The sequence below is a fragment of the Microbacterium sp. ARD31 genome (assembly GCF_031844425.1).
In genome coordinates, this window is the sequence record NZ_JAUZVE010000008.1 from 56,088 (window position 1) to 111,902 (window position 55,815).

A 55,815-nucleotide genomic window follows, 5' to 3' on the forward strand; every position below is an offset into this window, starting at 1 on the left:
CGCGACCGCGGGCGTGCCGGGCGATCCAGAAGCTGACCTCGCGGTCGTCGTCGACGGTGAAGGCGGCGGCGGTGCCGGCGAAGCCGCCGTCCTCGGTCACCACCCAGGACTGCACGCCCGGCGACTCCAGCTGGCGGCGGATCCATGCGTCGAACGCCCCGCGGTCATCGGGGTCCTCGGCGGTGAAGGCGGCCTGGGCGATCGCGTCGGGGTCGCGCATCATCTCGAAGATCGCATCCAGATCGTCTTCGTCCACAGCGCGCAGTTCGATGTGTCCCACGCGACTCACCCTCTCACGCCGGTGTGACGATGTGGTTGATCTCGAGCAGCAGCGCCTCGGCCCGCCGGCCGTCCCGGTCTGCGACCGCCTGCCGCAGGGCCCGGTAGCGCTCGGTGCGGGTGTCGGCGTCTTCGACCGGCGGGGTCCACGCCTGCAGATTGCGCTGGAGTGCCAGGCCCGCCTCGCGCATGATCGTCACGAAGACGTGGTTGCCGGTGGCGCGGATGGTGAGCTGATACAGACCGACGGTCGCGCCGAGGATGGCGAGGTGATCGTCGCGCGACGAGGCCTCGACGAGGGCGTCCACCGAGCCGACCAGATCGACCAGCTGCTCATCGGTGCAGCGCGCGAGGCCGAGGATCATCGCGTCGCCCGCGACGTACGTCATGAACTCGATGGTGTCGGCGTTGGCACGGGGGTGCAGCTCGCTCACCCGGGTGTAGCGGTTGGCGGCGACTTCGACGAGGCCCAGGCGCTCCAGACGCTGCAGCGCCTCGCGGACGGGCGTGCGCGACACCCCGAGGCGGCTGGCGAGCTCGACGTCGCGGAGTCGGTCGCCGGGCCGCAACGTGCCGCGGATGATCGCCTCTCCGAGGACGGCGTAGACGTCGTCGCCGAGTGCCGTGCCCTCGCGGGGCGTGAGTGGCGTGAAGCCTTCCGTGTCGATCATGGCGCCCTAAGTGTACGGAACCGTCATCGATCTCGCCCCACCACCGGTATATCGGTACAGTGTGAGTGGTCACGCTCAGCGTGGCTGATCCGGGGGGATCCGTCGACGTCCGGGCTTCGAGCACCGCTCAGCCCGGGCGATCGATGGTGCCCGGCGGGTGTGCAACATTTTCGTCACATCGCCGAAGAGCCTCGATTTCGCCCGACCGCCTTCGTTAGCGTGGAAGGCGATCCAGCGCCGTCGGCGCCGGGCAGCGCGAAAGAACGGCGATTGATGAGTACGCAGGGCACGGTCAAGTGGTTCAACTCGGAGAAGGGCTTCGGCTTCATCGCACCCGATGAAGGCGGCGCGGACGTCTTCGCCCACTACACCGCCATCCAGGCGGGCGGCTACCGCTCGCTCGAAGAGAACCAGCGCGTGGAGTTCGAGATCGCGCAGGGCCCGAAGGGCCTCCAGGCGGAGAACATCCGCCCGATCTGACCATCGGTCGCGCGCGCTGATCGCGATCGCGGTCAGCGCGCGAGTCTGCTGTAGTCGGCGAGGGCCTTCGCGTCCTCGGCCTCGCGCATGGCGCGGCGGGCGGCGTCGAGAGCGTCGACCGGGTCCTGCGCCTGACGCGCGGCCGCCAGCTCGCGCTGCGCGGACAGCAGTCTGGCGCGGGCATCCGCGCCACCGCCGGAGTGGGCGATGGCGCCTTCGGCCTGGGCGACGGCCGCGCGCGCAGCCGCGAGCGTTCCCGGGAGCGCCGTGCGGGCACCGCGCAGACGCTGCTGAGCGGTGTGCGCGTCGCCGAGGGCCATGTCCAGCCGATCGCGCACCCGGGCGATCTCGTCGATCGTCTTCGTCGGCCGACGCGCGGCGCGAGGCTCGAGACCGTCAAGGTCCGCCGACAGCGCGCGCAGCTCGCCGCCGAGCCGCTCGGCGGCGGCCGGGGGCAGATGCGACCGGACGGTCTGCGCGTGGCGGAGGGCCGACCTCGCCGCATCGAATTCGCCCGGCAGTGCCTGAGCCGCCTGGGTGACGAGGCGGTGCGTCTCTTCGAGGATCCGTGCGTCGGCCTCGGCGCGACGCAGCGCCCGCTCGGCCTCCGCCAGTTCGGTCAGCACCGACCGTGTGGGGTCGCCGGCATGCGCGGCCGCCTGGGACAGGATGTCCTCCGCGGATGCCGCGGCGTCCCGTGCGCCGCGGGCCGCCCGCGCGGCATCCGCCCATTCCGCCTCGTCGAAGCGCGCCGACAGATCCGCGATCAGAGCGGCCGGGTCGCCCATCTCGGCGCGGAGGCGTTCCAGGTGCCCTCTCGCGGCGGCGACCTGATCCACCGCCGAGATGTTGGCCGCGACCCACGCCGCGTGCTCCTCGCGGGCCGCGGCGATCCGCCCGAGCGCCTCGTCGGTGCGCCGCTCGATGCGCACCGCCCCGCGCCGCAGCTCGGCGGGGTGCAGGCCCGGCCGGCTCAGCCCGCGGAACTCGTCGAAGGACTCGTCGCGCACGTGCTGCGCGGTCATGCGCGCGCGGCGCAGGGACGCCGGCGCGGTGCCGCCGTACAGGGCGCCCGACAGCGCCACCTCGAGGTCCAGTTCGTCGACGGCGTCGTCCAGGCGGACCAGCTGCACCCCCGCTCGAGCGCGCACCTGCTCTGCCGCCGCGCGGGCCCTCGGCGACCGACGCGCGCGCTTGACCGCCCACACCGCCACGAGCACCAGGAGCGCGGCGGAGCCGAAGACGACGGCCGCGGGGATCAGCCAGTCGAGGATCCCCCCGTCCGTGTCAGTCACCGGCATCCTCGAACATCAGCAGCGCGCGCAGCTGGTCGACGTCGTCGACGGCGGCCTGGGCGCCGGCGGACTCGTGCGGCCAGCTGAAGCCCCACCGCACGAAGATCACCGGCACGCCGTGCTCGGCGCCGCCCTCGACGTCGTGGTGGCGGTCGCCGACGAGCACCGGCCGGGACGTGTCGACGCCTGCCGCGGCGAGGCGGCGCAGTGCTTCGGCGACGATGTCGGCTTTGGCGCTGAGGGTGCGCTCGTCGCTGGTCGCACCCACCGTGGCGGTGAGCGCGGACGAAAGATCGAAATGGTCCATGAGGGCGACCACCTGGACCTCGGGCTTCGAACTCGCGGTGGCCTGGGGGATGCCGGCTGCGGCGAGGTCGCCGATGAGCTCGGCGACGCCGTCGAACAGGCGGGCGTCCTTGGTGTAGCCGTCGGCCTTTCCGAGCGTGCGGTAAAAGCGCACGGCCTCAGCGGACTCATCGGGGGTCATGCCGACGTTGACCTGGAAGGAGTCGTACATCGGCGGACCGATCCAGTGCACGAGCTCGGCGCGGGTCGGCGCGCGCTTGCCGAAGTGCTCGAGGGTGATCGTGAGTCGGCGGAGGATCCCGACCGAGGCATCGACGAGGGTGCCGTCGACATCCCACAGGATGCAGGTCCAGGGTGAGCGCATCGGCATGACCCTTACGCTACCGGGGGTCAGAACAGGCGCGGAGCGCCGGATTCGATGCCCTTCATGCCTTCGTAGTCGAGCGTCACGCAGCGGATGCCCCGATCGGCCGCCAGCACCTTGGCCTGCGGCTTGATCTCCTGCGCGGCGAACACCCCGGTCACCGGGGCGAGGTGCGGATCGCGGCCGAGCAGCTCCAAGTAGCGGGTCAGCTGCTCGACGCCGTCGATGTCGCCGCGTCTCTTGACCTCGACGGCGATCGTGCCGCCTCCGGCCTCGTCGCGCAGCAGCAGATCGACGGGGCCGATCGCGGTGGGGAACTCCCGGCGCACCAGCGTGAGGCCCTGGCCGATCACGTCGACCTGCTCGGCCAGGAGGCGCTGCAGGTCGGCTTCGACGCCGTCCTTCTGCAGTCCCGGATCGATGCCGAGCTCGTGAGACGAGTCGTGCAGCACCTCATAGATGCGCACGAGCAGCGCGTCGCCGGACTTGGCGTGTGTGACCCGCCAGTGCTCGAGCACACCCGCGTCGGCGGAGGCGGCATCCGGAGCCTCGACGTCGAGCCGGCAGGGCGGGCTCATCCAGTTGAGCGGCTTGTACGAGCCGCCGTCGGAGTGCACGAGAAGGCTGCCGTCGCCCTTGTGGACGAGCAGCCTGGTTGCGAGGGGGAGGTGCGCGGTGAGACGGCCGGTGTAGTCGACCGAGCAGCGGGCGATGACAAGACGCACCCGAAGAGCCTAGCCGTGCGGCGTCGGGGTGGATGCCGGGGTCAGCGCTCGGCGCCGGCACCGACCTTCGACCCGGCCAGCGGACGAGCGGCACCCGAGGCGAGGCCGGACGCGATGGCGAGCACCACCAGGATGTACAGCGTGTTGAGCAGGCCGATGTTCTCGCTGATGAAGCCGAGGATCGGCGGGCCGCACAGGAACGAGATGTACCCGATCGTGGCCGCCGCGCTGACTCGGGCCGCCGCCTTGGCCGGATCGTCGGCCGCGGCGGACATGCCCAGCGGAAACCCGAGCGATGTGCCCGCGCCCCACAGGGCCGCACCCACGAACACCAGCGGGAGATTGGGCGCGAGGATGAACAGCAGCAGGCCCCCGGCGGAGGCCGCCGACAGCACGCGCAGGGTCGCGACCCGGCCGAAGCGGTCGACGAGCGGGCCGCCGAAGACCCGCACCACGGTCATGCTGACCGAGAACACCGTGAGTCCGAGCGCTCCGAGCGCCTGGTCGGCGCCGTGGCCCTCGACCATGCCGAGCGCGAGCCAGTCGTTCGCGCCGCCCTCGGCGAACGCCATGCCGAGCATGATGACACCGAGCGCGTACGTGCGCGGCTCGCGCCAGGCCGACAGGGCCGTGTGGAGGCGCTCGCGCCAGTGCGGCGGGTCGGCGGCGGCGGCGGTGTCGCCGGTGAACTCCCGCGGGGGCACGTTCGCGTGCGCGGCGAAGGCGATCCCCGCGATGACGACCATCATGACGACGGTGTGGATCAGGACGTTGATCCCCCACCCGGCCGCCGCAGCGCCGACACCGGCGCCGATCACCGTGCCGAAGCTGAAGAACGCGTGGAACAGCGGCAGGATCGTCTTGCCCGTCTGCTTCTCGATGGCCGCGCCCTCGACGTTCATCATCACGTCGACCGCGCCGTTGCCGAGCCCGAAGAGCACCAGGCCCGCCACCACGACGAGGTAGTTCTGCAGGACGTCGGTGCCGACCCCGATGATGCCGACGCCGGCCGCGAAGACGAGCATCGCCACCAGCATCCCGGAGCGGGCGCCGAAGCGGGCCAGCACCACGTTGGCGAGCGACAGGCCGACGATCGAGGCGATGCCGGCGCCGAGCAGCATGAGCCCGATCTGGATGTTGTCGACATCGAGGGCGATCTTGATCGCCGGCACCCGCGACGCCCACGTCGCGATGCTCAGACCGCTCGCGAGGAAGATCGCGAAGACGGCGGTGCGCCAGCGTACGAGCTGCGGACGCGTCAGTTCCCGTTCCATGGCGAACAGCGTACATCGAATCGTTTCGATCCTCCGAATCGATTCGATCCTGCCGCGCGACCCGGCTACCATCGCCGACATGGGTACCCGACGCGCCACCATCTCCGACGTCGCGCGCCTCGCGGGCGTCTCGCCCTCGACCGCGTCGGTGGTGTTCAGCGGCAAGACGCCCGTCTCCGACGCGACGCGGGAGCGGGTCCGGGCGGCCGCGGACGAACTCGGCTACACGGGACCAGACCCGCGCGCCGCCTCGCTGCGCACCGGCCGATCGGGGATCGTCGGCGTCGTGTTCGAGGAACACCTGGGATCCGCCTTCCTCGACCCGGTGAAGACCCTGATGATGGACGGCCTCGCCGATGCCGTCTCACCCGTCGGCGCCGGGCTGCTGCTGCTGCGCGACCACGATCCGGTGGGCACCGGGCCGACCCTCACCACCGCGCCGATCGATGCGGCCGTGCTCGTGGGCTGCAGCGGCCTGCTGCGCGAGTCCCTCGACGCCGTTCGCGCTCGAGGGATCCCGGTCGTCGTCATCGAGGGGGATGCCGGCGACGACGTTCCGCGCATCGTGCTCGACAACCGGGAAGCCCAGCGCCAGGCGGCCAGCCACCTGCGCTCACTCGGACACACCGACGTCGCGATCGTGGCCCTGCCCGCCCACGCCGGGTGGCAGCCGGGCTGGATCGCCGACGACACCCCGCTCACCGTCGACGTCACGCGCGAGCGGCTGCGCGGCGGGCGCGACGTGTTCCCGGATGCCGCGGTCTACGGTGCCGGCGGCAGCTTCATCGACGAGGGGCTGGCGGCCGGACGCGTCGTCCTCGCCGATCCGGCCCGCCGGCCGACCGCCGTCCTCGCCCAGAGCGACCTGCTGGCGGCCGGAGTCATCCGCGCGGCCGAGGAACTCGGGCTCCGGGTGCCCGAGGACGTCAGCGTCACCGGGTTCGACGGGATCGTCGTGGACGGCCTGGCCCCGTACGACCTCACGACACTGGTGCAGCCGGCCACCGAGAAGGGGCGTGCGGCCGGCCGCGTGGTCGCCGCCATGCTCGACGGCGGGGAACCGGCATCCATCTCGTTCACCTGCATGTTCCACGAGGGCAATACGACCGCTCCCGCGGTCCGGTGAGCGGACGCGCCCGGGTAGACTGGTGCGAAACGACCTGATCGCCTGAGCGCGCCCGCACGCGCCGACGACTCCGAGGAGGCCGCATGCTCCTCGTCCTCGGTGTGTTCGCACTCGCCCCGCTCATCCTGCCGTGGCTGATCGGTCGCCTGGGCTCTCGTGCTTTCGCGCTCGCCGCACTTCTTCCGGCCGCGGCGTTCGTCCACACCGCGTGGCAGGCTCCCGCCGTGCTCGACGGCCGCATTCCATTCGAGGCATTCGACTGGATCCCGCCGCTCGGCATCGAGCTGTCGATGCGCATGGACGTGCTGGGCTGGGTCATGGCGCTCATCGTCACAGGCGTCGGAGCGCTCGTGCTGCTCTATTGCCGCTCGTACTTCGCCGACGGCGAGACGGGCCTCGGCCAGTTCGCCGCCGTCCTCCTCGGCTTCGCCGGAGCCATGTACGGCCTCGTGCTGACCGACGACCTCGTCGTGCTGGTGATGTTCTGGGAGATCACCAGCGTCCTGTCGTATCTGCTCATCGGCTACTACAACCGCCGCGCCGCCAGCCGCCGCGCGGCACTGCAGGCGCTCCTGGTCACCACCCTCGGCGGACTGGTGATGCTGATCGGCGTGGTGCTGCTCGTGGTGGATGCCGGCACGTCGAGCCTCTCGACGATCCTGGCCGACGCCCCGACCGGCCCGGTCGTGGACGCGGCGCTCGTGCTGCTGCTGGTGGGCGCGCTCAGCAAGTCCGCGATCTTCCCGTTCCACTTCTGGCTGCCGGGCGCCATGACGGCGCCGACTCCGGTCAGTGCCTATCTGCACGCCGCCGCCATGGTGAAGGCGGGCGTCTACCTCATCGCACGGCTCGCGCCCGTCTTCGCCCTCGCTCCGGCCTGGCGGCCGATCGTCATATCGCTGGGCGTGTTCACGATGCTGCTCGGCGGGTTCCAGGCGCTCCGCGAGACCGACCTCAAACGTCTGCTGGCGTTCGGCACGGTGAGTCAGCTGGGTTTCCTCGCCGTCGTGCTCGGCTACGGCACCCGCGACGTCGCCCTCGCCGGCCTCGCGCTCCTGCTCGGCCACGCGCTGTTCAAATCCGCGCTCTTCCTCATCGTCGGCGTCATCGACCACCAGCTGTCGACCCGTGACCTGCGAGAGCTCAGCGGCGTCGGTCGTCAAGCGCCCCTGCTGGCCACGGCAGCGATCGTCTCCATCGCCTCGATGGCGGGCATCCTGCCGACCCTGGGCTTCGTCGCCAAGGAGGGGGCGCTGGCGGGCCTCATCGACGAGGCCTTGGCCGGTTCGGCATGGGGCTGGATCGCCCTCGTCGGCGTGACCGTGGGCTCCGCGCTCACCGTGGCGTACGGCATCCGCTTCGTGTGGGGTGCGTTCTGGACCAAGAAGGACGCAGCGGGCGCGGCGCGACCGGTGACGGAGTGGCCGCGGCCGCGTCTCGGGTTCCTGTCGGTCCCCGCGATCCTCGCCGCACTCACCCTCGCCGGAGGCTTCGCCGCCCCGCTCCTCGACACGGCGTTGGCGCCCTACGCCGATCTGGCTCCGGCGTCGAGCCCCGGCATCCCCGCCCCCGATCACCCCGGCTACCTCGCCCTGTGGCACGGGTTGGAGCCCGCCCTCTTCCTCTCGCTCGGGACCCTCGTCATCGGGGCGGGCCTGTTCGCCCTCACCGCCCGCGTCGACCTCAGCCGTCGCGTGCTGCCGTTCGCGGCGCCCGACGTCTACAATCTGGCGCTGCGAACGGTGGCGAGGCTCTCGGTGGCCACCACGACGTTCACCCAGCGGGGCTCGCTGCCGGTCTACGTCGGCACGATCTTCGTGGTGCTGGTGGCCGCCGAGGGCACCGCCCTGGTGATGGGCGGCCAGCTCACGTCGGCGATCGCGACCTACTGGTCGCCCATGCAGCTCATCGCCGCGCCCATCATGATCGCCGCCGGCATCATCGCCGTCCGGGCGCGCAAGCGCTACACGGGGGTCGTCCTGGTCTCGGTGACGGGCCTCGGAATGGTCGTCCTCTTCGCCACGAGCGGCGCGCCCGACCTCGCCCTCACCCAGATCCTCGTCGAGACGGTGACGCTCGTCGCCTTCGCGCTCGTGCTCCGGCGCATCCCCTCGCGTCTCGGCGAGCACAACGCCTCCGTGTGGCCGATCGGCCGCGCGCTGCTGGGCATCGCGGTCGGGGTCACGATGGCGGGGGTCGCGCTGGTGGCGACGTCGGCGCGGGTCCACGCCCCGGTCTCGACCGACTTCCCCGACCTCGCGTACGAGCTCGGCCACGGCAAGAACGTCGTGAACGTCGCGCTCGTCGACATCCGCGGCTGGGACACCATGGGCGAGCTCTCGGTGCTCGTCCTCGCCGCCACCGGGGTCGCCTCGCTGGTCTTCGTCACCCACCGCGCCGACACCCTCTCGAGCCTCACGACCCCGGTCGAGCTCGCCGACCGCCGCGACCGCCGACCGCTGGTCGAGACCGCCGGCGGGGTGAAGCCCCGGGGCGAGGGGAGCGGCAACACACGTACCGCATGGCTGCTCGGCGGGCAGCGCGTGGGTGAGGAGAACCGGTCGATCCTCCTCGAGGTGATCGTGCGGATCCTCTTCCACATGATCATCATCGTCTCGCTGTACCTGCTGTTCGCGGGTCACAATCTGCCCGGTGGCGGCTTCGCCGGCGGCCTCGTCGCCGGCATGGCGCTGGTCATGCGCTACGTCGCGGGCGGTCGCTACGAGCTCGGGGTGGCTGCGCCGACGGATGCCGGACGGCTGCTCGGCGTCGGCATGACGATCGCCGTCGGATGCGCCGTCGTGCCGTTGGTGTTCGGCGTGGCACCGCTGACGAGCTGGTTCGTCGAGGCCGAGGTGCCGGTCCTCGGCCACATCGAGTTCGTCACCTCCACGCTGTTCGACATCGGGGTGTACCTCGTCGTCATCGGGCTGGTGCTCGACGTCCTGCGGAGCCTGGGCGCCGAAGTCGATCGGCAGACGGCCGAGAACCGGATGCGGGGGGTGAGCGCCTGATGGACGTCTCGCTCGTGCTGATCGTCATCATGGCGGTGCTCTTCGCGTGCGGTGTGTACGCGATGCTCGAACGCAGCCTGACGCGGGTGCTCATCGGCTTCCTGCTGCTGGGCAACGCCGCGAATCTGCTGCTGCTCATCGCGATGGGGCGCCCCGGCATCGCCCCGTTCCACGGAGCGGGGGAGTCCGACGAGATGTCGGACGCGCTGCCGCAGGCCCTGACCCTCACCGCGATCGTCATCACCTTCGCCGTGTCTGCCTTCCTGCTGGCGCTCATCTACCGGTCGTGGCAGCTCGGACAGGCCGACACAGTCAGCGACGACGAGGCCGACATCGCCGTGCGTGAGCGCGGCGCGCAGGTCGAGGACTCCATCGTCGACATCATCTCGGACGAGGACGACGACGCCACCTCCGACTTCGTCGACGTCTCGACCGCACCCATCACGATGCTCGGCAGCCGCGACGTCGCCGGGCTGCGCGACGACGCGCCCACCGATCGACGCGACGCGAAGCGCCGCGAAGACGCCCGGACGGAGGACAGCGATGACTGAGATCGCCCCCGCCCTCGTGCCGCTGCTGGTGACGCTGCCGCTGCTCGGCGCCGCCATCGCGCTGATCGCCGGCCGCCACCGCCGCGCGCAGGTCACGGTCTCCGTGGTGACGCTCACCCTCGTCTGCATCATCGCCACCGTGCTGCTGGTGGTCGTCGACATCGGCGACCAGGCCATCGCCGTGTCGGTGGGCGGCTGGCCCATTCCGACCGGGATCATCCTGTACGTCGACCGCCTGGCGGCGCTGCTGGTGATGGTCTCGAGCGTCGTGCTCCTGGCGGTCCTCCTCTTCTCGGTCGGCCAGGGTGCCGCCGACAACGACGACGACACCCCGGTGTCGATCTTCCACCCCTCGTATCTGATCCTCGCCGCCGGCATCTTCAACGCCTTCATCGCCGGCGACCTGTTCAACCTCTACGTCGGGTTCGAGATCCTGCTGGTGGCCTCGTACGTGCTCATCACCCTCGGGTCGACGGAGTCCCGCATCCGCACCGGTGTCGTCTACGTCGTGGTCTCGCTGGTGTCGTCGATCCTGTTCCTCGCCGCGATCGCGATGATCTACAGCGCGCTCGGCACCGTGAACATCGTGCAGATCTCCCAGCGGATGGGAGACCTGCCGCAGGAGACGCAGCTCGTGCTGCACCTCATGCTGCTGCTGGCGTTCGCGATCAAGGCCGCCATCTTCCCGCTGTCGTTCTGGCTCCCCGACTCCTACCCGACCGCGCCGGCGCCGGTCACGGCGGTGTTCGCGGGCCTGCTGACCAAGGTGGGCGTCTACGCGATCATCCGCACCGAGACCGAGCTCTTCCTCTACAACGACGTCAACGTCGTGCTGATGATCGCCGCGCTCGCGACGATGATCGTCGGCGTCCTGGGCGCCCTCGCCCAGGCGGAGCTCAAGCGCATCCTGTCGTTCACCCTGGTGAGCCACATCGGCTACATGATCTTCGGGCTGGCGATCGCGACCCCGGCGGCGATCGGGGCGACGATCTACTACATGGTCCACCACATCGTGGTGCAGACCACTCTGTTCCTCGCGGTCGGTCTCGTGGAGCGGCGAGCCGGGTCCACGTCGATCCTGCGCGTGAAGGGGCTCATGCGCGCCGCGCCGGTCATCGCCGTGCTCTACTTCATCCCGGCGGTGAACCTCGGCGGCCTGCCGCCGTTCTCGGGCTTCATCGGCAAGTTCGCCCTCTTCGACGCCGCGGCCGAGGTCGGCACGCCGCTCATGATCGTGCTGATCGTCGCGGGCATCCTCACCAGCCTCCTCACCCTGTACGCGCTCATGCGCGCGTGGAACCTCTCGTTCTGGCGCGAAGAGGATGACTCGGCCGAGACCGAGGCGCGCATCTCGTACCTGGGCGCCTCGCCGGCCGCAGCGGTCGAGACCGAGCAACGCGTGATCCCCAAGGTGATGACGGCGGCCACCGTCGGCATGGTGGGCTTCACCGTTGCGCTGACCATCTTCGCCGGACCCCTGTACGACATCTGCACCCGCATCGGCGACGCGCTGCTCCAGCCGGTGACCCTCGAACAGCTCGAGCAGGAGCACCAGCAGAGCACGGGCGGCGATGAGAAGCGCGAGGAGGTGACGCCGTGACCGCAACCGATGGCACCACCGCCCGTGGCGGCATCCGAGCGGGCCTTCGTCACGTCTGGCGGCAGCTGCCCTTCTTCGTGTGGCTCATCCTGCTGTGGATGCTGCTGTGGGGACAGCTGACCTGGCTCGCCCTCCTCACCGGCATCGCGGCGGCCGTCATCGTCACCCGCGTGTTCCGGCTGCCCCCCGTCGAGCTGTCCGGCCGGCTCAACCTCTGGTACGGCCTCGTCTTCGTCGTGACGTTCGTCGGGGCGCTCGTGCGCGGATCGCTGATCGTGGCCTGGCAGGTGATCGATCCGCGCCGCTACCCCGGTACCGCGATCGTCGCGATTCCGCTCCGCGTCGACGACGACCTCATCATGACCCACACCGCCATCACCGCCTCGCTGATCCCGGGCTCCTTCGTCGTCGAGACCGACCGCGACCGGCGCATCGTCTACCTGCACGTGCTGGGTGTCGACCGCCGCGAGGATGCCGAGCTGCACCGCCGCTCGGTCCTCGGCTGGGAGGCCCGCATCGTCCGGGCCGTGGGGTCGCCCGAGCAGCTCGAGATCATCCGCCGCGCGACGATCGAGACGCCGCGGCAGGGGAAGGAGGCCCGATGAGCCCGCTCCTGGTGGTGATCTACGTCGTCTTCGCCGTCGCCGCGCTGATCACGCTGTGGCGCGTCGTAATGGGACCGTCGATCCTCGACCGCGCGGTGGCCAGCGACGTGCTGCTGACCGAGATCATGTGCGTCCTCGGCGCCGATATGGCCATCAACCAGCACACCCGATCGCTGCCGGCCATGCTCATCATCGCCGCCGTCGGCGTGTTCGGCTCGATCGCGATCGCGCGCTTCGTGGCCAGAAGGGACCGGGCCGACGGATGACCGACCCCATCGACATCATCGCCCTCCTGCTGATCCTGATCGGCGCACTGCTGTGCCTCACCGCCGCCATCGGCCTGCTGCGGTTCCGCGATGTGCCGACGCGCCTTCACGCGGCCACCAAGCCGCAGGTGCTCGGCATGATGCTCATCTGCGTCGCCGTGGCGCTGTCGCTGCGGTCGTGGCCGGTGGCCGCCTTCCTGCTGCCGGTGATCCTCATCCAGCTGGCGACGGCGCCGCTGTCAGCTCACATGATCGGCCGTCAGGCATACCGCAACGGCACGATCGACGAGGCCGACCTCGTGGTCGACGAGCTCCGCCTGTCGAAAGAGACACCGCCCGCCGCGGGCGGCTGAACCGCCGGAGCCGGGCGTCAGTCGGTGCCGCTGTCGAATGCGGCGGCTTCGCTCACGGCATCCGTCGCCTCGGCGAGGTGCTCGCGCTCTGCCGAATAGCCCGCGGCGTGCTCGGTGATCTCCTCCGCGCCACCCCGCTCGAGCGATCCGACCAGCTCGGCCGTCGCTCCGCCGATGATGCCCGCCGCGGCGTAGTGCTCGAGGCGCGAGCGCGAGTCCGCGATGTCGAGGTTGCGCATCGTGAGCTGCCCGATGCGGTCGATCGGGCCGAAGGCGGCGTCGCCGACGCGCTCCATCGAGAGCTTCTCGGCCGCGTACGACAGGCCGGGACCGGTGGTGTCGAGGATCGTGTAGTCCTCTCCGCGCCGCAGGCGCAGCGTGACCGAGCCGGTGATGGTCGAGCCCACCCACTTCTGGATCGACTCGCGCAGCATGAGCGACTGCGGCTCGAGCCAGCGGCCCTCGTACATGAGGCGCCCGAGCCGACGACCCTGCTCGTGGTAGGTCGCCAGGGTGTCCTCGTTGAGGATGCCGTTGACCAGACGCTCGTACGCGATGAACAGCAGCGCCATCCCGGGAGCCTCGTAGATGCCGCGCGACTTCGCCTCGATGATGCGGTTCTCTATCTGGTCGCTCATCCCGAGCCCGTGACGGCCGCCGATGCGGTTGGCCTCGAAGACCAGCTCGACGGGGTCCGAGTACTCGACGCCGTTGAGGGCGACCGGGCGGCCCGCGTCGAACGTGATCGTGACGTCCTCGGGGGCGATCTCGACGGCCGGATCCCAGAAGCGCACGCCCATGATGGGCTCCACCGTCTCGAGCGAGACGTCCAGGTGCTCCAGGGTCTTGGCCTCGTGGGTGGCACCCCAGATGTTCGCGTCGGTGGAGTACGCCTTCTCGGCCGAGTCGCGGTACGGGAAGCCGTGGGCCACGAGCCATTCACTCATCTCCTGGCGACCGCCGAGCTCCGAGACGAAGTCGGCGTCCAGCCACGGCTTGTAGATGCGCAGCGACGGGTTGGCGAGCAGTCCGTAGCGGTAGAACCGCTCGATGTCGTTGCCCTTGTAGGTGGACCCGTCGCCCCAGATGTCGACGCCGTCCTCCTTCATCGCGCGCACCAGCAGGGTGCCGGTCACCGCGCGTCCGATCGGAGTGGTGTTGAAGTACGTGCGACCGCCGGAGCGGATGTGGAACGCGCCGCAGGCGAGGGCGCCGAAGCCCTCTTCGACCAGCGCGGTCTTGCAGTCGATGAGGCGCGAGACCTCGGCGCCGTACTCGAGCGCGCGACCCGGGATCGCGGCGATATCGTCCTCGTCGGGCTGACCGAGGTCACCGGTGTAGGTGCAGGGGACGGCGCCCTTGTCGCGCATCCAGGCCACGGCGACGGAGGTGTCAAGGCCTCCCGAGAAGGCGATGCCGACGCGCTCGCCGACGGGCAGGGACTGGAGGACCTTCGACATGGCCTCCAGCCTACCGATCCGGATGCCGCGCCACGGCGTCGATGACGCCTGACGGTCCACGGGCCCGCGCGCGGGCTTGGCGGGAACCGGGTCCATGAGCGAGAGTGTGACGATGGCACGCCACGTCAATGTGGACAACTTCGTCCGCGCCGAGACCGACCGCATGTTCGCCGACATCCAGCGGGACGCCGGCGGCGTGAACGTCTTCCGTCACAATCGCGAGCCCGCGGCGATCGACGAGCAGACCGTCATCCGGCTCAATCGCGACACCCTCTACAGCTTCGCGATCGTCGACCTCGCCGACGGTGCGAGCATCGAGATCCCCGAGCACGGCGATCGGTACGTGTCGGTGATGGTGGTCGACAACGACCACTACGTCCGCGCGGTGCTGCACGATCCCGGACACCACGACCTCGCCGCGGTCGCACCCGGCACGCGCTACGCGCTGGTGGCGGTGCGCACCCTCGTCGATCCGAGCGATGCGGCGGACATCGCCGCGGTGGCTTCGCTGCAGGACGAGTTCCGCCTCGAGGTTGGCTCGGGCGAGCCGTTCGAGAGCCCCGAGTACGACGCCGAATCGCTCGAAGAGACGCGCAACGGCCTGCTCCGGCTGGCTCGCGGCCTGCGCGCCTTCGACCGCACCTTCGGCGGGCCCGATGAGGTCGACCCCGTCCGCCACCTGATCGGGACGGCCGCGGGCTGGGGCGGTCTGCCGCTCAGCGAAGCCTCATACCTGGGGGTCTCGCCCGGTGTGGGCGTGGGTCACTACGAGCTGACGATGCACGACGTGCCCGTCGATGCGTTCTGGTCCGTCTCGGTCTACAACGCGCAGGGCTACTTCGAGCCGAACGACGACGGACGCTACACCGTGAACAGCGTCACCGGCGTCCCCGACGAGGACGGCGCCATCACCGTCCGCTTCACGCCTCCTGGCGAGGCCACGGGTCCGAACGACATCCCCGTGCCCGAAGGGTGGAACTACCTGGTGCGGCTCTACCGGCCGCGCCCGGAGTTCTTCGAGGGCGGATGGGAGGTCCCGGACCTCGTGCGACTGGAGAGCCCGGCATCCTCGGGGCCGGCCCAGGGGGATGCGGCCCGCGACGATGCGTCCCACGAGGATGGCGTCGCGGAGGACGCGGCCGCCGAGGACGCGACCACCGAGGAGAGCGTCGAGAACTCGGGAGCCGAGGACGGGTCCTCCGCCGACGGAGCACGCGAAGACGAGCACGCCGGGGACGCTGGTGCCGGCGAGACGCCTGGTGACGGCGAGGCCCGCGGCGACGCGCGGACCGCCTCCGACGACTGACGCCGAAGCCCGGGTCGATAGGATGGGGTGTAACCGTCCGATAACGGGGGAGTAGCCCATGCCAGGCATCGTGATCGTCGGAGTCCAGTGGGGAGACGAGGGCAAGGGCAAGGCCACCGACCTTCTCGGTGACCGCACCGACTGGGTCGTCAAGTTCAACGGCGGCAACAACGCCGGTCACACGGTCGTGATCGGCGACGAGAAGTACGCGCTTCACCTGCTGCCTTCCGGCATCCTCTCGCCCGGGGTGAACGCCGTGATCGGCAACGGCGTCGTGATCGATCTCGAGGTGCTCTTCAACGAGCTGAAGGCGCTGACAGCCCGGGGCGTCGACACCTCGAGGCTGCGGGTGAGCGCCAGCGCCCACATCATCACGCAGTACCACCGCACCCTCGACAAGGTCACCGAGCGCTTCCTCGGCAAGCGTCAGATCGGCACCACCGGGCGCGGGATCGGCCCGGCGTACGCCGACAAGATCAACCGCGTCGGCATCCGCGTCCAGGACCTCTTCGACGAGAACATCCTGCGCCAGAAGGTCGAGGGCGCACTCGAGCAGAAGAACCACCTGCTGGTCAAGGTCTTCAACCGCCGGTCGATCACGTGCGACGAGATCGTCGAAGATCTGCTGTCGTACGCCGAGCGCCTCCGCCCGATGGTGGCCGACACCGGCCTGCTGCTCAACGACGCGCTCGACCGCGGCGACGTCGTGGTCTTCGAGGGCGGGCAGGCGACCATGCTCGACGTCGATCACGGCACCTACCCGTTCGTGACGTCCTCGTCGGCGACCGCCGGCGGCGCCTCGACCGGATCCGGCGTCGGCCCGAACCGACTCGACCGCATCGTCGGAATCGTGAAGGCGTACACCACGCGGGTCGGGTCGGGCCCGTTCCCGACCGAGCTGTTCGACGAGCAGGGCGACTGGCTCCGCTCGCGCGGTTTCGAGTTCGGCACCACCACCGGGCGGCCCCGCCGCGTCGGCTGGTACGACGCGCCGATCACCCGCTACGCGACGCGCATCAACGGCATCACCGACCTCGTGCTCACCAAGCTGGATATCCTCACCGGTCTCGAGCAGATCCCGGTGTGCGTCGCCTACGACGTGGACGGTCGGCGCTTCGACGAGGTGCCGGTCAACCAGACCGACTTCCACCACGCCACCCCGGTGCTCGAGTACTTCCCGGGCTGGAGCGAAGACATCTCGGGTGCGCGCCGCTTCGAAGACCTCCCGGCGGCCGCGCAGGACTACGTCCTGGCGCTCGAGAAGCTCAGCGGCACGCACATCTCGGTGATCGGCGTGGGCGCCTCGCGCGACGCCGTCATCGTGCGCCGCGACCTCGTCGACTGACATGCGCCTGCTCGCAGGCGGGTACACGGCCGACATGGACGGGCGCGCCGAGGGCTTCGGGATGCTGCTGGCCGGCGCCCCGGACGAGCCTTCAGCCGGTGGGTCGCTGGCCTTCGCGGGGGTCCGGGCGGTCGTCGACTCCCCGTCGTGGCTGACCCGGCATCCCTCGCTCGACGTCGTCTACGCGGCGCTGGAGGCGAACGGGACCGTGCAGGCGTATCGCCGCACCGGCGAGGACGCGTACGCCCCGCTCGGAGCACCGGTCCCGGCGGGCGAGTCCGTCTGCCATCTCGCCGTCGCGCCCGACGGGGGCTCGCTCGTGGCATCGTGCTGGAGCGACGGGCGAGTCGTGCGGATGACGTTGGATGCCGACGGTCGGCCCTCCCGCCCGGTCATCGCCGCCGGGGCGGAGGACCCCTACGGCATCGGCGACCTCGCCGAGCCGCGCCCGTCTCGTGCGCACCAGGCGCGGTTCCTGGACGCCGGTCTGATCGCCACGACCGACATGGGACTCGATCTCGTTCGGTTCTGGCGCATTGCGGCTGGAGGACTTCGTGAGGAGCAGCAGGTCGTGCTCCCGCAGGGGAGCGGTCCCCGCCACACCGTCATGCACCCCGGCGGTCACCTGTACGTCGTGACCGAGCTGTCCGGCGAGGTGTTCGCGCTGGCGCCGGACCGCACGGGCAGATGGCGGATCGTCGCGGGGGCGATGCTCGGGGCGCTTCCCGGCGACACGGCGGCCGAGCTCGCGGTCTCGCGTGATGGCGAGACGCTGTACGCCGGTCTTCGCGGCAGCAACACCCTGGCTGTGCTGCGCGTGCACGGCGATGGATCCGATCTGCGGCCGACGGCCCTCCTCGAGGCGGGCGTCGACTGGCCGCGGCACCACCTCGTGGTGCGAGACACGCTGCTGGTCGCCGGTCAGCGCTCAGATGACGTGGTGTCGATGACGCTCGACCCGAGGACGGGTGTCCCGGGGCGGGTGCGCTCACGCGCGACGGTGCCGACGCCGACCTGCCTCGTCGCCCTGGCCTGACCGCCGCGGGTCAGACCTTGGCGTCCTGACGGGGGATGACGACCTGCTTGATGATGAGCAGGATCGAGGCGGTGACGGGGATGGCGATGAGCGCGCCGAGCAGGCCGAGCAGGGTGCCGCCTACGAGCGCGCCGATGACGACGAGCGAGCCGGGCACCGATACCGTGCGGTTCATCACGCGGGGCGTCACCACGTATGCCTCGATCTGCATGTAAACGAGGTAGGCCGCGGCGAAGATCAGTGCGGACAGGGGACTGTCGAACAGCGCCACGAAGGTGCCGATGATCCAGAAGAGCACCGGACCCACCAGCGGGATGATCGTGATGCAGAAGGCCACGACCGCCATGAGGGCCGGGAAGGGCAGCCCGATCAGCAGGTGCAGCAACAGAGTGAACATCGCGTTGAAGAACGCGAGCACGACCATGCCCATCAGGTAGCCGCCGACCGAGTCGGTGATCTGCTCCGTGAGCTCGGCCAGCTTCGCGCGATTGCGCGCCGGCGACAGGCGGTAGAGCGACTGCTTCATCGACGGCAGCGTCGCGATGAAGTAAAGGGTCAGCACGATCACGATGATGACGCCTGAGATCCCCGTCGCGATGCCGACCCCCACCTGCAGCACGCCGCCGCCGATCGCGGCGATGTTGGACGGGTTGAGCAGGAAGTTCTGGACCTCGTCGAGGATTGTGCCGACACTGTCGCCGAAGGTGCTCTCGAGCCAGATGAAGAAGTCGGTGCGCATGAAGTTGGCGATCGACTGCGGCAGGTCGGTGATGAAGCTCGCGACCTGACGCACCAGCGTCGGGATGACCAGCAGCAGCACGCCGACGAGCACCAGTGCGAAGGCGGTGAAGACGATCACGATCGACCACGTGCGAGAGACGTTGCGGCTCTGCAGCCAGCGGACCGCGGGGTCGAGGCCGAGCGCGGCGAAGAGCGCGAACAGGATGTAGATCAGAACGGTCGAGAGGCTGCCGAGTGCAAGACCCAGCAGCAGGGCGACCAGCGCGCCCAGGGTCACCGTGAAGCCCACGGCGAACGGCTGGGAGAGCCCCGCCCACACGAAGCGGTGGGAGTCCGCGCGATCTCTGGGTGACGGTGCGGAAGGAACGGGCGAGGACGATCCGTCGGTCATGTGCTCACTCTAGGGCGGGCGGCACCGGCTGGCGGAGGATCCGGCGGTATCGTCGTCGACGAGGAGGACGCCATGACAGACATCGGATCCGAGAGCTCCGCGCCCGCCCCCGCCGAGGAGGACGCCGGCGAGACCCTCGCGACGCTGCGGCGTCTGCGCAGCAGCATCGACAACGTCGACGCGGCCCTGATGTATCTGCTCGCCGAGCGCTTCAAGTGCACCAAGCAGGTCGGCGAGCTCAAGGCCGAGCACGGTCTCGCGCCCTCGGATCCCGCACGTGAGGAGCAGCAGATCGCGCGACTGCGTCAGCTCGCCGAGGACGCCGACCTCGACCCGGCGTTCGCCGAGAAGTGGTTCAACTTCGTCGTCGCAGAAGTCATCCGTCACCACACCGCAGCAGCCGACGGGCGCTGATCCGCGGTTGTCGAGCGGGGCTCGGTTTTGCCCTCACCGTCGATCCTCGATACGGTCGATCGAGGGCGATAGCGCCCGAACGACCAGTCCGCGGTTGCGACGAGGTGCGTGATCCTGGGGATCCCGCGTCGCGAGCGTATGGTCGGTGGTCTTGACGGTTCGCCCGATGCGGACCGTCGGCTGTGCCGCTGCGTCGCCCGGTTCGACGCGGGTCCGGCGCCGATGACCGCCACCCGGGCGTAACCGATGCTGAGCGCGCCCCCGCGCGCCGCCGAGGTGAGCACATGACCGTCGTCCCTGCGCTGGAAGCGCGAAATCTGTACAAGGTCTTCGGCCGGAATCCGAAGGACGCCGTCCGCAGACTCGAAGCCGGTCACTCCCGCGACGAGATCGCCGACACCGGGACGGCGGCCGTCATCGACGCGAGCTTCACCGTCGAGCGGGGCGAGATCTTCGTCATCATGGGCCTGTCGGGATCCGGCAAGTCGACGATCATCCGGATGCTGAACGGTCTTCACGACGCCACCGCCGGCGAGGTGGTCATCCACGGCGAGCCGATCACGGGCGTTCCCGGGTCGTCCTTGCGTGCCACGCGCCGCGACCGCGTCTCGATGGTGTTCCAGCACTTCGCGCTCCTGCCGCACCGCACGGTCGCCGAGAACGTCGCCTATCCGCTGGAGCTGCGAGGTGTCGGCCGTGCCGAGCGTCGCGCCAAGGCGGACGAGATCCTGGCGCTGGTGGGCCTTGACGGATGGGGCGACAAGCTTCCCGCCGCCCTCTCGGGCGGCATGAAGCAGCGCGTCGGCATCGCACGCGCGCTCGCCGCCGACACCGACATCCTCCTCATGGACGAGGCGTTCAGCGCGCTCGATCCGCTCATCCGCCGCGAGATGCAGGAGCAGCTGCTGTCGCTTCAGCAGAAGCTGCAGAAGACCATCGTCTTCATCACCCACGATCTGAACGAGGCGATGTTCCTCGGCGACCGGATCGCGGTCATGCGCGACGGGCGCATCGTGCAGATCGGGACCCCCGAAGATATCCTCACCGACCCCGCCAACGACTACGTCGAGCAGTTCGTGCAGGACGTCGACCGCGCGCGCGTGCTCACGGCCGCCAACGTCATGGAGCTTCCGCGCCCGGTCGTCAGCGAGAGCGGCGGGCCGCGCACCGCGTTGCGGCAGATGCGCGACGCCTACTCGTCGGCCGCGTACGTGACGGGGCGCGACCGCCGACTGCTCGGCATCGTCACCGACCGGGACGCCGTCAAGCTGGTGCGCCGCGGTGAGAACTCGCTCACGTCGGTGCTGCGTCCCGTGCCGCAGAGCGTCTCGCAGGACTCGGTCCTGATGGACCTGTTCGTGCCCGCCGTCGAGTCGCAGCTGCCTCTGGCGGTCACCGACGACGACGGGCGCCTCGTGGGGGTCATCCCGCGCGTGACGCTGCTGGCGGCGCTCGGCCCGGGTCCGAGCGACACCTCCGAGATCACGGTGCTGCCGCAGCCGATGCCGACGACCGAGATCGACGCGCTACTGGCGGCATCCGCCGACCACGGCCCGGCGGTCGACAACGAGGGGGTGCGCTGATGGAAGGGTTCCGGATTCCGGTCGGTGAATGGGTCGACACCGGCGTGGACTGGGTGCGCGACAACCTGGCGGGGCTCTTCGACGTCATCGCGGTCGTCGTGCGGTTCCTCGTCGACGGACTCACCGACGGCCTGACGGCCATCCCGGTGGCGGTCGCCATCGCTCTCTTCGCCCTGCTGGGCTGGTTCTTCCGGTCATGGCAGATGGCGCTCGGCACCGCGATCTCGTTCATCCTGATCGTCGCGATGGATCTGTGGGTCGCGGCGATGCAGACGCTCTCGCTCGTCCTGGTCGCCACCCTTGTGGCGCTGGTCATCGCGATCCCCCTCGGCATCTGGTCGGCACGCAACGACACGGTGCGCGCGATCCTCAAGCCGGTCCTGGACTTCATGCAGACGATGCCGGCCTTCGTGTACCTGATCCCCGCCATCACATTCTTCAGCATCGGTGTCGTGCCCGGACTCGTCGCGACCGTCATCTTCGCCCTGCCTCCGGGTGTGCGTCTGACCGAGCTCGGCATCCGCGGCGTCGACTCCGAGACGGTCGAGGCCGGCCACGCATTCGGCGCGACTCCGGGGCAGATCCTCCGTGGCATCCAGCTGCCCCTGGCGATGCCGACCATCATGGCCGGCGTCAACCAGGTGATCATGCTCGCCCTGTCCATGGCGGTGCTCGCCGGCATCGTCGGCGCGGACGGGCTCGGCAAGATCGTCGTGCAGTCGGTCTCGACCGTGAACCTCTCCCTCGGTGTCGAGGCGGGGCTGGGTGTCGTCATCCTCGCGGTCTTCCTCGATCGTGTGACCGCCGCGCTCGGCGATCCCGCCGACTACCCCACCTCGCTGCGACGCGTCATCGGCAGCCGTCGCGCACCCGAGCCGGCTCGGGCTGAGACCCACAACTGAATATCTGTACGGAACGAATGCAATCACACAGAACGATGAAGGGAAGCACCATGAGAAATCGACAGCTGACAGGAATCCTCGCCCTCGGCGCCGCCGCGACGCTCACGCTCGCGGGCTGCGCCGGAGGTTCCGATGACACCGGCAGCGGTGGCAGCGGCTCGGACGAGATGGGCACCATCACGCTCGGGTACCTCCCCTCGTGGACCGACGGCCTCAGCACCGCCTACCTCCTCGAGAACCAGCTCGAGAAGCTGGGCTACACCGTCGAGATGCAGGAGCTCACCGAAGCGGGACCGCTGTACGCGGGACTGGCGCAGGGCGACGTCGACATGTATCCGTCGGCCTGGCCCGAGCTGACCCACGCCTCGTACATGGAGGAGTACGGCGACGACATCGAGGACATCGGCACCTACTACGAGAACGCGGTGCTGACGATCGCGGTCCCCGATTACGTCGACATCGAGTCGATCGAAGACCTCAAGGGCAACGCCGACATGTTCGGTGGCCGGATCATCGGCATCGAGCCGGGCGCGGGTCTCACCGGCGTGACGCAGGACTCGATGATCCCCGCTTACGAGCTGGGCGACGAGTACGAGCTCGTCACCTCTTCGACCGCGGCGATGCTCACCGAGCTCGAGAACGCGATCGCCGCCGAGGAGGACATCGTCGTGACGTCGTGGCGGCCCTTCTGGGCGAACGACGCGTACAACCTGCGTGACCTCGAGGACCCGATGGGCGCCATGGGCGACCCCGAAGGCCTGCACTTCCTGGGAACCAGCGACTTCTCGGAGCGCTTCCCCGAGGCCGCTGAGCTCATCGCCGGCATCGCGCTCGACGACGCCGAGTACGCGTCGCTCGAGGACATGGTCGTGAACGAGTACGGCGAGGGCAACGAGCCCGAGGCGGTCGAGGCCTGGCTCGAGGCGAACCCCGACGCCTTCGACACCATCATCACCGACTGAGCAGCATCCGATCGGTGGGGGGCTCGGCTACGGCCGGGCCCCTTCGTCGTGGCCGGCCGGGCGGGGGTGGGTTGAACGACGGGCCGGAACGGGCCAGACGGGTGTGCGCGGTTGGTTGGCCGCCGCCGGCGGGTGCGGGGAGTGCTGCGGAGCGGACGCGCTGGACGCGTCCGCCGCCGGTGGCATGGCAGCGGCCAGCAGGCCGGGCAGCCGTTCGACGAGTGGCAGCACCGCGTCACGCCAACCGGCCGTCGGCAGATCCGAGCGGGCGGTGCCCTGCGCACTGCGCTCCGCCTCGGCGAACGTCCGCTCCACGGCGGACACGGCGTCGCGGTAGGCCGCGAACTGTGGGGGCGTCATCCGGTCCCGCGCCGATGCCGGGCGCAGGCCGTGCGCCTCGCGCTGGGCGCGCAGGAAGGCGAGGGTCGACGGATGCTGCGCATCGAGCATCTGCGGGAAAGACAGTGCCTTCGCCGCATCCGTCTCGTACTCGAGCCAGCGCGACGTCACGGCGTCATGCCGACTCATCAGGGCTTCGAGGGGGAGGGGTGAGCCGGTGAACAGGGCACGATAGCGGGCTCGCGACGCCTTCACCCGGCCACGGCTCGCGCGAAGTCTCAGCGAAGCGGCGCGCTCGGCTTGTTTGGCGGACAGCAGAACCTGCCGGGCCTCGATCGCCGCGCGCCCACCGATCGACGGCAGGCCGGACCGCGCTCTGGCCGCGAGCACCTCGGCTCGAGCGGTCCGCACGTCTACCCGTGCCGCCTGCAGCGCCTGGTGCGCGAGGCCCTCGTCGTACCGTGCGGCGTCGAGCTCCAGCCGGCGCGCACGTCGTCCTCGGGACGTGACCGCTCCGTATCCGGCAGCGGCTGCGCCGACGCCGGTGGGCGCGACCCACCACCAGGCGCCGAGAAGCTCGAACCAGGGGTCCACCCGGCCATGCTAACCCGACCCGCGCGCCGCGCAGAGAGTCCTCGGGGGACGCTCAGCCGAACAGCAGGGCGATGACCGTGGCGCCGCCGCCGACGAGGATGAGCGAGATGATGACGACCCACGCCACGACCTTCATCCGTCGCTGGCGTGCCTGACCGTACTCGGCGTAGTCGTCGTCGCTCATGCGCTCCAGTGTAGGCGGGTGACCGTGCCGTCCGATCAGGCGAAGGGCTCGCTCACGGTCGCGCCGAACGCGGCCGGGAGCGTGGCGGTCGACAGCCCGCGCAGCTCGGCCAGCGGCACCGTGAACAGGCCCTGCACCTCGAGCGCCGCGGGCTCGCCGTCCTCGACGACGTCGGTGACGCCGATGCGCAGCACCGGATAGCCGCGTCCCTCGCAGAGGCCGCGGAACTTCACGTCGTCCTCGCGGGGCACACTCACGATGACACGACCGGTGGACTCCGAGAACAGCGCCGTTGCGGCATCCACCCCATCGCGCTCGAGCAGCTCGTCGAGCCACACGCGAGCGCCGACGTCGAAGCGCAGCACCGCCTCGGCGAGCGCCTGGGCGAGGCCCCCCGACGACAGGTCGTGCGCGCTCGAGACGAGCGACTGCAGCGAGGCGGCGTGGATGAGCTCGGCCAGACGCTTCTCGCCGGCGAGGTCGACCGCCGGCGGACGACCGCCGAGGTGGCCGTGGATCGTGCCGGCCCACTGCGACCCGTCGAGCTCGGCGGCGGTGGTGCCGAGGAGGTAGATGTTCTCCCCGGCATCCTGCCAGCCCGACGGGATGCGGCGGGCGACGTCGTCGATGATGCCCATGACGCCGACCACCGGGGTCGGGAAGATCGGCTGGTCGCCGGTCTGGTTGTAGAACGACACGTTGCCGCCCGTGACGGGGACGCCGAGCTCGAGGCACGCGTCCGACAGGCCCTCGACGGCCTGCGAGAACTGCCACATCACTTCGGGATTCTCGGGGCTGCCGAAGTTCAGGCAGTCGGTGACCGCGGTGGGCGCCGCGCCCGAGACGGCGACGTTGCGGTACGCCTCAGCCAGGGCGAGCTGCGCTCCCGCGTACGGGTCGAGCTGGCAGTAGCGGCCGTTGCAGTCGGTGGCGATCGCGAATCCGAGCCCGGACTCCTCGTCGACGCGGATCATGCCGGCGTCATCGGGGAACGACAGCGCGGTGTTGCCCATGACGTAGTAGTCGTACTGATTGGTCACCCACGACGTGTCGGCGAGGTTCGGGCTCGACACCAGGCGCGTGAACTGCGCCCGCAGCTCGTCGCCGGAGTCGGGGCGAGGGAGTGCGGCGGCGGTGTCGTCGCGGAGCGCGTCGATCCACGTCGGGTAGGCGACCGGACGCTCGTACACGGGGCCGTCGACGGCGACCGTGGACGGGTCGACGTTGACGATCTCCTCGCCGTGCCAGAAGATCTGCAGCCGGCCGTCGCCGGTCACCTCGCCGAGCACGCTCGTCTCGACGTCCCACTTGCCGGTCACGGCGAGGAACGCCTCGAGCTTCTCGGGCGCGACGATCGCCATCATGCGCTCCTGGCTCTCGCTCATGAGGATCTCCTCGGGCGTGAGCGAAGGGTCGCGCAGCAGCACGTTCTCGAGGTCGACGCGCATGCCCGAACCGCCGTTGGCGGCCAGCTCGCTGGTCGCGCACGAGATGCCGGCGGCACCGAGGTCCTGGATCGCCTCGACGAGCTCGCCGCGGTAGAGCTCCAGGCAGCACTCGATGAGCACCTTCTCGGCGAACGGGTCGCCGACCTGCACGGCGGGGCGCTTGGTGGGGCCCCCGTCGGCGAACGTGTCGGAGGCGAGGATCGACGCGCCGCCGATGCCGTCGCCTCCGGTGCGAGCGCCGAACAGCACGACCTTGTTGCCCGCACCCGAGGCGTTCGCGAGCTTGAGGTCCTCGTGGCGCAGGACGCCGACCGCGAGGGCGTTCACGAGCGGGTTGCCCTGGTAGACGGCGTCGAAGACGGTCTCGCCGCCGATGTTCGGCAGCCCGAGGCAGTTGCCGTAGAACGAGATGCCGCTGACGACGCCGTGGACGACGCGTGCGGTGTCGGGGTGGTCGATCGCGCCGAAGCGCAGCTGGTCCATGACGGCGACCGGGCGCGCGCCCATCGAGATGATGTCGCGCACGATGCCGCCGACGCCCGTCGCGGCGCCCTGGAACGGCTCGATGTAGCTGGGGTGGTTGTGCGATTCGACCTTGAAGGTCACCGCCCAGCCCTCGCCGATGTCGACCACGCCGGCGTTCTGACCCATGCCCACCATGAGCCGGGTCTTCATCTCGTCCGAGACCTTCTGCCCGAACTGGCGCAGGTAGATCTTCGAGGACTTGTACGAGCAGTGCTCGCTCCACATCACCGAGTACATCGCCAGCTCGCCCGACGTGGGGCGGCGGCCCAGGATCTCGCGGATGCGGTCGTATTCGTCGGGCTTGAGCCCGAGGGCGCCGTACGGCTGCTCCTTCTCGGGTGTCGCCGCGGCGTTCTCGACGGTGTCGGCGGCGGGGCGCGCCGTGGCGGGGGAATCGGTGGGAGTGGTCATGCGGCTGAGCTCCAGAAATCGCGGGCGCCGGACCGCTCCATTCTAGGGGCGCGCCGCTGGAGACCTCTTGACGGATGCCGGGGGTCGGCGTAACGTGCAACCAAATGGTTGTACAAACGAGGCTCAGCGATGACGAGATCGACCGTGTGTTCCACGCGCTCGCCGCGGCGACACGGCGCGACATCCTGCGGCGCGCCATCGAGGCGGAGCACTCCGTGTCGGCGCTGGCCCGCTCGTACGACATGTCGTTCGCGGCCGTGCAGAAGCACGTCGCCGTCCTCGAGGCCGCGGGCCTCATCATCAAGCGCGCCGAAGGGCGCGAGCGGCTCGTCCGCGCGGATCCGGCCATGATCGCCCGTGCCCGCGCGCTCCTCGCCCGCTACGAGGAGATGTGGCGCGCCCGCATCGACCGCCTCGACGCCCTGCTCTCCGAAGACCCCTCCCCGGAACCGATCGCACACGAAGGAGATTGACATGCCTGTCACCGAGGTCACCACCGATCCCGAGGCACTCACCATGACGCTGACCGCGGACGTCGCGGCATCCGTCGACCGGCTGTGGGACGCCTTCACCGACCCGCGCCAGCTGGAGCGGTTCTGGGGCCCGCCCGGATACCCCGCCACCTTCACCCAGTTCGACCTCGAAGTCGGCGGACGCGCGCGGTACGTCATGACCAGCCCGCGCGGCGAGCAGTTCCACGGTCTGTGGGAGTTCCTCGAGATCGACGGGCCGCGGTCGTTCACCGCGCTGGACTCGTTCGCCGACGCCGACGGCCAGGTGCTCGCCGACATGCCGACGTCGCGGATGGTGTTCGTGTTCGAACCCACCGAGACGGGCGCGCGGCTGCGCAACACCACCTACTTCGACTCCGCCGACGCGCTCGAGCAGGTCGTGGCGATGGGCGCCGTCGAGGGTTCGACGATGGCGATGAACCAGCTCGACCGGGTGCTGGAGGGCCTGCGGGCCTACGCCGCCGGCAAGGGCACGCAGACCGAGCTGCTCGACGACACGCACGTGCGCATCACCCGCCTCATCGAAGGGCCCCGCGACCTTGTGTGGCGTGCGCACCACGACCCGGAGCTGCTCACGCAGTGGCTGCTGGGCCCCGACGGATGGCGCATGTCGGTGTGCGAGGTCGATCCCGTGGTCGGCGGACGCTACCGCTACCAGTGGGAGCCGGTCGGCGACACCGAGGGCGAGGCGTTCGGATTCGACGGCGAGACGCTGCTGATCGACGCGCCGCGCCGGTCGGTCACCACCGAGCACATGACCGGCACCGACTTCCCCTCCACCCTCAACGACCTCACCCTCGACGAGGAGGACGGCGCGACGCTCATCACGGTGCTGATCGAGTATCCCGACAAGGCCACGCGCGACATGGTGCTGGCCACCGGGATGACCGACGGCATGGAGACCAGCTACGCCCGATTGGAGCGCACTCTCGTGTCGGCCTGATCCCGTGTCGGTGTGGGGCGCGGCATCCGCTCGCCTACGATGAGCGCGTGGACTTCTCCTTTGCCTTCACGCCCGACCTGATCGCGGTCTTCCTCACGCTGTTCGTGCTCGAGGTGGTCCTCGGCGTCGACAACGTGATCTTCATCTCGATCCTGGCCTCCAAGCTCCCGAAGGAGCAGCAGGCCAAGGCGCGGAACCTCGGCCTCACGCTGGCGATGGTCATGCGCGTGCTGCTGGTGCTGGCCGCCGGCTGGATCATCACGCTGAAGGACGACGTCGTCGAACTGTTCGGCATGGGCTTCTCGTGGAAGGACTTCATCCTCATCGCGGGTGGACTGTTCCTCATCTACAAGGCCACGACCGAGATCCACCACAAGCTCGAGGGTGCCGAAGAGGAGCACGGCGCCGGGGGCGGCAAGGCCATCACCTTCGGGTCGGTGATCGCGCAGATCCTCGTGCTCGACCTCGTGTTCTCGCTCGACTCGGTGATCACCGCCGTGGGCATGACCGAGAACGTCGTCGTGATCATCACGGTGGTCGTGCTCTCGTTCGGCATCATGCTGTTCGCCGCGCGCTTCATCTTCGCCTTCGTCAACAACCACCCGACGGTGAAGATGCTGGCGCTGGCGTTCCTGCTGCTGATCGGTGCGTTCCTCGTGGCCGAGGGCTTCGGCTTCCACATCGAGAAGGCGTTCATCTACGGACCGATGGCGTTCGCGATCCTGGTCGAGGCGCTGAACCTCACCTACGCGGCGCGCAAGGCCAAGCGCGAGCAGAAGCGTGCGCACGCGGTCAAGCTGCGCCCGCAGTACCCGGACGTCGACGAGTCGGTGGCCGTCGCGGCGGCGCTGTCCAAGGACCGCACCGCCGGAGCCGTGGGCCTGTCGCGGCGCCCGGTCGCCGGCGACGCCCCGTCGTCCGACGAGCGCGCCGGCCTCGGCTGACCCGCCCCGCTGCCTCCCGCCCGCCGGGCGGCCCGGCGGGGACGTGCGGGCGGGGACGTGCGGGCGGGGACGGCGGGGACGCGTGCGCACGTGCCCCTCGCGTGCGTGATTTCCCCGCACGCCGGGGCGTCGTGCGCACGCGCCCCCAGGCCGGAGGCCGCCGGGCTCTACTGACCCCGGTACGCGTGCGCACGCGTCACTCCCGTGCGTGAATACCCCGCACGCGGGGGCGGCGTGCGCACGCGTCCCCGAGCGGCGAGCCCGCCGGCAGCGGCCCGCCGGCAGCGGGCCAGCCGGCCACCCCGGCTGAGGCGGGAGGGGCGTCAGGCGCGGGCGAGGGCGTCCTCGAGGGCGACCCACGCCAGCATCGCGCACTTGACGCGGGCCGAGTACTTCGAGACCCCCGACAGGGCGGCGGCGTCCGAGAACGTCTCCTCATCGAGCGGGATCTTGCCGCGCGAGCGCAGCGCCTCGCGGAAGCCGTCGATGAGCGTCGTCACCTCGGCGCGCGTGAGGCCGTCGTCGCCGCCGTCCTCCTCGAGGAGCGCGACGAGCATCGACGCGGACGCCTGCGAGATCGAGCAGCCGGCACCCTCCCACGTGACATCGCGCACGCGATCGCCGTCCATGCGCACCCGCAGGGTGATCTCGTCGCCGCACACCGGGTTCTTCTGGTGCGAGGTCGCCGTGGCACCCTCGTCGTCGGCCAGCCCGAACCCCTTGGGCCGCTTGGAGTGGTCGAGGATGAGCTCCTGGTAGAGGGATTCGAGGCTCACGAGGCGACTCCGAAGAACGAGCGGATGCCGGACACGGCGTCCAGGAAGACGTCGACGTCGTCGGCGGTGTTGTACAGGGCTGCGCTGGCGCGCACCGACGCGGTCATCCCGAAGCGGCGGTGCAGCGGCTGGGCGCAGTGGTGCCCGACGCGGACGGCGATGCCGCGCGCGTCGAGGAACTGACCGGCGTCGTGCGCGTGGACGCCGTCGACGTCGAACGCGCACAGCGCGACCCGGTCGACCCCTTCGGCGTCGCCGAGCAGGCGGATGCCGGGGATCTGCCGAAGCCCTTCGCGCATGTGCGCCTCGAGCCGCGTCTCGTGCGCGTGCACCGCGGGCATGCCCACGCGCTCCAGGTAGCGGACCGCCTCGGCGAGGGCCACCGCCTGCGACACCGGCTGCGTGCCCGCCTCGAACTTCTGCGGCGGGGGCAGGTAGTCGGCCTCGTCGAGGGTCACGGTGGTGATCATCGATCCGCCGGTGAGGAACGGCGGCAGGGCCTCGAGCACCTCGGCCCGCCCGTACAGGCCGCCGATGGCGTAGGGACCGAGCATCTTGTGGCCCGAGAACACCGCCAGGTCGACGCCCAGGGCGGGCAGATCCAGCGGCAGGTGCGGCGCGGACTGGCACGCGTCCATGACGGTGAGGGCACCGGCATCCTTCGCCCGCGCGATCAGCTCGTCGACGGGATTCACGATGCCGAGCACGTTCGACACGTGAGGGAACGACACCACCCGGGTGCGCTCGCCGATGAGGTCGGCGGCCGCCGCCATGTCGAGGGTGCCGTCCTCGTGCACGGGGATGTGGCGGAGGACCGCGCCCGTGCGGGCGGCGAGCTCCTGCCACGGGATGAGGTTGGCGTGGTGCTCGCTCTCGGTGATGACGATCTCGTCGCCCGCGCGCAGCGCGTACGGCGCGCTCGCCGGTGCGCCGCGGCCGATCGCGGCGTTGCCGAGCGCGTACGCGACGAGGTTGATGCCCGCGGTGGCGCCGCTGGTCCACACGAGCTGCTCGGGGGCGGCGCCGACGAAGCCGGCGACGGTCTCGCGGGCGTCCTCGAAGGCGTCGGTCGCCTCGGCGGCGAGCGTGTGGGCGCCGCGGTGGACGGCGGCGTTCGTGCGCGAGAGGAAGTCGACCTCGGCATCGATCACGGCGCGGGGCTTCTGGCTCGTCGCGGCCGAGTCGAGGTAGACCAGGGGCTGGTCGTTCACGCGCTCGCCGAGCAGCGGGAAGTCCGCGCGCAGGGCCGCGGCGTCGAGCGCGGGCGCGTCAGCGGAGGTGGAAGGGGGAGCGGGGGTCACCCCTCCAGGCTACGCCGCGTCGCGGCATCCGGTCTCGGGGTCTGCTCAGCCCAGGAACTCGCGCGCGGCCACGACGATGTTCTGCACGCCGTTGTCGAGCGTCGGCTGCAGCACCGGTGCGAAGAACGGCGAGTGGTTGGTGGGGATGTCGCGCTCGATCGTGCCGCGCCGGTGCGCCTCGGCGTACGCGTGCGGATCGACCCCGCCCCAGAACCAGTACACCAGCGGGGCGCCGGACTCGCGGGCGAACCACGACACGTCCTCGCTGCCGGTGAACATGCCCGGGTCGACGACGGCGTCCTCGCCGAAGTGCCGTGCGAACGCGGCGCGCAGGCGGTCGGTGGCCTCGACGTCGTTGATGGTGGGCGGCAGCGAGTGGTCGACGCTGATGACCGGCTCGACCTCTGCTCCGGATGCCGCGGCCTCGGCCCGCACGATGCGCTCGACCTTCTGCATCACGCGCTCCCGGGCGGCGTCGTCGGGGTAGCGCAGGCTCAGCTCGAGCACCGCCTCGGCGGGGATGATGTTGTTCTTCAGGCCGGCGTGGATGGAGCCGACGGTGACGACGGCGACGTCGCGGGGATCGACCTCGCGCGAGACGATCGTCTGCAGGCGCATGACGGTGGCGGCGGCCATGACGACCGGGTCGATCGTGGAGTGCGGACGCGAACCGTGCCCACCGCGGCCGTGCAGCACGACGCGCAGGCCGTCGGAGGCGGCCATCTGGGTGCCGCTGCGCACCCCGATGGTGCCGGCGGGCAGCGGGGTGACGTGCTGGCCGAGCACGACGTCGGGCTTCGGGAACCTCTCGAGCACGCCGTCGGCGATCATCGCCTGGGCGCCGGCGCCGTACTCCTCGGCGGGCTGGAAGACCGCCACGACGGTGCCGTGCCACTCGGACTTCGTCGCGACGAGCTGCTCGAGGGCGCCGATCATCGCGCTCACGTGCATGTCGTGGCCGCACGCGTGCATGACGGGGACGTCGGAGCCGGCGGGATCGACGCCGCGCGCCGTGCTGGCGTAGGCGAGGCCGGTGCGTTCTTCGACCGGCAGGCCGTCGGTGTCGGCGCGGAGCCACACGACCGGTCCCTCTTCGGCCGCCCCCGCGTCCGCCTCGGGGTTGCGGATGATCGCGGCGATGCCGGTCTTGCCGATGCCCTCCTCGAACTCGATGCCGAGTTCGGTGAGTCTGGCCGCGATCACGCCGGCTGTGCGCGTCTCTTGGAACGACAGCTCGGGGTGGCGGTGCAGATCGATGTAGAGGGCGTCGAGGTCGATCGTCATGGGTCCGAGCCTACGCGGAGGCGGTCCTGAGGGTGCCCTGGGGGGCCCGGCGGTCACTCCACGCGTCGCGCGGTCGACCCGCGCACGACGAGGTCGTAGGGCAGCGCCCCGGGCACGTGGCTCTCGGCCTTGTCTCCGGCGGCCAGCAGTTGGAGGATCGCCTCGGCGGCCCGCTCGCCCTGTCCGAGGGGGAACTGGTCGACGGTGGTGAGGCGGAAGAAATCGCCCAGCTCGTGACCGTCGATGCCCACGACCGACAGATCCTCGGGCACGCGATAGCCGAGCTCGCGGGCCGCCAGGAGCGCGCCGATCGCCATTTCGTCGGATGCCGCGAAGATGGCCGTCGGGCGTTCGCCGGGCCTGCCCAGCAGCTGCTTCGCGGCGCGGAATCCGCCCTCGATCGTGAAGTCCGCCGGCTCGTACAGCGCCGGATGCACGGGGATCCCCGCGTTCGTCAGTGCGGATTCGAAGCCCTGCCGACGCTGGGTGGGCACGTGGAAGTCCACATCGAACTCGGGGCTCGCGCCGATGTGGGCGATGTCGCGGTGGCCCAGTGCGATCAGGTGCTCGGTGGCCAGGCGCGCCACGGCCAGGTCGTCGACGGTGAGCGTGGCAAGGCCCGGGTTCGGTCCGCCGATGGCGATGACGGGCAGATCCAGCGCGCGCAGCCGCTCGATCTCGTCGTGTCCGAGCTCGAGCGAGATGGCGATCACACCGTCCACGCGCTGACGGCGCAGGAACGTCTCGAAGATGCTGTGACGCTGCGCGCGATCGGCGGTGAGGTTGTACAGCGTGATGTCGTACCCCTGCCGCATGAGCGCGTTCGCGATGCCGCTGAGCACGGTGCTGAAGAACCAGCGGTCGAGGAACGGCACCAGCACGCCGATGTTGCGCGTGCGCCCGGACGCCAGGCTCGACGCCGACGCCGAGACGACGTAGCCGAGCGCCTGCGCGGCGATCTCTACGCGTGCCCGGGTCGCGCTGGACACATGGCCGCGCCCGCTCAGGGCACGCGAGACGGTCGCCGTCGATACGCCCGCCTTGCGGGCGACCTCGTCGATGCTGACCACGCCGTCACCTCGTTCTCTCCGGGCCGGACGGCCCGATCCGTCAGCCCTGCGCCATCCACACGGTCGTGTCGGCGGGGAGCCGGTCGCCGTCGATCGGACCGCTGGCGACGATGACCACGCCCTCGGGCAGCGCGATCGGCGTCGTCCCGGCGTTGGCGACGACGGTGACCTCGCCGTTGCGGAAGGCCACCGCATCCGGTCCGAGCCCGTCGATCCACTCGAGTGCGCCGCTGCCCAGACCGTGGGCACGGCGGGCCTCGAGGAGCGCCCGGTACAGGGACAGGGTGGAGGCGGGGTCGTCGACCTGCTGGTCGCGGGCGAGCGTCGCCCACTCCGCGGGCTGCGGCAGCCACGAGGCGCCGGTGTCGTTGAACCCGTAGGCGTCGCCGGTCGCGGTCCACGGCAGGGGCACGCGGCAGCCGTCGCGTCCGTAGCGCTCGCCGCCGGTGCGGAACCACGTCGGGTCCTGACGGGCTTCTCCGGGGATGTCGATGACCTCGGGAAGGCCGAGCTCCTCGCCCTGGTACAGGTACGCCGAGCCCGGGAGCGCGAGCATGAGGGCGGTCGCGGCACGTGCGCGACGCAGGCCGACCTCGGGGATGGGCTTGCCGGGGGAGTCGGGGCCGATGCCGTGACCCTGCGGGTTCTCGGCGGTGAGCGCGAGACGCGAGGCGTGGCGGACGACGTCGTGGTTCGACAGCACCCACGTGCTCGGCGCGCCGACGGCGGCATAGGCGCGGATCGACTCGTCGACGACGTCGCGGAGCGCCGCGGCGTCCCAGCCGGTCTCGAGGTAGGCGAAGTTGAACGCCTGGTGCATCTCGTCGGGGCGAACCCACAGCGCCGTCTGCTCGGGCGTGGGCAGCCAGGCCTCGGCGCACAGCGCGCGGTCGCCGTCGTACTCGGCCAGCAGCGTGTGCCAGTCGCGGTAGATCTCGTGAACGCCGTCCTGGCCCCAGTAGGGCACGCCGGCCTCTTCGCCGCCCATCGACCCCGCGTCGGGGTCGGGCGTGTAGTCCGGCAGTCCGTCGGCCTTGATCATGCCGTGGGCGACGTCCACGCGGAAGCCGTCGACCCCGCGGTCGAGCCAGAAGCGCAGGATGCGACGGAACTCTTCGCGCACCTCGTCGTTGGTCCAGTCGAAGTCCGGCTGCGTCGAATCGAACAGGTGCAGGTACCACTGGCCGGGCGCCCCGTCCTCCTCGACCACGCGGGTCCACGCCGGCCCGCCGAAGACGGATTCCCAGTTGTTCGGGGGCAGCTCCCCGTGCGCGCCCTGCCCGTCGCGGAACATGTAGCGCGCGCGCTCGCGGCTGCCCGGGCCTGCGGCCAGGGCCTGCTGGAACCATTCGTGCTGGTCGGAGGAGTGGTTCGGGACGAGGTCGACGATGACCCGGATGCCGCGACCGTGAGCTCCGTCGAGCATGGCGTCGAAGTCCTCGAGCGTGCCGAACAGCGGGTCGACGTCGCAGTAGTCCGACACGTCGTACCCGGCATCCTTCTGCGGGGACCGCTGGAACGGGCTCAGCCAGATGGCGTCGACGCCGAGCTCGGCGAGGTCGTCGAGCTTGGCCGTGATGCCCGGCAGGTCGCCGATGCCGTCGCCCGAGGCGTCCGCGAAGGAGCGCGGGTAGATCTGGTAGATGACGGCGGTGCGCCACCACTCGGAACCGGGAGCGGAGGGGAGGGCGCCGGTGCGGGGGGCGGTCTCGGTCGAAGGCATGCGGAACAGGATACTGCAAGCGCTTACATGTCACGTGATCGGAGCCTGTGCGCCCGGCGGGACTAGGGTGGGCGCGTGCCTGAAGACGCCCTCGCCCGTGCCGAGTCGCTCATCCGGACGATCCCCGACTATCCCGAGCCCGGGATCCTGTTCCGCGACATCACGCCGCTTCTGGCGGACGCGGCCGCACTGCGCGCGGTCACCGAGGCCCTCATCGCTCCGTTCGCCGGAGAGTTCGACATCGTCGCCGGCGTCGAGGCGCGCGGCTTCCTCCTCGCGGGCGCCATCGCGCTGACGGCCGATGTCGGTCTCGTGCCGATCCGCAAGGCGGGCAAGCTGCCGCGGCCAGCGGCATCCGTCTCGTACGCCCTCGAATACGGCACGGCCACGATCGAGGCCCACGACGACCTTCCCGCCGGCGCCCGCGTGCTCCTCGTGGACGACGTGCTGGCCACCGGCGGCACGCTGGTCGCCGCCCGCGAACTGGTCGAGGCGCTCGGCGGCGTCGTCGTCGGCACCACGGTGCTGATGGAGCTCGAGGCACTGGGCGGACGCGCCGTGGTCGGCGAGGTCCACAGCGTCGTGCGGACCGAGTGATGAGCCTCCTGCAGGAGTACGCCGCCGGTCTCAGCCGCACGACGCTCCCGCTGGACGCGGACTCGTCGGCGGTCCGCTACGACGAGGTGATCGCCCCGGGCGGCGGCCTCCGCCCCGCGTGGAAGACCCTCGCGGCCGCCACGGTGGGCCTCACCGGCGACGCGATCGCCCGGGTGGACGCCGAGATCGCCCGGACGCTCGCCGATGACGGCGTCACCTACGGGCACCCCGTGCACGGCCCGCGACCGTGGCGACTGGACCCGCTGCCGCTCGTGCTGGATGCCGCGACGTGGTCGCGCCTGGAACTGGGCCTTGCCCAGCGGGCCGAACTCCTCAACGCGATCATGGCCGACGTGTACGGCGACCAGCGTCTGCTCGCCGAGGGCGTCATCCCCGCGGCCGCCGTGGTGGCGCACCCCGGATTCGTGCGGGCCATCGCGCGGCCGAGCGTCGCGACGGACCCCTCGCTGCTGATGTCGGCCACCGACCTCGGCCGCGACGAGGACGGCGAATGGCGCGTGCTCGCCGACCGGGTCCAGGCGCCCTCGGGGCTCGGCTACGCGATGGAGAACCGGCTGGTGCTCTCGCGCACCCTTCCCGACCTCTACGGCGACGCCGACCTCCACCGCATGGACCCGTACTTCGCGGTGCTGCGCGACGCGCTGCTGCAGTGCGCGCCCACCGACGACCCCGACCCGCGCGTCGTGGTGCTCTCACCCGGCACGCACTCTGAGACCGCGTACGACCAGGCCTTCATCGCCAACACCCTCGGCTTCCCGCTCGTGCAGGGAAGCGACCTCGTCGTCAGCGACGGCTACGTGTGGATCAAGCCGGCCCGCTGGCCGCATTCGGCGCCGGTCGACCGGGTCGACGTGATCCTTCGCCGCGTCGACTCGACGTGGTGCGACCCGCTCGAGCTGCGCGGCGACTCGCAGCTGGGCGTCGCCGGGCTCGTCGAGGCGGTGCGGCGCGGCCGCGTCCACGTCGTGAACGGCCTCGGCGCCGGCGTCCTGGAGAACCCCGCGCTGCTGCCCTACATGGCCGCCGCGTGCGAGCGGCTCCTCGGCGAGCAGCTGCGACTGCCCTCGGCGCCCGCCTGGTGGTGCGGCGACCCCGAAGGCCGCGACCGCGTCCTGGAACGTCTGCGCACCGACCCCGACGGCATCCTGCTGCGACACCTCGACGGCACGGCCGTCGGGCTCGGCGCGACCGCCGTCGCGGGCGACACCCCGGCCGGCGGCGCGCCGGTCGGAGGCACGCGGGATTCCGGGACGGCCGAATCCGCGGACGCCCTCGTGACCCGCATCCTGGCGCATCCCTACCGTTACGTCGGCGTGGACCGCCTGCCCCTGTCGCAGGCCCCGGTCTTCACCGCCGGAGCCGCCGCCGCCCACCCCCTCGTGCTGCGGGCCTTCACCGTCCGGTACGGGCCCGCCTATCGCACGCTCGCCGGCGGGATGGCCACGGCGCGCGACGTCGACGGGGCCCCGCTCACGAAGGACGTGTGGGTGCTGAAGGCCGACCCGGCCGAGCCCGACCAGGGGCTCGCGGGCGCTCCGCGTCTGACGATGATTCCCTCCATCCCGGCCCTGGCTCCCCGAGCCCTCGAGGACATGTACTGGGCCGGCCGCTACGCCGAGCGCTCCGAGGATCTGCTGCGACTGGTGCTCGCCACCCAGGCGCACCTCGAGCGCGGACGGACCAGGACAGCGGATGCCGCGCCGGTGCTCTTCGGCGTGCTCCGACGACTCGCCGGTCACCGCTTCGACGATCCCGCTGACGAGCTGCGGTCGCTGCTGGTCGACGACGCGCGCGCCGGCTCGGCCGCGCACGCCCTCTCGGGGATGCGCGACGCGCTGGAGGGCGTGCGCGATCAGCTCTCGGGCGACACGTGGCGCGTCTTCGCGATCGCCGACCGCGCCAAGAAGGCGGCCACGACCTCGACGCACGTTCCGCAGATCGCCGAATCCGCCGGCCGCATGCTCAGCGGCGTGCTGTCGCTGCACGGCGTCACCGCGAACATGATCCGCGACCCGGGCTGGCACATGATCCAGGCCGGACGCTACCTCGAGCGCGCCGCGCAGCTGTGCACGCTGCTGTCGGCCACGACGCGTTCGCACGCCGGGGCGATCGACCGCGAAGTCCTCGACGGCGTGCTGCTCGCCGCCGAGAGCCTCGTCACCCACCGCCGGCGGTACCGCGGCTACGGGCGCATCCGCAGCGTGGTGGAACTGCTCCTGCTCGATCCGGACAACCCGCGGTCGATGGCGTTCTCGCTCGAGCACCTGCGCGCGCACCTGGCGGCGCTGCCCGATTCCACCGGCTCCACTCGGCCCGAGCGGCTGCGCCACGAGCTCGCCGACCGGCTCGCCGCCGTCGACCCCGCCGTGCTGGCGGTCGAGACCGACGGGCGCAGGGGGGCGCTGGCCGACCTCCTCGACGAGACGGCCGCCGGGCTGCGTCAGCTGTCGGACGCGATCGCCGACGTGCACTTCGCCGGCGGCCCACCCGCGGTCCAGCTGTCGTCCCTCGCCCTCATCGAGGAGATCGGCCGCGCATGAGGTACCAGCTGTCGCATCGCACCGAGTACTCCTACGACAAACCCGTCCGCAACAGCCTGGGCGTCCATCATCTGCGTCCGCGCGAGCTGCCGTGGCAGAGCGTGGCCGCGCACAGCGTCACGATCGACCCGCTGCCCGGCGACCACGCGCCCGATGTGGACTACTACGGCAACTCGGTGACGTACTTCCACGTCACCGAGCCGCACCGGCACCTCGTCATCGACTCGTCCAGCGAGGTCACGGTCGACCGCCCGCGGTATGACGACGCCGCCCTGGCCCAGCCGTGGGAGACCGCCCGTCCCCTCGTCGGTCTCTCGCCCGATGCGTGGGCGGCGACGGAGTTCGCGCTGGAATCGCCGCGGGTGGCCCACATCCCCGAGGCCGCGGAGTACGGTGCCGTCTCGCTCGCGCCCGGACGCCCGCTGGGCGAAGCGGTCACCGATCTCATGCAGCGCATCCACCGCGACTTCGACTACGACACCAAGGCGACCACCGTCACGAGCACCGTGGCCGACGCCATGCGCAAGCGCGCGGGCGTGTGCCAGGACTTCGCCCACGTCGCCCTCGCGTGCCTGCGCAGTCACGGCGTCGCCGCCCGCTACGTCAGCGGGTACCTGGCCACCCAGCCGCCGCCGGGCAAGGAGCGGGTGGTGGGGGCGGATGCGTCCCACGCATGGCTCGCGGTGTGGGTTCCGGCATCCGGGGAATGGCTCGCGATCGACCCCACCAACGATCAGTGGGCGAACGAGCGCTACATCACGGTCGCGTGGGGTCGCGACTACGGCGACGTGTCGCCTGTGCGCGGCATCATCTGGTCGAAGGCGAAGAGCTCCACCCTGCGCGTCGCCGTCGACGTCGCACCCGGCTGACCCCTGAGCCATACGCCCCCGCAGGGCTCAGACGAAGGCGGGCAGGTCGGTCCAGGCCTCGGGGGCGGCGGGCGCGCCGTCGCGGGTGACCGTGCCTTCGATGAGGCCGTACGGACGGTCGGCGGCGTAGAAGACCTCGTTGGGGTTGTCGAGGCCGAACGCCGACAGGTCGTAGGCGAAGTGGTGCTTGTTGGGCATCGCGAAGCGCACCTCGGCGATCTCGGGTCGCGCCTCGATGGCGGCCCGCCCCATCTCGAACAGGGTCTGCTGCAGCGCCAGCGAGTGCACGGACGCGAACGTCGACAGCAGCACGTCGAGCACCTCGGCGTACAGCGCGTTGTAGTCGATGCCCGCGGCGACGGCGTCGGGCAGGAAGCGCCACCGCCCGGTCACCGAGGTCGCCATGATGCGGTCGTCCGTCTCTCCGAGCGTCGTGTAGCGGTCGCGGGGGAAGCCGTGGAACTCCGATCCGGTGGACTTCAGAACCGTGAGGTCCTTCACGCCACCGAGCACGTGCGTGCCGCCGTCGATGGTCTGCACCGCCGCGAGCCGGGTCGCTCGCCCGGGCCGCACGAAGGCGTGGTCGTGCTCGGCGCCGTCGACGACGATGCGCTCCCACTCGTATTGCTCGGCCTGCCACAGGCCGCCGTCGATCCACTCGAAGCTCGACACGAAGTGCCGGCCGAGGGCGATCAGGTAGTCCTCGGGCGAGCGGATCCCGTGCTCCTTCGCGAACGCGAACGCGGTGTTCTTCTGCGTGTCGGTGGCCACGATCAGGGCGTTGTCGCCCGAGAGGTACGACTCGGCGAGAGCCGCCCCGCGCAGCTGCGACGAGACGTTGAGGTCGACGATCTCGTGGCGGGCGGCATCGCGGTAGATGCGCACGATGCGGTTCTCGGCCTTGCCGTACTTGTTGGCGCCCAGGCTCACGGACACGTCGGTCATGGTTCAGCTCCCTCGATAGGTCGAATAGGCGAACGGGCTCAGCAGCAGCGGCACGTGCAGATGCGGCTCGCCCGACACGGTGAACGTCACGATCACGGCGGGGTAGAAGGTCTCGACACCGCGCGCGGCGAAGTACGGCCCCGTCGAGAACGTCAGCGTGTACGCGCCGTCGTCGAGACGCTCGGGACCGAGCGCGGCGCGTCCGTCGGCGTCGGTGGATCCTTCGGCGACGGGGGTCACGTGCCCGGCCTCATCGAGCCGGGCGAGGGCGATGCGGACCTCCGGCGCCGGCAGGCCGGTCGCGGCGTCGAGGACGTGGGTGGTGAGATGCGCGGTCATGCCCTCATCCTGCCGTCACGCTCCGGCGCAGGCGCAAGAGGGCGATCTCGGCGAGCTGCCCCGCCGCTTCGGCGACCTCGGCGTCGTCATCGTTGCCCAGCCGGCGCTCCAGCTCGGCGAGCATCTCCTCGGGCGAGCGCCCGGCCGCCCGGATCAGGAACACCCGGCCGAACCGCTCCTCGTAGTCGCGGTTGCCCGCGGCGATCCGCTCGGCGACGTCGGCTGCGGCATCCGACATGCTCGCCTGCTCTTGACGGGATGCCGCAGCCTCGGCCCCGGTCCCGGCCGGTCTCTCGCCGATACGCGGATGGTGCGCGAGCGCGGCGTCCAGCTCGGCGCGACCCCACGACGAGGACAGTCCCGCCGCCGCGTCGGCGAGATCGCGAACCGAGGCGTAGGGCCGCCGAGCGACAACCGCGTCGACCCAGGCGGGGACCGCCGCCCACAGCGCCACGGCCTCGCGGGCGGGGGCGGTATCCAGGCTGTTGAACTCGTCGATGTGCATGAGGGGTCCGATCTCGATGTGGGTGCGACGCTATCGGGCCGGGTCAGACGTGCCCGGCGACGGCGTGCACGAGGTCGGAGATCTCGCGCTTGTACTCGTTGAACTCGGGTCCGGTGATGTCGCGCTCGCCGGGGAGGTCGATCGTCACGATGCGGCTGATGTGGCCGGGCACGCCGTGCGAGGCGCCGCCGGTCATCACCACGACGCGGTCGGCGAGGAACACGGCCTCTTCGATGGAGTGCGTGACGAACACCACGGTCGTCTTCGTCTCCACGTGGATGCGCTTGAGCTCGGTCTGCAGATCGGAGCGGGTGAGGGCGTCGAGCGCCCCGAACGGCTCGTCCATCAGCAGCACCTGAGGCTCGTTGGCCAGCACGCGGGCGATCGCGACGCGCTGCTGCATGCCGCCCGAGAGCTGGCCGGGGTACTTCTCGGCGAAGCGCGAGAGGCCGACGGTCTCGATGAAGCGGTCGGCGAGTTCCGCCGCGCGCACCTTCGGCAGCCGCCGCCGGCGCGGACCGTAGGCGACGTTCTCGCGGACGGTCAGCCACGGGAAGAGGCCGTAGTCCTGGAAGACCACGCCGCGCTCGGGCGCGGGCCCGGTGACCGGACGCCCGCCGACGCTGATCGACCCGCTCGTGGCCGGCTCGAAACCGGCGAGGATGCGCAGCACCGTGCTCTTGCCGCACCCGGACGCGCCGACCACCGCGACGAACTCGCCCGACGCGATCGTCAGGTCGACGTCGGCGACCGCCTGCACGCCCGCCCACTCCGGGCCGTAGCGCTTGCCGAGCCGATCGATGACGACGTCGGCGGACGAGTGCTCGTTCACGGCTGCTCCGTTCGGTGCGAGGGTCATTTGATGAGGGGGCGGCCGCGCGTGAACACGCGGAAGGCGCCGATCAGAAGGCGGTCCGACAGGAACCCGGCCAGGCCGATGACGATCATCCCGACCACGACCATGTCGGTGCGCACCACGTCGCGGGCGAGGATGATCGCGGACCCGAGCCCGACGCTCACGCCCACGCTCTCGCCGAGGACGAGCACCACCCACGCGATGCCGAGGCCGACGCGCAGGCCGTTGACGACGGCCGCAGCGGATGCCGGAACGACCACCTGCGCCAGGATCTCCCACGGTCTGGCGCCCAGCATCCGGCCCGCCTCGATCAGACGCGGGGGCACCTCTTTGGAACCGCTGATGGCGCCCAGCACGATCGGGAAGAACGCCGACAGGGCGATCAGGAAGATCGTCGCCTGGTCCCCCCAGCCGATCAGGAGGCCGACGAGCGGCACCCACGCGGTGGCGGGGATCGGCCGGAACAGGTTGATGAACGGGTCGAACAGCGAGTCCATCGTGTAGTAGCGGCCCATCAGGATGCCGAGCGGGATCGCGATCGCCGCGGCGATGCCGAACCCGACCAGCACCCGCAGCGACGACGCCGCGAGGTTGACCCACAGGTCGCCCGAGAACGCGTCGTCGCGGATGCCGCCGAACGCGTAGTCCCACAGCGACAGCACGACGTCGCCCGGCGCGGGGAGGAACCCCATGCGGATGCCGATGACGGGGATCTCCCACGCCTGATCCCGACCGACCTGCCAGACGACGAGGAACAGCAGGGGGACCGGAAGGGCGAGCAGGATGCGGCGCAGCAGCGCCCGCCGATTCGGGCGCCGAGCCGGAGGCCGACGGCGGGGCTCGGTCGAGCCCGCCGTCGCCGTCGCCGTCACCGGGGTCGCGGTCATGGCGCGAACGTGGTGTCGACGATGTCTTCGGCGGCGGGCGCCTCGTCGATCAGGCCGATGTCGGTCATCGCCGTTGCCAGCGCCTCAAGCTGTGCGACGTACTCGTCCGACAGGTCGGAACGCAGCCAGAAGTTCTCGAGCGCGGAGGTGAAGACCTCTTCGTCGCCGCCGAACTCCTCGACCATGCCGGGCAGCCACTCGTCGATGTTGTCGGCCATGTACGCGGTCGTGGCGGCGTGGGTGTCGACGACCCGCTGCACGAGCTCGGGGTCCTCCTCGACGAGCGCGCCGGTGGTGACCAGGCCGATGTTCACCCGCCCGATGTCGGTCGAGTACGGGTCGAGCACCTCGGTGCCGCCGGCGGCCTTCGCGATCGAGACGCCGATCTCGACGCCCATGAACGCCGCGATGTCGCCGGCCATGAACGCCGACGCCATCTCGGGGACCGGGATCACGGCGAGGTCGAAGTCCTCGGGCGTGAGGCCGGCGTCGTCGATCAGGAGGCGCAGCGCCACCTCCTGCGCCGAGCCCTGCACGATGCCGATGCGCTCGCCGACCAGGTCGTCGAGCGACGTCTCGCCGTTGCTGATGAAGCCCGAGCCGCCGTCGGCGGCGCTGGCGACGATGGTGAGGTCGCGGTCCTGCGAGACGGAGGAGATGGTGGGCGTGACGCCCGAGATGGCGAAGTCGATCGACCCGGCCGCGAGGGCGTCCGAGAGGGCCGGGGTGGTGTCGAGGGTCACGACCTCGAACTCCACGCCGTCCACGGCGTAGTCGTTGTAGAGGAACGGCTGGTAGAAGTGCGGCTGGCCGCGCAGGGTGCCGATCGTGACGGTCACGGTCTCGTCGTCCGAGCCGCCGGCGGCGGGGCTGCTGCTGCAGCCCGCGAGGAGCAGGGCGGCGGTCGTGGCGGTCACGGCGACCGCGAGGAGGCGGGTGCGGGGTGAGGACATGGGTGGACGCTCCAGGGGCGGTTTCCGGCGTGGGGCATACCGGCAGGCGGAAGGGGGTGGTGGGGCTGGCCTCATTCAAGACCCGCTGTTCGCTCGCGGTGTGAAGCGCGTGTAACGAGCGCGTTAAGTCGGGACTTAATCCGCACGCGGCGCGGGTGCGCGGGGATTTCGCTCGGCCCTACGATGGCGGCAGAGCGGTTCACGGAGGCCCCATGAGCGAGACGGCACTGCCGATGCAGATCGGAGCGCGCCTGCGCAGCATCCGGCAATCGTCGGGACGCTCGCTGGCCTCGGTCGCCCAGCAGATGGGGATCTCCTCCAGCGCGCTGTCGCAGATCGAGACCGGCGCGATGCAGCCGTCCGTCAACCGTCTCATCGAGTTCGTGACGGTGCTGGGCGTGCCCGTGTCGGCCATCTTCGACGACCTCGCGGTCTTCTCGCCCCGTCTGGGCGACGGGGCCGCAGAGGTCACCGAGCCGCTTGAGGGCGTGCTCGTGTCGCAGCCCGACGCGGTCGAGGCGGCGCACCTCGGGCAGGGCGTCACCTACCGTCGACTCTCCCCAGCCGCGCTGCCGGGTGTCGACTGGTTCGAGTCGACGTACCCGCCCGGGTCGTCGTCGTCGATCGACGGCGCGATGCTCGTCCACGCCGGCTACGAGAGCGGACACGTCGTGCAGGGCGAGCTCACCTTCGAGTTCGCCGACGGCGCCGTGCGGCTCGGCCGCGGCGGCTCGCTGTCGTTCGCGGCGTCGCGTCCGCATCGCGTCGTCAACGACACCGCCGAGACCGCGGTCGCGATCTGGCTGACCCTCACCACCGCGGAGCCCTCCTAGCCCAGCCCACGCCCGGCGTTCTCCCGGCGTTCGGATCACGTGAGCTGGACGCCTGCGGCGGGTGGGGTGCGGCATCCGGGGTTCGGATCACGTGTTGTCGCCGACCGCACCCGTTGCGTGCGCTCGTGACGGGTGGTCTCGGTGAGATCACGTGTTCTGGACGCCAGGTGAGGGTCGGGCGACACCGAGCGGATGCCGGGGCTTAAGCCCCGACTTAACGCGAGCGTTACGCGAGGGAAACCGCGCCGAACCCCGGGCGGCATAGCTTCGTGCCACCGGGCGCCGCTCGCGTGCCGCCGGCACGACCGGCGGTCCCGCGGGCATCTCCGCCCGCCGAGCACCACCCCCACGTCCGTGACGGGAGCAGCCATGACCTCGACCATCCCCACCTCCGAGTTCGACACCGCCATCGGTGACGACCGGCATCCTTCTCTGCACAACGACGACCTCGCGCCGCTCCCCTCCGAGAAGCGCCGGTGGGGAGCGTTCGAGATCTTCAACGTGTGGACCAACGACGTGCAGAGCCTGGCCGGCTACACCCTGGCCGCGGGCCTGTTCGTCACCGCCGGGATCAACGGGTGGTGGGTCTTCGCGGCGATCATCCTCGCCGGCTTGTTCGTGAACTGGCTCGTGAACCTCACCGGCAAGCCGAGCGTGAAGTACGGCATCCCGTACGCGGTGATGGCGAGGTCGAGCATGGGCGTGCAGGGGGCGCAGTTCCCCGCACTCATCCGCGGCATCGTCGCGATGTTCTGGTACGGCGCGCAGACCTACTTCGCCTCGACCGCGGTGGCCATGGCGCTCAACGCCGTCCTCGGCAACCCCGAGCTGCCCGTGTTCCTGGGGATGGACGCGATCGACTGGGTCGCGTACGTCTTCGTCGCGATGCTCCAGGTCGCGCTGTTCGTGGGCGGCATCGCGTGGATCGAGAGGTTTCTCAACGTCGCCGGACCCGCCGTCTACGCGGTCATGGTCATCCTGCTCGTGGTGATCTGGATCCAGGCGGGCGACCGCCTGCTGCCCGCCGTCGGCTCGCTCTTCGCGGGCGACGATCGGGTCGGGTGGGACGCGGTCCTCGCCTTCGTCGGCGTCATCGGCACGATGATCGCCTACTTCTCGGCGGTCGTGATCAACTTCGGCGACTTCGCGCGCTTCTCGCGCAGCGAGGGTGCCATGCGCCGCGGCAACTTCCTCGGGCTGCCGGTGAGCCTGGCCTTCTTCACGTTCCTGTCGCTGTTCATCACCGCCGGCGCCTACATCGTGCTCCAGGGCGGCGAGGGCGAGCCCCTCACGAATCCCGCTGAGATCGTCGGCCTCGTCGGCAACGTGTTCCTCACGATCGTCGCGGCCGTGACCTTTGTGATCGCGACGATCGGGATCAACCTCGTCGCGAACTTCATCCCGCCGGCCTACGACCTGTCGAACCTCGCGCCGCAGCGCATCAGCTTCCGCGCGGGCGGGTACATCACGGCCGCGTTCGGCTTCATCGTCGGCGCGCTGTGGGTCGCCACGATCAGTCGGATCGGGCTGCCCGCCTTCGTCGACACCCTTGGCGCGATCCTCGCACCGCTCTACGGTGTGCTGGTGGCCGACTTCTACATCATCCAGCGCCGGCGCCTCAAGGTGGCCGACCTCTACTCGATGGACCCGGCGGGCCGCTATCACTACCAGAAGGGCTGGAACCTGCGGGCGATCGTCGTCGTCGGCGTCGCGGCGGTGTTCTCGATCGCCGCGGTGTGGATGCCGGCGCTGCAGGCGCTGAGCGGCTTCGCGTGGGTGATCGGCGCCGTCCTCGGCGGCCTGCTGTACCTCGCCGCGATGTGGAACCTGCGCGCCGCGGCCGGCGGCACCGCACCGGCGGTCGAGACCGCATCTCCCGTCGAGACGGGAGCGTGATGGGCGATCGCCGCGTCATCCGGGCGAGCGGGACCTTCCTCGACGGTGCGTTCCAGCCCGCGGCGGTCGTGGTCGAGGACGGCGTCATCGTCGACGTGATCGGGGTCGGGGCACGCGTCGCCGGAGCCACGGCCGTCGTCGTCCCCGACGACGCCGTCCTCCTCCCCGGTCTGGTCGACTCGCACGTGCACGTCAACGAGCCGGGCCGCACCGAGTGGGAGGGGTTCCGGTCCGCTACGCTCGCCGCGGCCGCGGGCGGCGTCACCACGATCGTCGACATGCCGCTCAACTCCATCCCGCCGACCATCAGCCCCGAGGCTCTCGACGTGAAGAAGGCCGCCGCCGCGGCATCCGCCTTCATCGACATCGGATTCTGGGGCGGCGCGGTCCCCGAGAACCTCGGTCGGCTCGCTCCGCTGCACGACGCCGGCGTCTTCGGCTTCAAGTGCTTCCTGGCGCCGTCGGGCGTCGAGGAGTTCGGCCACCTCGACCGGGCGCAGCTCGCCGCGGCGATGGAGGAGATCGCCGCGATCGGGTCGCGCCTCATCGTCCACGCCGAAGACCCCGACCTGCTCGGCCGTGACGGCGCGCTCGGCCGGGGGTACGACGCGTTCCTGGCATCGCGGCCGCCGGCGAGCGAGGCGTCGGCGATCGCGTCCGTCATCGCCGAGGCGCGGCGCACCGGCGCCGGCGCCCACATCCTGCATCTCAGCGACGCGGGATCGCTGCCGGCCATCCGGGCGGCCAAGGCCGACGGCGTGCGGCTGACCGTCGAGACGTGCCCGCACTACCTGACGATCGCCGCCGAGGAGATCCCCGACGGCGCGGCGGAGTTCAAGTGCTGCCCGCCGATCCGCGAGTCCGCCAATCGCGACCTGCTGTGGCGGGGCGTGCTCGACGGCACGATCGACGCGATCGTCAGCGATCACTCGCCGTCGACCGTCGACCTCAAGCGTTCCGGCGGCGGCGACTTCGGTCTCGCGTGGGGTGGCATCGCCGGGCTCCAGGTGGGTTTGTCGGCGGTGTGGACCGAGGCGCGAGCACGCGGCATCCCGCTCGAACGCGTGCTCCCGCTGTACACGACCGGCCCGGCGCGGGTCGCCGGACTCGACGGACTCGGCGTGATCGAGCCCGGAGCCCCGGCGCACCTGACGGTCTTCGGCACCGATGACGCGTTCCCCATCGAAGCCCGCGAGCTCCTGCACAAGAACCCGATCACCGCGTACGACCATCGCCTCCTCACCGGACGGGTGCGGCGCACCTGGCTGCACGGGAGGACGATCTACGACGCGACCGAGGGCGCGCCCGGGCACTCGCCGCGCTTCCGCGCCGCTCCGGCCGGCCGGCTCCTGTCGGCGCGCACGGGGGTCACGGCATGACCGCGCACGGGACCGCCGGCTCGCGGCCGCGCGCGACCGCCGCTCACGCGCCGAGCCCGGGGATGGGATTGGATGGGCCCATGCCCACCGATGTGCTCCAGCCCGGACGCGGCGAGATCGCCGGCGACCACTATCTCCCGGCGACGCCGGCCACCGTGATGTGGGGACGGCTTCCCTGCGCGCAGGATGCCGCGGCCCTCACCATCGGCCCGGGTGACACGGTCACCATCGACACCGTCAGCCATGAGGGCGTGCTCGAAGACCAGGGCAAGGACCCGGTCGCCTACTTCACCGGCCACGGCGTGCCGCGCGAGCAGATCCTCGACGACGCGATCGAGATCGCCGCGTCCCTCTCCCGCAACCCGGACCAGGACGGTCCTCACGTGATCACCGGACCGATCCGCGTCGAGGGGGCGATGCCCGGCGACCTGCTGCGGATCACCGTCGACCGGCTGCAGCCGCGTGTGCCGTACGGCGTCATCTCCAACCGCCACGGCAAGGGTGCCCTCGCGGGCGAGCTGCCGCGCGGCGCGGGGAACGTGAGCGTGTTCTGCCCGGTCGCAGATCGCGACGGTCGCCTGGTCGGGACGCTGCCGGTCGTCGAGGGCGGCCCGCGGGTGGTGGCGTTCCCGCTGGCGCCCTTCCTCGGCACGATGGGGGTGGCCGTCGCCGGCGGCGAGCGGCCGCACTCCGTCCCGCCCGGCCGTCATGGCGGCAACATCGACATCAACCTGCTGACCGAGGGCGCCGTCCTCTACCTGCCGGTGCAGGTCGAGGGCGCGCTGGCCTACGTCGGCGACCCCCACTTCGCGCAGGGCGACGGGGAGGTCGCGCTCACCGCGCTCGAGGCGTCCCTGCGCGCGACCCTGCGCTTCGACGTGGTGCCGCGTGAAGAGGCGCTGACGGAGTTCGGCGAGGTTCTCGGTCCGCTCGTCCGCGCGGGCGGATACCTTGTCCCCACCGGCATGCATCCCGACCTCGACGAGGCGATGCGCGCGTGCGTCCGCGCGGCGATCGCCCTCATCCGGGCGCGCTGGGGACTAGACGAGCATCTGGCCTACGCCTACCTCAGCGCGGCGACCGACTTCGACATCTCCCAGGTGGTCGACATCGTGTGCGGCGTGCACGCCCGCATCCGCGAGACCGACTTCGCGGAGGTGGGCGATGAGTGAGGGTGCGGACGCCGTCTCGGCGGAGGCGCCGGGCCGCGGCATCCCGGGGGCGGAGTCCCTGCCCGATGATCTGCTCGCAGCCTTCGTGCGCTACGAAGAGGCGATCCTCGCGGACGATCTCGCACGCCTCGACGCGGCTTTCGCGCCCGGCGAGCGCACGATGCGCGGCGACGCGGCGGGGCTGCTCGTGGGGCACGACGCGATCTCGGCCTTCCGCGGCACCCGCGGCGGCGTCCCGGCGCGGGTCATCGAACGGATCGAGCATCGCGAGCTGGCTGAGGATGCCGCACTCGTCGTCTCGGTGTCGCGTTACGCGTCGGGCGGGACCGGACTGCAGACCCAGGTGTGGCAGCGGACCGACGGAGCGTGGCGGATCACCGCCGCGCACGTCACGCCACGCGCGCAGGCGCTGAACCGCGCGATCTGGCGGACGGTCGGCGACCCGCTGTTCCAGGGCGCATGGGAGGGCCCGCTGGCCGGGCTCACCGTCGCGGTGAAGGACCTCTTCGCCATCAAGGGCTACCGCATCGGCGCCGGCAACCCCGCGTTCCTCGACAGCGTCACACCCGAGACCGCCACCGCCGCGGCGGTGAGCGACCTGCTGCGTGGCGGGGCGTCGCTGCGGGGCATCGCGCGCACCGACGAGTTCGCGTACTCCATCGCGGGCGACAACGTCCACTACGGCACGCCACCCAACGGTGCCCTGCCGGGCGCACTCCCGGGCGGCTCGTCGAGCGGACCGGCGTCCGCCGTCGCGACCGGGCAGGCCGAGATCGGGCTCGCCACCGACACCGCCGGATCCATCCGCGTGCCGGCCTCGTATCAGGGCCTGTGGGGACTGCGGACGACGCACGGGCTCGTGCCGCGGCAGGGGCTGCTGCCTCTCGCGCAGTCCTTCGACACCGTCGGCTGGCTCACGCGCGACGGCGAGACGCTGCAGCGTGTCGCCGACTGGTGCCTGAGCTACGGCGGATCCGAGAGCACCGAGAGCGTGTACGGCGAATCGGGGACCGACCTGCCGTGGCGGTTCCTGGTGCCGACCGAGATGCTCGAGACGGTCGAGCCGGCCACCCGGGCGGCGTTCGAGGCCTTCCTGACGGCGCTCGCCGCGAGTCCCGACGCCCCGCCCGTCGACACCGTGTCGATCGGCGACCTCGACGAGTACGTCGCCCCGTTCCGCAGCGTGCAGGGCGCGGAGGCCTGGCGCAACAACGGCGACTGGCTGCGCGAGCACCCCGGCGCCGTCGGTCCCGCCGTCGCCGAGCGCTTCCGTGCCGCGGCCGCCATCACCGCCGAAGACGAAGCCGCCGCCCGCCGCGCACTCGAACCGCTGGCCGAGCGTCTCGCCGCTCTCGTCGACGACGCCGTCCTGCTGCTGCCGACGGTTCCCGGCCCGGCGCCGATGCGCACGAGCGCGGGGGAGCGGGTGGATGCCGTCCGCGCCGCCACGCTCCGGCTCACCACCCCGGCGGCCGTCGCCGGGCTTCCCGCCCTGTCGATGCCGTTGCTCACCGTCGCCGCGCAGACCGGTCCCGCCCCGGTCGGGGTGTGCGCGATCGCGCGCGCCGGCACCGACATCGCGCTGGTCCGCCTCGGCCGGCGGCTCGCCGCGGCGGCCGTCCCGGCATCCGGGATCACCTCGTGACCGTCGCCCACCGCGCGTTCGCCCACTCCATGCCCCGCCGCCTGTTCCAGGAGACCCCGTGAGCCACATCCCCGGCCCCATCGATCCGCCCGCGCGCCTGCTCATGGGGCCCGGGCCGATCTCGGCGTACCCGAGCGTGCTGCAGGCGATGTCGGCGCCGCTGGTCGGCCAGTACGACCCCTTCATGACGGCCACGATGACCGAGACGCAGCAGCTCTACCGCGAGGTGTGGGGCACCGCCAACGACGCGACCGTGCTCATCGACGGCACGTCGCGGGCGGGGATCGAGGCCGCGATGATCTCGCTCGTGCGCCCGGGAGACCGCGTGCTCGTCCCCGTGTTCGGGCGGTTCGGGCACCTGCTCGCCGAGATCGCCGAGCGCGCGCTGGCCGAGGTTCACACGATCGAGGTGCCGTGGGGGCAGGTCTTCCCCGTGTCGTCGATCGAAGAGGCCGTCGCCCGCGTGCGACCGCACCTCGTCGCCGTCGTGCAGGGCGACACCTCGACCACGATGCTGCAGCCCCTCGACGAGATCGGCGCCATCTGCGCCGCGCACGGCGCGCTGTTCTACACCGACGCGACCGCGTCGCTCGGCGGCAACGACTTCGAGGCCGACGCCTGGGGTCTGGATGCCGCAACCGCCGGCCTCCAGAAATGCCTGGGCGGTCCGTCCGGATCGGCCCCGCTGACCCTCTCGGACCGTGCGGTCGCGGTCGTCCGGTCGCGGGCGAGGGTCGAGGCGGGCATCCGCGAGGACGACGACCCCGATGCGGACGACTTCGTGCGCTCGAACTACTTCGACCTCGGCATGATCCTCGACTACTGGGGTCCTCGCCGCCTCAACCACCACACCGAAGCCACCTCGATGCTCTACGGCGCACGCGAGTGCGCCCGGGTTCTGCTGGGCGAAGGACGCGACGCCGTCATCGAGCGGCACCGGCTCGCCGGGGCCGCGATGCTCGCCGGCGTCGAGGGTCTCGGGCTCACCGTCTTCGGCGACGTCGCGCACAAGATGTCGAACGTCGTCGCGGTCGAGATCCCCGACGGGGTTCCCGGCGACGTCGCGCGCCAGGCCATGCTCGAGGACTTCGGCATCGAGATCGGCACGTCCTTCGGCCCGCTGCACGGCCGGGTGTGGCGCATCGGCACCATGGGCTACAACGCCCGCAAGGATGCCGTGTTCACGACGCTCGTCGCCCTGGAGGCGGTGCTGCGGCGGTTCGGCGCACACGTGGCTCCCGGCGGGGGAGTGGATGCGGCCAGCGACATATACCGGAGCGCGTGACGTGCCGGCATCCCTCCTCGACGTCGACCGCGACCGGATCGCCACCGCCGCCCGGCGCGTGATGGCCCGCTGCGACGAGCTCGCGCGCGTATCGGCGACCGCCGGCGCCATCGAGCGGGTCTACCTCTCGCCCGAGCATGCCCGCGTGAACCGCCTGGCCGCCGAATGGATGCGGGAGATCGGCATGACGACGAGGCAGGATGCCGCAGGCAACCAGCTCGGGCGTCTCGGCGACCCCGATCGTCCCGCCCTCATGATCGGGTCGCACCTCGACACGGTGCCCGACGCGGGACGGTTCGACGGGATCGTCGGCGTGCTCATGGCCCTCGAGGTCGTCCGCCTGCTGCGCGGGTCCGGCGGCCACGAGGACGGTGCCGGGTCGCCGCTGCCGTTCGCGCTCGAGGTGATCGCGTTCTCGGACGAAGAGGGCACGCGATTCGGGAAGGCGCTGCTCGGTTCGTCCGCGGTCGCCGGAACCTGGGACGACGCCTGGTGGGCGCTCGCGGATGCCGACGGAACGACCCTGCGCGAGGCCTTCCTGGAGTTCGGTCTCGATCCCGGCCGCATCCGCGAGGCCGCGAGACACCCGGACGAACTCGTCGGCTACCTCGAGGCCCACATCGAGCAGGGGCCGGAGCTCGACGAGCGGGGCGAGTCGCTCGCCGTCGTGTCGTCGATCGCGAGTGCGCGCCGGTTCCAGCTCGTCGTCGAAGGAGAGGCGCGGCACGCCGGCGGGACCCCGTACGATCGTCGCCGCGATGCGCTCCTCGGGGCCTCCGAGGCGGCGCTGGCCGTCGAGCGGATATGCCGGTCCGAGCATCACATCGTCGGCACCGTGGGTCAGCTCGAGGCCTATCCCGGCGCGGTGAACATCGTGCCCGGCGAGGCCCACCTCTCTCTCGACCTGCGCGGCGAGTTCGACGGCGAGCGGGACCGGGTGTGGCGGCGGATCGAGCGCGAGTTCGACGACATCATGGGCCGGCGCGGCCTGCGCTGGCAATCCCGGGAGATTCACAACGCCCCCGCGGTGTACTGCGCACCCCTGCTGCAGGACGTCATGCGGGCCGGCATCCGCGCTGCCACCCCGAACGGTCCGGCGGATCCGGCGGTCATCTTCAGCCGCGCCGGTCACGACGGCATGGCGATCGGCGCGGTGGCCGATGTCGGGATGCTGTTCCTCCGCAACCCGGACGGCATCAGTCATCACCCCGACGAGTCGGTGGCGGGGGGCGACGTCGCGCGCGGCATCCAGGCCCTGAGCGAGGCCGTGCTGCTGCTCGCCGCCGAACGCGGCTGACGCCTCAGTCCGGGCGTCAGTCGATCGGAACGCCGCCGAACGTCCCGCCGGTGTAGGTGACCCCATCTTCGCCCGTGGTGCCGAGCACGAACGACAGCGCGCCCTCCGGGGCCACGTCGGCCAGAGCCGGGTCGGTGAGCCGGTCGGAGATCTGCTCGACCTCATCGGGCTCGAGTCCCGACACGTAGAGGGTCGGTGAGGCGTCGGGGCGCGGCTCGGCCTCGAGCACGACTTCGGCGTGAGGGTACTCCTGCGCGATGCGCACCACCTCGTGGATGGCGGCGTCGGCGGTGCGGGCGGGCACGTGGACGATGCGCAGGCGCTCATCGACGGACTGCAGGGTGTACGTGCCGCCGTCGGCGAACAGGTCGAGGTCCTTGATCGACGTGAAGGTCCACTCGAATTCGGCCATGTCGATGATGGTCACCGTCGGCCAGCCGTCCACGATGCTGATTCCGGTCGTCCCCGGAGTGCCCGCCACCTCGAGGACGTCGGTCAGGGTCTGCTCGATCTCGGCGGCGTCCGCCGGGTAGACCTGCAGGGTCCACGCCGGAGGCGGGGTGATCTCGGCGTCCAGCTGCGGCACCTCGACGGGTTCCCGCTGCAGGATCGCCTCACCCGGCAGCGACTCGGCCGCCGCGGCATCCCGCACCCGGCCGGCCAGGGCGAGGGTCTCCTCGTCGGTGGCCGAGCCGATGATCGTCACGGCGACCGACTCGCGACCCTGCGTTGCGCAGTCGGCCACGAGCGGGTCGTCGCACAGCTGCGCGAGCGACTCGGGTGTGCCCGACGGGGTCGGCGTGCTCGTCGTGCCGCCCGCGCATCCCGCAAGCGCCAGCGCGGGTGTCAGCGCGAGCACGCCGATGAGCGCCGCGCCTGCGGCGCGCGGCATCGTCCGGGTCTGGCGTCGCACCCGTGCACCTTCCGTTCCGGCGTCGCCGTCCTCGACGCGCCGTCCCCATCGACGGTACTCGATGCCCTGCCTCTCGGGGCGGGGCTGCGCCACTGTCAGCGCTGCGCGCCTGTCATACCCATGCGCGCGAGCACGATGTTCTCGACGACCTGCACGATGTTGTAGAGCAGCAGCGTCACGATCGTGATGAGGGCGACCGATGCCCACAGATCGTCGAACCGGGCGGATGCCGTGAATTTGACGATCATGCCGCCGATGCCCGTCCCGGTCGAGAGCCACTCGGCCAGCAATGCGCCGGTGACCGCTCCGGGCACCGACACGCGCGCCGCGGCGAACAGCGACGGCAGCGCGCCGGGGACGCTCACCTTGCGCAGCTGCGTGGCGCGTCCGCCGCCGTACACGTGGACGAGGTCGAGACTCTCCTTGGAGGCGCGACTGAGGCCGAACATGATCGAGGCGAGCGCGGGGAAGAGAACCACGATCGACCCGATGACGGCGACCGAGGCCGGTGTGCCGCGGCCGGTGATGAGGATGATGACCGGTGCGATCGCGACCAGCGGCACCGACCGCAGCAGCAGGGCGAGCGGCATGACACCGGCCTCGACGGCGCGCGAGAGCGAGAAGACGACGGCCAGGGCGGTCGCGACGACCATGCCGACGGCGAAGCCCAGGGCGGCGTCCTGGAGTGTCTGCCACAGGAGCGGCAGCAGGTCGGCGCGGTGCGCCGCGGCATCCGGGTCGATGAAGAGGAACTCCCACACCTGCGCGGGACCCTTGGCGACGAACGGAGAGATGCCGGTGAGGTTCACCACCGCCCACCACAGAGCGACGATGATCACGAGGGTCAGCAGCGCGTTGAGCAGCGAACGCCCGACGGCGCGGCCCATGGCGTTCATCATGCGACGGCCCTCCCCGACACCCACGGGGTCACGGCGCGCGAGAGCAGTCCGACGAGGGCGTACCCGATGAGGGCGACGACGGCCGAGAGCAGGAACACCGCCCACACGCGCGCGGAGTCCAGGTCGCCCTGCAGCTTGATGAGGGTGATGCCGACGCCGCGGTCGATTCCCCCCATGTACTCGCCGAGGACGGCTCCGAGGAACGCCGACGGCACCGCGATCTGCAGGGCGTTGAGGATCGCCGGGAGGGCGGCGATGAGCCGAACCTTGCGCAGCGCCGTGAAGCGGGACCCGCCGTACACGTGCACGACGTCCAGGCTCGCCTTGTCGGCGGCCTTGAAGCCGAGGAGGGCGCCGACGACGGTGGTGAAGAAGACCGCCAGCGCGGCGAGGAAGATCGCCGTCGAGCTGGGGTCGCCCGGGCGCTTGGCGCCGCCGAGCACGACGATCGCGATGCCGCCGACCGCGACCACCGGCAGGCAGTAGCTGACGACGGCGATCTGGGTGACGATCGGCTCGACGCGGGGGATCAGCAGCACGGTCGCCGCCAGCAGCAGCGCGATCGCGTTGCCCCACGCGTAGCCGATGAGGGCTTCGGTGATGGTCACTTGGAAGACGCTCCAGTAGGGCGCGAGACCGTCCTGCCAGATCGTCCGGAACACCGTGAAGGGCGACGGCACCGGAGTGAACGTGGTGCCCGGCGGGGGCTGGAAGATCGTCGCCGAGAAGACCCACCAGCCCAGCAGGATGGCGACGGCCCCGATGACCCCCGCGAGCCAGCCCGGGATGCGACGGCGGGTCATCAGGCCTCCGCCGCGGCCCGGCCGTCCGAGCCGAAGAGCAGCTCCGACGCGCGGTCCACCAGTGCGTGGAACTCGGGC

At 71.1% G+C, this 55,815-nt stretch carries 54 protein-coding genes (2 of these 54 running past the window's edge); 28 read left to right on the forward strand and 26 right to left on the reverse strand.

Annotation, left to right across the window (positions count from 1 at the left end):
• Together Q9S36_RS20595 and Q9S36_RS20600 are read right to left on the reverse strand one after the other, a co-directional pair.
• On the reverse strand, positions 1-280 hold the 5' portion of the coding sequence (locus Q9S36_RS20595) for a GNAT family N-acetyltransferase (RefSeq protein ID WP_251455118.1). The gene continues 212 nt to the left of window position 1, outside the view; 280 of the gene's 492 nt are visible here — the first part of the coding sequence; it begins with the start codon at positions 278-280; its stop codon lies beyond the left edge, outside the window.
• Between the two features lie 13 nt (positions 281-293).
• Positions 294-950: a GntR family transcriptional regulator gene (locus Q9S36_RS20600; protein WP_311286731.1), complete on the reverse strand. Its 657-nt coding sequence runs from the start codon at positions 948-950 to the stop codon at positions 294-296.
• Positions 951-1,223: 273 nt separating this feature from the next.
• On the opposite strand from Q9S36_RS20600, the gene Q9S36_RS20605 reads away from it, so the two are divergent.
• Complete coding sequence (locus Q9S36_RS20605; RefSeq protein WP_251455122.1) at positions 1,224-1,430, forward strand: cold-shock protein; 207 nt, start codon at positions 1,224-1,226, stop codon at positions 1,428-1,430.
• A gap of 32 nt (positions 1,431-1,462) precedes the next feature.
• Here Q9S36_RS20605 and Q9S36_RS20610 read toward each other — a convergent pair whose 3' ends face one another.
• Genes Q9S36_RS20610 through Q9S36_RS20625 form a run of 4 tightly spaced genes read right to left on the reverse strand, consistent with a single transcriptional unit; the run spans position 1,463 to position 5,394 of the window.
• The gene (locus tag Q9S36_RS20610) at positions 1,463-2,731 is read right to left on the reverse strand and encodes a hypothetical protein (protein WP_396653804.1); all 1,269 of its coding nucleotides are present in this window, start codon (positions 2,729-2,731) and stop codon (positions 1,463-1,465) included.
• Positions 2,718-3,401 (reverse strand): HAD hydrolase-like protein, encoded by a 684-nt coding sequence (locus tag Q9S36_RS20615; protein ID WP_251455126.1) that lies wholly within the window; start codon positions 3,399-3,401, stop codon positions 2,718-2,720. The genes Q9S36_RS20610 and Q9S36_RS20615 overlap by 14 nt, the downstream gene beginning before the upstream one ends.
• A gap of 20 nt (positions 3,402-3,421) precedes the next feature.
• Positions 3,422-4,120: an endonuclease NucS gene (gene nucS / locus Q9S36_RS20620; protein WP_311286733.1), complete on the reverse strand. Its 699-nt coding sequence runs from the start codon at positions 4,118-4,120 to the stop codon at positions 3,422-3,424.
• 41 nt (positions 4,121-4,161) lie between these two features.
• Complete coding sequence (locus tag Q9S36_RS20625; RefSeq protein WP_311286734.1) at positions 4,162-5,394, reverse strand: MFS transporter; 1,233 nt, start codon at positions 5,392-5,394, stop codon at positions 4,162-4,164.
• Between the two features lie 79 nt (positions 5,395-5,473).
• On the opposite strand from Q9S36_RS20625, the gene Q9S36_RS20630 reads away from it, so the two are divergent.
• The 7 genes from Q9S36_RS20630 (at position 5,474) to mnhG (ending at position 12,909) form a co-directional block, all read left to right on the forward strand.
• The gene (locus Q9S36_RS20630; protein WP_311286735.1) at positions 5,474-6,520 is read left to right on the forward strand and encodes a substrate-binding domain-containing protein; all 1,047 of its coding nucleotides are present in this window, start codon (positions 5,474-5,476) and stop codon (positions 6,518-6,520) included.
• A gap of 83 nt (positions 6,521-6,603) precedes the next feature.
• Positions 6,604-9,534 (forward strand): Na+/H+ antiporter subunit A, encoded by a 2,931-nt coding sequence (locus tag Q9S36_RS20635; RefSeq protein ID WP_311286736.1) that lies wholly within the window; start codon positions 6,604-6,606, stop codon positions 9,532-9,534.
• Positions 9,534-10,085, forward strand: a complete 552-nt coding sequence (locus tag Q9S36_RS20640) for a Na(+)/H(+) antiporter subunit C (protein WP_251455140.1) — start codon at positions 9,534-9,536, stop codon at positions 10,083-10,085. The genes Q9S36_RS20635 and Q9S36_RS20640 overlap by 1 nt, the downstream gene beginning before the upstream one ends.
• Positions 10,078-11,685 (forward strand): Na+/H+ antiporter subunit D, encoded by a 1,608-nt coding sequence (locus tag Q9S36_RS20645; RefSeq protein WP_311286737.1) that lies wholly within the window; start codon positions 10,078-10,080, stop codon positions 11,683-11,685. Before Q9S36_RS20640 ends, Q9S36_RS20645 begins: the two co-directional genes overlap by 8 nt.
• A complete protein-coding gene (locus Q9S36_RS20650; RefSeq protein WP_311286738.1) occupies positions 11,682-12,290 on the forward strand; it encodes a Na+/H+ antiporter subunit E in 609 nt (202 codons plus the stop codon). The genes Q9S36_RS20645 and Q9S36_RS20650 overlap by 4 nt, the downstream gene beginning before the upstream one ends.
• Complete coding sequence (locus Q9S36_RS20655; protein WP_251455148.1) at positions 12,287-12,556, forward strand: monovalent cation/H+ antiporter complex subunit F; 270 nt, start codon at positions 12,287-12,289, stop codon at positions 12,554-12,556. Before Q9S36_RS20650 ends, Q9S36_RS20655 begins: the two co-directional genes overlap by 4 nt.
• Positions 12,553-12,909, forward strand: a complete 357-nt coding sequence (gene mnhG / locus Q9S36_RS20660; RefSeq protein ID WP_311286739.1) for a monovalent cation/H(+) antiporter subunit G — start codon at positions 12,553-12,555, stop codon at positions 12,907-12,909. Before Q9S36_RS20655 ends, mnhG begins: the two co-directional genes overlap by 4 nt.
• Positions 12,910-12,926: 17 nt before the next feature.
• Here mnhG and argG read toward each other — a convergent pair whose 3' ends face one another.
• The gene (argG, locus tag Q9S36_RS20665; RefSeq protein WP_311286740.1) at positions 12,927-14,369 is read right to left on the reverse strand and encodes an argininosuccinate synthase; all 1,443 of its coding nucleotides are present in this window, start codon (positions 14,367-14,369) and stop codon (positions 12,927-12,929) included.
• Positions 14,370-14,481: 112 nt separating this feature from the next.
• Here argG and Q9S36_RS20670 point away from each other — a divergent pair, with 112 nt between their 5' ends.
• From Q9S36_RS20670 to Q9S36_RS20680, 3 genes are read left to right on the forward strand one after another with little or no spacing between them, the layout of a single operon-like run.
• Positions 14,482-15,675, forward strand: a complete 1,194-nt coding sequence (locus tag Q9S36_RS20670; protein WP_311286741.1) for a DUF1254 domain-containing protein — start codon at positions 14,482-14,484, stop codon at positions 15,673-15,675.
• A 58-nt stretch (positions 15,676-15,733) separates the two neighbouring features.
• Positions 15,734-17,020, forward strand: a complete 1,287-nt coding sequence (locus tag Q9S36_RS20675; protein ID WP_251455156.1) for an adenylosuccinate synthase — start codon at positions 15,734-15,736, stop codon at positions 17,018-17,020.
• A 1-nt stretch (position 17,021) separates the two neighbouring features.
• Positions 17,022-18,056, forward strand: coding sequence for a beta-propeller fold lactonase family protein (locus Q9S36_RS20680; protein WP_311286742.1), 1,035 nt, complete (start codon positions 17,022-17,024; stop codon positions 18,054-18,056).
• Between the two features lie 10 nt (positions 18,057-18,066).
• Here the strand turns inward: Q9S36_RS20680 and Q9S36_RS20685 are convergent, their stop codons facing one another.
• Entirely contained in the window at positions 18,067-19,188 is a 1,122-nt protein-coding gene (locus Q9S36_RS20685) for an AI-2E family transporter (protein ID WP_311286743.1), read from the reverse strand.
• A 72-nt stretch (positions 19,189-19,260) separates the two neighbouring features.
• Between Q9S36_RS20685 and Q9S36_RS20690 the strand changes: the two genes are divergently transcribed.
• The 4 genes from Q9S36_RS20690 to Q9S36_RS20705 all read left to right on the forward strand — a co-directional run bounded on the left by Q9S36_RS20690 (position 19,261) and on the right by Q9S36_RS20705 (position 23,049).
• Entirely contained in the window at positions 19,261-19,602 is a 342-nt protein-coding gene (locus Q9S36_RS20690; RefSeq protein ID WP_311286744.1) for a chorismate mutase, read from the forward strand.
• A 284-nt stretch (positions 19,603-19,886) separates the two neighbouring features.
• Positions 19,887-21,185, forward strand: coding sequence for a glycine betaine/L-proline ABC transporter ATP-binding protein (locus Q9S36_RS20695; protein WP_311286745.1), 1,299 nt, complete (start codon positions 19,887-19,889; stop codon positions 21,183-21,185).
• A complete protein-coding gene (locus Q9S36_RS20700; protein WP_311286746.1) occupies positions 21,185-22,087 on the forward strand; it encodes a proline/glycine betaine ABC transporter permease in 903 nt (300 codons plus the stop codon). The genes Q9S36_RS20695 and Q9S36_RS20700 overlap by 1 nt, the downstream gene beginning before the upstream one ends.
• A 50-nt stretch (positions 22,088-22,137) precedes the next feature.
• Complete coding sequence (locus tag Q9S36_RS20705; RefSeq protein WP_311286747.1) at positions 22,138-23,049, forward strand: glycine betaine ABC transporter substrate-binding protein; 912 nt, start codon at positions 22,138-22,140, stop codon at positions 23,047-23,049.
• Positions 23,050-23,076: 27 nt separating this feature from the next.
• Here Q9S36_RS20705 and Q9S36_RS20710 read toward each other — a convergent pair whose 3' ends face one another.
• Genes Q9S36_RS20710 through purL form a run of 3 tightly spaced genes read right to left on the reverse strand, consistent with a single transcriptional unit; the run spans position 23,077 to position 26,550 of the window.
• Entirely contained in the window at positions 23,077-23,982 is a 906-nt protein-coding gene (locus Q9S36_RS20710) for a hypothetical protein (protein ID WP_311286748.1), read from the reverse strand.
• Between the two features lie 52 nt (positions 23,983-24,034).
• A complete protein-coding gene (locus Q9S36_RS20715) occupies positions 24,035-24,166 on the reverse strand; it encodes a hypothetical protein (RefSeq protein ID WP_285814612.1) in 132 nt (43 codons plus the stop codon).
• A gap of 35 nt (positions 24,167-24,201) precedes the next feature.
• Positions 24,202-26,550, reverse strand: coding sequence for a phosphoribosylformylglycinamidine synthase subunit PurL (purL, locus tag Q9S36_RS20720; RefSeq protein WP_311286749.1), 2,349 nt, complete (start codon positions 26,548-26,550; stop codon positions 24,202-24,204).
• 104 nt (positions 26,551-26,654) lie between these two features.
• Here purL and Q9S36_RS20725 point away from each other — a divergent pair, with 104 nt between their 5' ends.
• The 3 genes from Q9S36_RS20725 to Q9S36_RS20735 are packed head-to-tail and all read left to right on the forward strand — an operon-like array spanning position 26,655 to position 28,949.
• A complete protein-coding gene (locus tag Q9S36_RS20725) occupies positions 26,655-27,023 on the forward strand; it encodes a helix-turn-helix domain-containing protein (RefSeq protein WP_311286750.1) in 369 nt (122 codons plus the stop codon).
• Between the two features lies 1 nt (position 27,024).
• Positions 27,025-28,005 (forward strand): SRPBCC family protein, encoded by a 981-nt coding sequence (locus tag Q9S36_RS20730; protein WP_311286751.1) that lies wholly within the window; start codon positions 27,025-27,027, stop codon positions 28,003-28,005.
• Between the two features lie 47 nt (positions 28,006-28,052).
• Positions 28,053-28,949, forward strand: a complete 897-nt coding sequence (locus Q9S36_RS20735) for a TerC family protein (protein ID WP_311286752.1) — start codon at positions 28,053-28,055, stop codon at positions 28,947-28,949.
• 323 nt (positions 28,950-29,272) lie between these two features.
• Here Q9S36_RS20735 and sufU read toward each other — a convergent pair whose 3' ends face one another.
• The 5 genes from sufU to Q9S36_RS20760 are packed head-to-tail and all read right to left on the reverse strand — an operon-like array spanning position 29,273 to position 35,103.
• The gene (sufU, locus tag Q9S36_RS20740) at positions 29,273-29,725 is read right to left on the reverse strand and encodes a Fe-S cluster assembly sulfur transfer protein SufU (RefSeq protein ID WP_311286753.1); all 453 of its coding nucleotides are present in this window, start codon (positions 29,723-29,725) and stop codon (positions 29,273-29,275) included.
• Positions 29,722-31,026: a SufS family cysteine desulfurase gene (locus Q9S36_RS20745; RefSeq protein ID WP_311286754.1), complete on the reverse strand. Its 1,305-nt coding sequence runs from the start codon at positions 31,024-31,026 to the stop codon at positions 29,722-29,724. Before Q9S36_RS20745 ends, sufU begins: the two co-directional genes overlap by 4 nt.
• A gap of 45 nt (positions 31,027-31,071) precedes the next feature.
• Entirely contained in the window at positions 31,072-32,310 is a 1,239-nt protein-coding gene (locus Q9S36_RS20750) for an amidohydrolase (protein ID WP_311286755.1), read from the reverse strand.
• Between the two features lie 53 nt (positions 32,311-32,363).
• Positions 32,364-33,380: a LacI family DNA-binding transcriptional regulator gene (locus tag Q9S36_RS20755; RefSeq protein ID WP_311286756.1), complete on the reverse strand. Its 1,017-nt coding sequence runs from the start codon at positions 33,378-33,380 to the stop codon at positions 32,364-32,366.
• 40 nt (positions 33,381-33,420) lie between these two features.
• Complete coding sequence (locus Q9S36_RS20760; protein WP_311286757.1) at positions 33,421-35,103, reverse strand: glycoside hydrolase family 13 protein; 1,683 nt, start codon at positions 35,101-35,103, stop codon at positions 33,421-33,423.
• A gap of 75 nt (positions 35,104-35,178) precedes the next feature.
• Here Q9S36_RS20760 and Q9S36_RS20765 point away from each other — a divergent pair, with 75 nt between their 5' ends.
• The 3 genes from Q9S36_RS20765 to Q9S36_RS20775 are packed head-to-tail and all read left to right on the forward strand — an operon-like array spanning position 35,179 to position 39,130.
• A complete protein-coding gene (locus tag Q9S36_RS20765; RefSeq protein WP_311286758.1) occupies positions 35,179-35,700 on the forward strand; it encodes an adenine phosphoribosyltransferase in 522 nt (173 codons plus the stop codon).
• Positions 35,700-38,261 (forward strand): circularly permuted type 2 ATP-grasp protein, encoded by a 2,562-nt coding sequence (locus Q9S36_RS20770; RefSeq protein ID WP_311286759.1) that lies wholly within the window; start codon positions 35,700-35,702, stop codon positions 38,259-38,261. The genes Q9S36_RS20765 and Q9S36_RS20770 overlap by 1 nt, the downstream gene beginning before the upstream one ends.
• Complete coding sequence (locus tag Q9S36_RS20775; protein ID WP_311286760.1) at positions 38,258-39,130, forward strand: transglutaminase family protein; 873 nt, start codon at positions 38,258-38,260, stop codon at positions 39,128-39,130. The genes Q9S36_RS20770 and Q9S36_RS20775 overlap by 4 nt, the downstream gene beginning before the upstream one ends.
• A 27-nt stretch (positions 39,131-39,157) precedes the next feature.
• Here Q9S36_RS20775 and pucL read toward each other — a convergent pair whose 3' ends face one another.
• From pucL to Q9S36_RS20805, 6 genes are read right to left on the reverse strand one after another with little or no spacing between them, the layout of a single operon-like run.
• On the reverse strand, positions 39,158-40,075 hold the full coding sequence (gene pucL / locus Q9S36_RS20780) for a factor-independent urate hydroxylase (RefSeq protein ID WP_311286761.1): 918 nt from the start codon (positions 40,073-40,075) through the stop codon (positions 39,158-39,160).
• Between the two features lie 3 nt (positions 40,076-40,078).
• The gene (uraH, locus tag Q9S36_RS20785) at positions 40,079-40,414 is read right to left on the reverse strand and encodes a hydroxyisourate hydrolase (protein ID WP_311286762.1); all 336 of its coding nucleotides are present in this window, start codon (positions 40,412-40,414) and stop codon (positions 40,079-40,081) included.
• A 4-nt stretch (positions 40,415-40,418) separates the two neighbouring features.
• Positions 40,419-40,919 carry a 2-oxo-4-hydroxy-4-carboxy-5-ureidoimidazoline decarboxylase gene (uraD, locus tag Q9S36_RS20790; protein WP_311286763.1) on the reverse strand — a complete coding sequence of 167 codons (501 nt, stop codon included), beginning with the start codon at positions 40,917-40,919 and terminating at the stop codon, positions 40,419-40,421.
• A 43-nt stretch (positions 40,920-40,962) separates the two neighbouring features.
• Positions 40,963-41,778 (reverse strand): ABC transporter ATP-binding protein, encoded by an 816-nt coding sequence (locus Q9S36_RS20795; protein ID WP_311286764.1) that lies wholly within the window; start codon positions 41,776-41,778, stop codon positions 40,963-40,965.
• Positions 41,775-42,662: an ABC transporter permease gene (locus Q9S36_RS20800; protein WP_311286765.1), complete on the reverse strand. Its 888-nt coding sequence runs from the start codon at positions 42,660-42,662 to the stop codon at positions 41,775-41,777. The genes Q9S36_RS20795 and Q9S36_RS20800 overlap by 4 nt, the downstream gene beginning before the upstream one ends.
• Positions 42,659-43,615 carry an ABC transporter substrate-binding protein gene (locus tag Q9S36_RS20805; protein ID WP_311286766.1) on the reverse strand — a complete coding sequence of 319 codons (957 nt, stop codon included), beginning with the start codon at positions 43,613-43,615 and terminating at the stop codon, positions 42,659-42,661. The genes Q9S36_RS20800 and Q9S36_RS20805 overlap by 4 nt, the downstream gene beginning before the upstream one ends.
• Before the next feature lie 212 nt (positions 43,616-43,827).
• On the opposite strand from Q9S36_RS20805, the gene Q9S36_RS20810 reads away from it, so the two are divergent.
• The 7 genes from Q9S36_RS20810 to Q9S36_RS20840 all read left to right on the forward strand — a co-directional run bounded on the left by Q9S36_RS20810 (position 43,828) and on the right by Q9S36_RS20840 (position 53,122).
• The gene (locus tag Q9S36_RS20810; protein WP_311286767.1) at positions 43,828-44,448 is read left to right on the forward strand and encodes a helix-turn-helix domain-containing protein; all 621 of its coding nucleotides are present in this window, start codon (positions 43,828-43,830) and stop codon (positions 44,446-44,448) included.
• 369 nt (positions 44,449-44,817) lie between these two features.
• The gene (locus Q9S36_RS20815; protein WP_311286768.1) at positions 44,818-46,344 is read left to right on the forward strand and encodes an NCS1 family nucleobase:cation symporter-1; all 1,527 of its coding nucleotides are present in this window, start codon (positions 44,818-44,820) and stop codon (positions 46,342-46,344) included.
• Positions 46,344-47,723 carry an allantoinase AllB gene (gene allB / locus Q9S36_RS20820; RefSeq protein WP_311286769.1) on the forward strand — a complete coding sequence of 460 codons (1,380 nt, stop codon included), beginning with the start codon at positions 46,344-46,346 and terminating at the stop codon, positions 47,721-47,723. Before Q9S36_RS20815 ends, allB begins: the two co-directional genes overlap by 1 nt.
• 80 nt (positions 47,724-47,803) lie before the next feature.
• Positions 47,804-48,895, forward strand: coding sequence for an acetamidase/formamidase family protein (locus Q9S36_RS20825; RefSeq protein WP_311286770.1), 1,092 nt, complete (start codon positions 47,804-47,806; stop codon positions 48,893-48,895).
• Positions 48,888-50,540 carry an AtzH-like domain-containing protein gene (locus Q9S36_RS20830; protein WP_311286771.1) on the forward strand — a complete coding sequence of 551 codons (1,653 nt, stop codon included), beginning with the start codon at positions 48,888-48,890 and terminating at the stop codon, positions 50,538-50,540. The genes Q9S36_RS20825 and Q9S36_RS20830 overlap by 8 nt, the downstream gene beginning before the upstream one ends.
• A gap of 103 nt (positions 50,541-50,643) precedes the next feature.
• Positions 50,644-51,825, forward strand: coding sequence for an alanine--glyoxylate aminotransferase family protein (locus Q9S36_RS20835; protein WP_311286872.1), 1,182 nt, complete (start codon positions 50,644-50,646; stop codon positions 51,823-51,825).
• Position 51,826: 1 nt separating this feature from the next.
• Positions 51,827-53,122: an allantoate amidohydrolase gene (locus tag Q9S36_RS20840; RefSeq protein ID WP_311286772.1), complete on the forward strand. Its 1,296-nt coding sequence runs from the start codon at positions 51,827-51,829 to the stop codon at positions 53,120-53,122.
• Positions 53,123-53,138: 16 nt separating this feature from the next.
• On the opposite strand, the gene Q9S36_RS20845 is transcribed toward Q9S36_RS20840, so the two are convergent.
• From Q9S36_RS20845 to Q9S36_RS20860, 4 genes are all read right to left on the reverse strand, one after another.
• The gene (locus tag Q9S36_RS20845) at positions 53,139-54,035 is read right to left on the reverse strand and encodes a hypothetical protein (RefSeq protein WP_311286774.1); all 897 of its coding nucleotides are present in this window, start codon (positions 54,033-54,035) and stop codon (positions 53,139-53,141) included.
• 95 nt (positions 54,036-54,130) lie between these two features.
• Entirely contained in the window at positions 54,131-54,934 is an 804-nt protein-coding gene (locus Q9S36_RS20850) for an ABC transporter permease subunit (protein WP_311286775.1), read from the reverse strand.
• Positions 54,931-55,737, reverse strand: a complete 807-nt coding sequence (locus Q9S36_RS20855; protein WP_311286776.1) for an ABC transporter permease subunit — start codon at positions 55,735-55,737, stop codon at positions 54,931-54,933. The genes Q9S36_RS20850 and Q9S36_RS20855 overlap by 4 nt, the downstream gene beginning before the upstream one ends.
• On the reverse strand, positions 55,737-55,815 hold the end of the coding sequence (locus Q9S36_RS20860; protein WP_311286777.1) for an ABC transporter ATP-binding protein. 758 nt of this gene lie beyond the right edge of the window; only the last 79 of its 837 coding nucleotides appear in the window; the start codon falls outside the window, past its right edge; the stop codon is at positions 55,737-55,739. The genes Q9S36_RS20855 and Q9S36_RS20860 overlap by 1 nt, the downstream gene beginning before the upstream one ends.

Bases quoted from the DNA above. Each gene is read 5' to 3' on its own strand.
- Q9S36_RS20610 (WP_396653804.1), bottom strand. From the start codon at position 2,731: ATGCCGGTGACTGACACGGACGGGGGGATCCTCGACTGGCTGATCCCC.
- Q9S36_RS20690 (WP_311286744.1), top strand. From the start codon at position 19,261: ATGACAGACATCGGATCCGAGAGCTCCGCGCCCGCCCCCGCCGAGGAG.
- Q9S36_RS20630 (WP_311286735.1), top strand. From the start codon at position 5,474: ATGGGTACCCGACGCGCCACCATCTCCGACGTCGCGCGCCTCGCGGGC.
- Q9S36_RS20615 (WP_251455126.1), bottom strand. From the start codon at position 3,401: ATGCCGATGCGCTCACCCTGGACCTGCATCCTGTGGGATGTCGACGGC.
- Q9S36_RS20750 (WP_311286755.1), bottom strand. From the start codon at position 32,310: ATGACGATCGACCTCGACGCCCTCTACATCGATCTGCACCGCCACCCC.
- Q9S36_RS20645 (WP_311286737.1), top strand. From the start codon at position 10,078: ATGACTGAGATCGCCCCCGCCCTCGTGCCGCTGCTGGTGACGCTGCCG.
- Q9S36_RS20635 (WP_311286736.1), top strand. From the start codon at position 6,604: ATGCTCCTCGTCCTCGGTGTGTTCGCACTCGCCCCGCTCATCCTGCCG.
- uraH (WP_311286762.1), bottom strand. From the start codon at position 40,414: ATGACCGCGCATCTCACCACCCACGTCCTCGACGCCGCGACCGGCCTG.
- Q9S36_RS20760 (WP_311286757.1), bottom strand. From the start codon at position 35,103: ATGCCTTCGACCGAGACCGCCCCCCGCACCGGCGCCCTCCCCTCCGCT.
- pucL (WP_311286761.1), bottom strand. From the start codon at position 40,075: ATGACCGACGTGTCCGTGAGCCTGGGCGCCAACAAGTACGGCAAGGCC.
- Q9S36_RS20800 (WP_311286765.1), bottom strand. From the start codon at position 42,662: ATGACCGCGACCCCGGTGACGGCGACGGCGACGGCGGGCTCGACCGAG.
- uraD (WP_311286763.1), bottom strand. From the start codon at position 40,919: ATGCACATCGACGAGTTCAACAGCCTGGATACCGCCCCCGCCCGCGAG.
- Q9S36_RS20770 (WP_311286759.1), top strand. From the start codon at position 35,700: ATGAGCCTCCTGCAGGAGTACGCCGCCGGTCTCAGCCGCACGACGCTC.
- Q9S36_RS20810 (WP_311286767.1), top strand. From the start codon at position 43,828: ATGAGCGAGACGGCACTGCCGATGCAGATCGGAGCGCGCCTGCGCAGC.
- Q9S36_RS20600 (WP_311286731.1), bottom strand. From the start codon at position 950: ATGATCGACACGGAAGGCTTCACGCCACTCACGCCCCGCGAGGGCACG.
- Q9S36_RS20705 (WP_311286747.1), top strand. From the start codon at position 22,138: ATGAGAAATCGACAGCTGACAGGAATCCTCGCCCTCGGCGCCGCCGCG.
- Q9S36_RS20605 (WP_251455122.1), top strand. From the start codon at position 1,224: ATGAGTACGCAGGGCACGGTCAAGTGGTTCAACTCGGAGAAGGGCTTC.
- Q9S36_RS20835 (WP_311286872.1), top strand. From the start codon at position 50,644: ATGGGGCCCGGGCCGATCTCGGCGTACCCGAGCGTGCTGCAGGCGATG.
- Q9S36_RS20795 (WP_311286764.1), bottom strand. From the start codon at position 41,778: ATGACCCTCGCACCGAACGGAGCAGCCGTGAACGAGCACTCGTCCGCC.
- mnhG (WP_311286739.1), top strand. From the start codon at position 12,553: ATGACCGACCCCATCGACATCATCGCCCTCCTGCTGATCCTGATCGGC.
- argG (WP_311286740.1), bottom strand. From the start codon at position 14,369: ATGTCGAAGGTCCTCCAGTCCCTGCCCGTCGGCGAGCGCGTCGGCATC.
- Q9S36_RS20655 (WP_251455148.1), top strand. From the start codon at position 12,287: ATGAGCCCGCTCCTGGTGGTGATCTACGTCGTCTTCGCCGTCGCCGCG.
- Q9S36_RS20640 (WP_251455140.1), top strand. From the start codon at position 9,534: ATGGACGTCTCGCTCGTGCTGATCGTCATCATGGCGGTGCTCTTCGCG.
- Q9S36_RS20675 (WP_251455156.1), top strand. From the start codon at position 15,734: ATGCCAGGCATCGTGATCGTCGGAGTCCAGTGGGGAGACGAGGGCAAG.
- Q9S36_RS20680 (WP_311286742.1), top strand. From the start codon at position 17,022: ATGCGCCTGCTCGCAGGCGGGTACACGGCCGACATGGACGGGCGCGCC.
- Q9S36_RS20625 (WP_311286734.1), bottom strand. From the start codon at position 5,394: ATGGAACGGGAACTGACGCGTCCGCAGCTCGTACGCTGGCGCACCGCC.
- Q9S36_RS20700 (WP_311286746.1), top strand. From the start codon at position 21,185: ATGGAAGGGTTCCGGATTCCGGTCGGTGAATGGGTCGACACCGGCGTG.
- allB (WP_311286769.1), top strand. From the start codon at position 46,344: ATGGGCGATCGCCGCGTCATCCGGGCGAGCGGGACCTTCCTCGACGGT.
- Q9S36_RS20815 (WP_311286768.1), top strand. From the start codon at position 44,818: ATGACCTCGACCATCCCCACCTCCGAGTTCGACACCGCCATCGGTGAC.
- Q9S36_RS20685 (WP_311286743.1), bottom strand. From the start codon at position 19,188: ATGACCGACGGATCGTCCTCGCCCGTTCCTTCCGCACCGTCACCCAGA.
- Q9S36_RS20825 (WP_311286770.1), top strand. From the start codon at position 47,804: ATGCCCACCGATGTGCTCCAGCCCGGACGCGGCGAGATCGCCGGCGAC.
- Q9S36_RS20855 (WP_311286776.1), bottom strand. From the start codon at position 55,737: ATGACCCGCCGTCGCATCCCGGGCTGGCTCGCGGGGGTCATCGGGGCC.
- Q9S36_RS20695 (WP_311286745.1), top strand. From the start codon at position 19,887: ATGACCGTCGTCCCTGCGCTGGAAGCGCGAAATCTGTACAAGGTCTTC.
- Q9S36_RS20850 (WP_311286775.1), bottom strand. From the start codon at position 54,934: ATGATGAACGCCATGGGCCGCGCCGTCGGGCGTTCGCTGCTCAACGCG.
- Q9S36_RS20775 (WP_311286760.1), top strand. From the start codon at position 38,258: ATGAGGTACCAGCTGTCGCATCGCACCGAGTACTCCTACGACAAACCC.
- Q9S36_RS20830 (WP_311286771.1), top strand. From the start codon at position 48,888: ATGAGTGAGGGTGCGGACGCCGTCTCGGCGGAGGCGCCGGGCCGCGGC.
- Q9S36_RS20725 (WP_311286750.1), top strand. From the start codon at position 26,655: ATGGTTGTACAAACGAGGCTCAGCGATGACGAGATCGACCGTGTGTTC.
- Q9S36_RS20730 (WP_311286751.1), top strand. From the start codon at position 27,025: ATGCCTGTCACCGAGGTCACCACCGATCCCGAGGCACTCACCATGACG.
- Q9S36_RS20715 (WP_285814612.1), bottom strand. From the start codon at position 24,166: ATGAGCGACGACGACTACGCCGAGTACGGTCAGGCACGCCAGCGACGG.
- Q9S36_RS20805 (WP_311286766.1), bottom strand. From the start codon at position 43,615: ATGTCCTCACCCCGCACCCGCCTCCTCGCGGTCGCCGTGACCGCCACG.
- Q9S36_RS20670 (WP_311286741.1), top strand. From the start codon at position 14,482: ATGGCACGCCACGTCAATGTGGACAACTTCGTCCGCGCCGAGACCGAC.
- purL (WP_311286749.1), bottom strand. From the start codon at position 26,550: ATGACCACTCCCACCGATTCCCCCGCCACGGCGCGCCCCGCCGCCGAC.